This window comes from Pseudomonas sp. ADAK2 TE3594 (assembly GCF_053628675.1).
Window position 1 is genome coordinate 3524547 of the sequence record NZ_JBRJGV010000001.1, and the last position, 57671, is coordinate 3582217.

The following is a 57671-nucleotide window of genomic DNA, read 5'->3' on the forward strand; positions in this document are numbered from 1 at the left end:
CGCACCACCGGTGGACTGCGCCGCGTTGTAGGGCGCTTTGTCATACACCGGGTTTTCATCGATGACCTTGCGCACATTGGCTCGGCTGGGCAGCGACCCACCGCCGCCCAAATAACGCACCAGGGGGCGGTTTACCCCGTCCAGATCCATGGTGCGGCCATTACCCGTCAATCGCACCCGCCACTTCCCATTCACGAACTGCCCAAGGTACTCATCGGACCAGATGAGTGAAGTCCTCGGGTCCTGAAGTTCCGCGTCAGTGTTCCAATCCCAGTACGGGACTCGAAAGTGCGGGTCGTTTATCGCCTTGCGAAGCAAGGTTTCCAGGCGCACGAGGAAGTAGCGATGCCACGGCAAGAAGGATGGCCCGCCATGCGCGGCATTCCTGGCCATCTGCCCGGCAGGTGTTGAAATCATCATGGCCCGGTGGTGCCAGGCCACGAAGGAGTCATAAATCGAGAGGTTGGCCTGCCCGGGCCAGGGATTCTGCGCGGGGTCCTTGAGTCGCTTTACCCCTTCGACGTATTTCTTAAGCGCCGGGAGATCTTTGACCGCATTAGACCTGATCATGATGTGCTCCGTGCTCCGTGCTCATGGTGGACGGGGTGGTCTGGGTGCTCTCCCCCGTCGCCATTGTCCTTGGCGAAGGATTCCGGATAGGCATCGATCACCGCCGTCATCAAGTCGAGCGCCGATCCGTAAGTGACGAATGGGGTGGCGTGCGTATGGACCTGGCCCGCATCGTCCACAAACAGATGCGCCTGGACCGGAGCCCCATCAACCTCCACCTGGTAGGTGGTCACGATCCGGACAAGATGCCCTTTGTGGTTAATCTCGCGAACCGTCCTGGCTTCATGCCCTGCATGCGGGTCCACGTACTCAGGAAACTGCTCCTTGATCCACGCAGGGTGCGTTTTGTCGGGATCGGTGATGGATATCTCTGCGAGAGCACCTATGTCAGGCGGGCTCAATAGCACGTTGGTTTTTGTGCCCGCTGGTTCGGGGCTGGAGACATTTTTCCCTGTCATGATTCCTCCTGGAGTGTGCCCCCGGACGGTTGCCCAGACTGGCTGGAGAAAGTGTAGTTGGTCCTTGGCCGGTGGACTGCCTCACGCGACTGCTCGTGAAGCGCGCACTTTCTCGTATCGCGCGAATCCGATCTTGATGCCGACCAGAATGGGGGCAGCGATTACAAAAAGCAGGGCCACGGCGACGAACGCTGTGTCGAAGGCAATCACCGTGGACTGACTTGTCACCCACCGGCCCAGAAGGCTCGTCGCTGCCCGGCCAGCGGCCGCTGCATCCATTCCTTTCACGGCCAGCATGGCTGTCGTGTTCGTCATCCGCTCGATGAGCGCGGCCCCTCCCGGGGTGACGTTGGCGCCGAGGACCACGGCATTGGTGACGACGTTATGGTCGATCAGTGTCTGGAGCCCTGCGACCCCAATAAGGCCACCCAACTGGCGCCCCGTATTGAAAAGGCCTATTCCGCCAGCGAGGTTTCGGCTGTTGAGGTGGCTGAAAGCGATCAGCGTGATCGATAGAAACAGGAAGCCAAGCCCCAACCCGCGCAACAGGATAGCCGCCATCATGTCGTCCGCGCCGCTTTCGCTGGTCGAACCGGACAGCATCCACATCGCCACCATAATCATCAGGATTCCAAAGGGCACGGTGGCGAACGGCGCAACGCGGTGGGCCTGCATGAGATAAGCAGATATGAGAAGTGCGCCGACAAAAAACGCGCCACTGGGCAACAGCAGCTGACCGGCATCGGTAGGCGTGAACCCGAGGACCGACAGGGCGAACGCCGGAATCAGGAACGCGCTGCCGAACAAGGCGGCGCCGGCGACAAAACTGACGATAAAGGCGAAAGAAAAATCGCTCGTTTTGAACAGGGTGAAGTCGAACAGCCCCTGCCCTTTGGCCAACACTTGTTGACCGAGAAATGCCAGCAGAGCGGCTGCGCCGATCACCGTTAGCCAAAGGATGCGCGGCTCCTCGAACCAGTCCCATCGGCTGCCCTGGCTGAGGACGTAGGTGAAACACAACAGCGCGGTAGAGATCAGCGAGAAGCCGATCCAGTCAAACGGACGCTGCCGGGCCTTGGCGGGCATTGGGCCGCCTGCGATCAGCACAAGTCCGCTAGCCGCCAAGGCAATCGGGACAACACTGAAGAAGATCCATGTCCAGGATTGGCTATCGATCAACCACCCTTGAAGCGCCGGGGCAAGCGTCGCGGGCGCGACAACGGAGCCCATGGCAAACAGCGCCTGGAGGATGGGTTGATGGGGCCGCGGAAAAGCGCGAAATATGATCGCTTGGCCCCCGACCAGCAGGGTGCCACCGGCGAAGCCCTGAATCACCCGAAGTGCAACCAGCAGATCCAGCCGAGCGGTGATGGCGGCAATGCCACACGCCAGGCCCATGACCAGGGTTGAGCTGATGATCACATGACGCGCAGCGAAACGGTTCATCAGCCAGGGGGCAGTCATGAACCCGATCAGCTTGAGCGCGATGTAGCCGATATCCAACCAGGCAAATTCATCAGGCGTTGCATAGGTGTCGCCGATGATGTCGCTGCGCCCGAGCGACAAAACGGTGCTGGCGATCGCTTCCGTCAGCGTGGCCAGCACGATGCCCGCCATGAGCAGGACACCGGTCGTAGCGCTGGCGTTGCTCCGCGTGGCGCTGGCAACCGTGTTCATGAGTCGTCCCCTTGCGCAACCTCGACACGCGCGGACAGACCAGGGACGATGCGGCCCGGCAACGGGTTGTGGGCAAGCCGGATTTTTACCGGAACCCGCTGCACGACACGCACAAAGTTTCCTGTTGCGTTGTCTGTGGGCAGCAAGCTGAACGCCGACCCACTACCCGGCGCAAAGCTGTCGACCACGCCTTCAAGTGCTCCGTCGGGATAGCCGTCGACCGTGATGCGCACGCGCTGACCGGGGCGGATATGTTCGAGTTGGGTTTCCTTGAAGTTCGCCACGACCCACACATCATTGACCGGCACGATATCGAGCAAGGCCCCTCCCGGCGTAACGAACCGGCCGACGCGGACCTGACGATTACCGATAACGCCATCAACAGGCGCGTGTACCACGGTGCTGTCGAGATCGATCTGGGCCAGATCGCGCGCGGCCTGGGCCTGCGCCACAGCAGCAACGGCAGCTTCTCGCTGGGCCACGAGGACGGTGATGCGTTGCTGTTGAGCCTCGACCGTTGCCGACGCGGCCGATACCGTCGCCTCGGCTCTGGAGCGTGCCGTGCCGGTTTCATCGACCAGGGCCTGGCTGACCGCGTGGCTGACGATCAGTTTTTGGCTGCGATCATGGGTCTTGGTCGCCAGATTCATCTCGGCGGCGGCCGAGCGGCGCTGGGCTTCGGCCTGTCGAATCAGGGCACGCTGAAGCTGGGTTTCGGCATCGACATGGGTCAGGCGAGCCTCGGCAGCGCTGACATTGGCCACTGCCTGCGCGAGCCGTGCGCGATAGTCCCGATCATCAATCCGGAACAGGACGTCACCCGCCCGGACGGTCTGGTTGTCCTCGACCTCTACCGCCGTGACATAGCCAGCAACCTTGGCGGCGAGCGAGGTGAGGTCGCCGCGCACATAAGCGTTATCGGTGGAGGTCGAACCGCTCGAAAACGCCATGGCCCATCCGCCCGCGACCACCACCACGGCGCCGATGCACAGCAGGATGCCGATCATCTTTCTCTTGCTTTGCCGCGCCACCACGACAGGGATCTCGGCGCTTGCGCCGGTGGCAATGGCGGCCTTGTCCTGAAGCGAGTTCATGTTCTTGTTTCCTGTTCAATGCCAAGGATCCGCAGCAGCCACAGGACGGCAGTGACCTGCCGCCCGGCTGTCGAGCGTCGATGAGCGCGTTGATCGGCTCACTTTTTGATGGGCGTGACGAGCACCTTTTCGTTGCTGTCGAGGACGAACACGGCCAGCAGGCGTGCAGGTTTCGTGTCGCTGGCGTTGGCGCTGACTTCGTGCACGGAGCCCGGCTCCTCTACGAAGTTTTCGCCGACGTTGTAGATCTTTTCCGGCTCGCCTTTGACTTTGATGCGAAATGAGCCCTCCAGGACCGTTGCATAAATGAAGGCCGTTTTCGGATGGGTGTGGGACGGCGACGCGGCGCCCGGCCCATACTCGACCAGCACGCCCTTCATGCTCTTGCCAGGGATGTTGGGAATGGGCCGATCGAATACGACCGTCACCTTGCCTGCGGGCGGCTCGGCGGCCGACGCTGCGCTGATCGACAGCGCTGCGAAGGCAGCGGCCAAGAGATATCGGGTAAGCATGGCGATGCTCCTTGGTGCGTAGGTGGTGTGAGCGCGCGGTCCGTTACCGAGCCGTCGACTGAGCGAGCCAGTCCTCGAAGCGGATCGCGCCCAGGCGTGGGTTCTTGCCGGGGGTCAGCGATTGATCGTCGAGCACCGAACCGAAGTAGCGCGCGTGCACGTCCGGCACGACCTTGCGCGTGTCCTGAGTAGCCCGCAGGAAGCGCCTGACCAGTTCGTCGAGCGGCATGGCCTCGGGGCCGGCAACTTCGACCGTGCCATTGACCGGCGCTGCCAGCGTGACCTCGGTGAGCGTCGCCACCACGTCGTCGGACGCCATCGGCTGGATCAGTGCCGGCGACAGGCAAATTTCCTCGCCGACGGTGGCCGCCTGCGCAATGCCACCGACAAACTCGAAGAACTGCGTGGCGCGCAGGATGGTGTAAGGAATGCCGGACGCCTCGATCAGGTTTTCCTGCGCGACCTTGGCCCGGAAATAGCCATTCTCGGGAAGCCGTTCACTGCCGACGATCGACAGGGCCACGTGATGGCGAACCCCAGCGGCCGCCTCGGCAGCCAGCAGGTTACGGCTCGACGTTTCGAAGAAATCGAGAACGGCCTGGTCTTCCCACGAAGGCGCGTTCGCCACGTCGACGACAATATCGGCGCCATCCATCGCCTGGGCCAGGCCCTCGCGGGTAATGCTGTTCACGCCCGTGCTGGGGGCGGCTGCGAGCACGTCATGGCCGCGCTCGCGGAGGTTCTGCACAAGTTTCGATCCGATGAGGCCGGTGCCTCCAATGACGACGATCTTCATGGTTTCTCTCCGCTTCTCGACGGCAACCATTGCTGTCGATGTAGATCGAGAGTGCCATCGCGCGTCAGGGACGTCCTTGTACCCGCCTTGAGTTTGCCTTCAAGGAAGCTTGGTTTTTCGTCCAGAAAAACAATTATTCGACGGGTCTCCCTTGCCGCAAACGGTGCAGCGGGTCAGGCGCTGCCGTATTATCGATACCTCTTACCAACCGCCAGCTCAGACACGGAGTCGAGGGCGTTCGATCAGGGGATCCTCACCTTGCAATTCGTGTTTGAAGACTACGTGCTCGATCAGCAGCGCCGGGAACTGACCTTGCGCGGGCAAGTCGTGGCTGTCGGGCCGCAGGTCTTCGATCTATTGCTGCAACTCGTCAGCAACCGCGATCGCGTCATGAGCAAGGACGACCTGCTCAAGGCCGTGTGGAGCGGTCGGATCGTCTCTGAGTCGACCATCACCAGCCACATCAATGCGGTGCGCAAGGCCATCGGCGATACCGGCGAAGAGCAGCGCCTGGTGCGCACGGTCGCCCGCAAGGGATACCGCTTCGTCGGCGAGATCAAGGTGGATGAGGTCGGGGAAACGCGACAGCCTGACATCGAAGAACCCACGCCCGTGGACCTGAAGCAAACGCCTGCGCCCACGCTCGTCCTGCCGGACAAACCCTCCATTACTGTCCTGCCCTTCCACAACCTGAGCGGCGATCCGGAGCAGGAGTATTTCGCCGACGGCATGGTGGAGGACATCATCACCGCCCTGTCGCGTATCCGCTGGCTGTTCGTCATCGCACACACTTCAAGCCTCACCTACAAGGGTCGGGACGTGGACGTCCAGGGCGTCGGCCAGACGCTCGGCGTGCGCTACGTGCTGGAAGGTAGCGTGCGCAAGTCCGGGAACAAGGTACGCATCACCGGGCAGCTGATCGACGCAACGACCGGGACGCATATCTGGGCGGAGCGCTTCGAAGGCATGCTCCACGACATCTTCGAGCTGCAGGATCAAATCGCCGAAAGCGTCGTCGGTGCCATAGCGCCGCAGCTGGAACGGGCGGAAATCGAGCGCGCCAAGCGCAAACCGACGGAAAGCCTGGACGCCTACGACTATTACCTGCGTGGAATGCCGAAACTGCACAACGGCACCCGCGAAGCCATCGAGGAAGCGCTGCCGTTGTTCTACAAGGCCATCGAGCTCGATCCGGAGTTTGCCTCGGCCTATGGCATGGCAGCCTGGTGCCACTTCTGGCGCAAGTTGAATGGCTGGATGACCGATCGGCCTCAAGAGATCGCCGAGGGCGCACGACTTGCGCGTTTGGCGGTGGCGCTCGGCCGGGACGATGCGGTGGCGCTGACGCGAGGCGGACATGCACTCGGCCATCTCGCCGGCGATATTGATGGTGGCATTGCCCTGCTCGACAGGGCACGCCTGCTCAACCCCAACCTCGCCCCCGCCTGGTACCTGGGCGGAATCCTGCGTGCACTGCGCGGTGAAACCGACGCCGCCATTGCGGATTTAACCCATGCCGTTCGCTTGAGTCCGCTGGATCCGGAAATGTTCAGGATGCAGGTTGGAATGGCGCTCGCGCACTTCGTCGCCGGGCGCTTCGATGCCGCTTCCGCCTGGGCGGAAAAAGCGCTGGGTAACCTGCCCTGCCTCCTGGCATCGGTTGCCCTGATGGCGGCCAGTCATGCACTCAGCGGACGCATGGACAAAGCGAAGCAAGCGATGCAACGTTTGCACGAGCTGGATCCGTCCTTGCGCGTCTCCAACCTGAAAGACTGGTTGCCAATCCAACGTCCTGAGGATCTTGCGCGGTTTGCCGATGGGTTGCGGCTGGCTGGGTTGCCTGAGTGATTGTGGTTCGGTGAGCTGCGAATTGATTGCTAACACCAACACGGGAATTCCCTACCGCAGGAGCTGCCGAAGGCTGCGATCTTTTGATCTGAAAACAGAAAAGCCCGGTCGCTGGGCCATCAGCAATCGGTCGTCCGTCACTTAGCCTGATTCGATGGATAAAGACCGGCAAAACGAGCGATCACAACACCAACGTAAAAGACGCCTGAAAACTCTTCGACCATTACCAGTGAGCGGGCGTGATTGGTCAACGGGATAACATCTCCGTAACCGGTGGTTGTGAGCGTCGTGAGGCTGAAATAGATTAATTTGAAAAACGTGCCAGGCTGTGCGAAGTCGAGGGGGACAGGACCGAATGAGCCAGCGCTGTATATCTCCACCAGGGCATAAACGAAGGACCAAACGAAAGCCAGCATGATGTAACCCGCCAGCGCGCCATGTAGCTTGCCCGCTGTAATTGGCCCCCGCTTGAGAATGTAGAGAAGCACTCCGCTAAACGAAACGGCAAGAGACGCCGTATACGCTATCCCGGCAAGGCTAAGAATCGCGATACTCCCTGCCCATAACGCCGTCCATTGAAGGCCAACCCCAAGCAACGCCAGGCCCAGTTTGAGAATGAACCCCCGCCGAGTCTGCCTGGCGGCGAAAGCCCCCACGAGTAGCACGATCGAAAAAAGAATGCCGAGCAAGGTACGAGCAAATATACCTTCCTCAAGAAAGGGAAACAGAAGGATCAACCCTAGCAAGAGCAGCAATAGATAGGTGTAGGGACCTTTCCCCATAATCACCTGAGCTAAATCCTCGTCGGGTTCGGCTTTATTTTGAGGATTTGTCATATCGGTTTCCCAGAGGCTGACGTAACGCTCGATATCTGACCGTGCACAGTTGAAATCTGACTTGGCTTTAGAGTAGTCGGCGGTGAAATCCTTGAGTGGCGGCTATGGGTTGAATTCTGCCTGTAAGGAAGGGCAGCTCTCGGCCAAAACCTGCCATGGAGCGCCAACGAAAGCTCAGATCGCTATCCGTTGTATAGGCACTTTCCTGAAGAATAGGAAAGCGGGCCTCCTGCAAATTCGCAAAGGAGACCCAGCTCCACGGTCGCACCAGGCTAAGTCCCGCCATACGAGACACTGGACTGATATTTATGACTCATCTGACTAAAATGGCCTTCACCTCCAGCAGATGTTTGCGTAACCGGTCTGCATAATCCTCGGCGACAGCAGCCTGAACGCTAGCGCGATTGGCCAGTGCATGACGCCACTCGGCAATGCGACCAAGTCCATCAAACAATGAATGACTTGGTTCGAATCCCAGTATGTCGAAGTAGCGAAAAACTGGGGCTACAGCAATATCCACCATACTGAACGTCTCGCCAGCGAAGTACGGCCCCTCCATCTTTTCACCGCCAAGTCTCTCCAGCTTTCCCCTCAGCGCTGAAGACTTACCAAGCGCTGTCTGCTGATCCGTTGCGTTCAAATATCCCCATGCATCAGCAAGCATACCAGTGGCGAATTCGATCCAAGCACGGTGTTGAGCACGGGAAATTGCATCTTTCGGGTGCAAAGCGGGCTCCGGATACACCTGTTCGATGTATTCACAGATAGCCACGCTCTCGAAAAGTACGGTCGCTTCCTCATCGCCTTTTTGCACCATTAGAAGCGGGACTTTGCCCGTTGGCGACATGACCCGAAACCAGTTGGGCCGGTCCTTCAAATCCACATCAACCCGTTGAAATGGAGCCTCTTTTTCGAGGAGTAAAATTGCTACTCGCTGAACAAACGGACAAAGCCCGTGGCTAACAAGCGTGAGCCGTGATTGCGACATTTGAATACCCACTGTTATTTCGACAACACCCGCTTTCGAGCGGGAAGCGGGCTGTATAGAAGTGAAGTTGTGACTAGCCCATTAAAGCGAGCGCCCACCATCAACAATAATTTCCGTTCCGACCGTCCAACGAGACTCGTCCGACGCGAGGTACAGCACCGCCTTAGCTACTTCTTCAGGCGTGCCAAAACGGCCAAAGGGTATAGTCGCAGCAATATCTTTGTTGACCTGCTCGCGGTAGGCATCGGGGATACCCGCCTTGTCGTACAGCGGTGTGTCGATCGGACCAGGGCTGACCGCATTTACTCGAACACCACGCGGGAGAAGCTCGCTAGAGAGCGTTTTCGACATGTTCAGAAACGCCGCCTTTGTTGCGGCGTAAATGGATGAACGCGCGGCGCCCAGGTGCGCACTGACCGAGGTGTTAAGAACCACCGATGCAGGGTTGGAGAAGACCGGCAGCAGTGCTTGCAGGAGGAAGTAAGGGCCTTTGACATTGATGTCAAAGGAGCGGTCAAACATCTCCTCGTTCCAGTCTTCGATTGGCACCCAGACGGATACGCCAGCATTGAGGAAGGCAACGTCGAGCTGCCCGTAATGAGACTGAACAGCCTGCGCCAGCTCCTTCTGGGCTGTGACACTGGCGGAGTCGGCTCGCAGCACCAGGACTTCGCTACCTAAAATAGCTTGAGCATTTGCCATGGACTCAGGATTAACACCTGTGACGATCACGCGTGCGCCTTCGGCGAGAAATTGCTTGGCGGTCTCCAGACCGATGCCGCTTGTACCGCCAGTGATGAGGGTACGCTTGCCTTGTAAACGGGACATGTAAATTTCCTCTCTTTTGGGGCGGCCAGCCGGACGACTGACCTTCTGAGAGCAACTATGTATTCATGCCAGCGCGCTGATAAGATGGGCAAATAGAATAGATCTCATGCAAAATCTGCATGAAAAGGGGCGTGATGGACCGGTTGTTACTGATGAGCTGTTTTGTACGCGCTGTCGAGACAGGTAGTTTTTCTGCTGCGGGACGTGATCTAGGACTAGGGCAACCGAACGTCAGTCGTTACGTCGCTGCTCTTGAAGACCATTTGCAAACCAGGCTGCTTCACCGATCCACACGAAAGCTGATGCTCACGCCCGAGGGTGAACGGTACTACGCAGATGCGCGGCGTATTCTGGACTCAGTGGAACAGTCAGAGTCCTCACTGAGAGGGAACGTAACGCCGTCTGGGTTACTGCGCGTCGCTTGCCCGACCGCATTGGCTCACACCTTCATCGTACCGCACGTCGCGAGCTTTCTAGGGCGCTATCCCGAACTGTCGCTCGATCTTCAAATCAATGATCGCTACGTCAATTTAGTCGACGAGGGGGCAGAACTCGCGATTCGTATTGGGCACCTGGAGGACAGTGCAATGCGAGCCCGGCCACTAGCGTGGTTCGAGCGTGTGTGCGTTGCCAGCCGTGCGTACCTGGAGAAACGTGGCTCTCCCTCTTCGCCTGATGACCTGAAGGAACACGACTGCCTCATTTATACCCTCCTATCCACTGGAACCAACTGGCGGTTTAAGGATACTGATGTCCCGATCTCCGGACGACTGCGTGTCAACTCGCCTGAGGCGATACGTGAGTACGTCAATGCAGGATTGGGAATCGCGCAGGGGCCTCAATGGCTTTATGAGGAAGGGCTGAGAAGTGGCAATCTTCAATTGCTGCTTAACGAATACGTGGCGCCACCCGTCCCGATCCAAATCGTATACTTAGCGAATCGGCTGCTGCCCCAGCGAGCCATCGTTTTCATGGATTTTATGGCGGATGTTTTTGCTGCATTCCATGAGCGCCCTAAATAGCCTCCTAGCCCACGCCCAAGGTGCGAACGGAGAACCATCAGCATGACGGCCCCTTGGGCGAAAATCGCTGCACACTCACCATTCTTGCTCGTCAACGGGGCTTTAAGTAGTCACACCGGACTGCGGGGCTTGCCTCTCAAAAGTGTCCTGATTTATTGCCAACGCCGATTTGATACATCTCTAAATCAAAGGTGCAACGCTCATCGCATGCGGTTAAGAAAACGGGGGCAGATTTATTTATTTGGATCACCGACCGCTTCTGGCCGGAAGTGGCCCTCCGCGAGATGCACTATCGGCCAGAATCGGACGCTCGGCCCCAAAGGAATACGATGAAGAGAAAAACAAGAAAGGCTGCACTTTTGGCTAGCAAAACCGGGTCCCAGTCTGAGCCTGACTGGACGTTCGACCCTGATCGCATGACCCGAATACCCGATTGCCATTCGATCATCGAAGTACTTCGACGCATCAAACACGGTGAACCTGAATGGGCGCACCGAAACGTCACCCTGTGGTTTCCCGGTCCATCGAATGCCTGGGTTCTGGTGTATTCGCTTCGGGATGCCAGGGCTTCGTGCTTTGACTTCATGTACACCCACAAAGAGCCACCTCAGAAAGCGTTGTCTGAACTGCTAGGGAAGTATCCAGAATGCACGGTTATCGATTGGTCGGCGGGACGCTTGGCCTGCATCGAGGCCGAGGGTGTGGATGTTGAGACGCTAGCGGAAATTATCCAGGATGTTGCTGAGGCTGTTTGGGATGAGCACAGCTCGGTCGTCGATGCTTCGTATGAGGAAATGAGCAGAGCGTGATCCGAAGCGCTTATGCATGGACCCGGTCTTGAGCAGCAATCGGCCAAGAGCGCGTGGTCCGCAGGCCACCGTAATCGAAGGATTGTTTGTAATGAACCACCATAACAACGACTTGAGGGCCGATTTCATAGAGGCGCTCGAGGAAATCACCGAGCTGATGTCCATTGCATACGAACAAACCGGCCCAGTACCGGATGACCATGCGTTAGCTCAGGCAGGTTTAGAGAATGGTGGTGAAATCGTTCTGGATTATGTCGATCACAACGAGGCTGGAATAGCGTTCGAACACCTGCTTTACATGATTCATGAGCCACCACTCATTGTTTCTGAAAAATGCACAAAGGTATTGGCCCGAATCGCAAAGACTCTGAAGATGCCGTTTACAGGGGACGAACGCAGCCGCCTACGAAGGGCAGCTTTTGGCCGATAGTTGCATCTCGCGGAGGGCCACTTCCGGCCTAAAGCGGGCGATCACGACCGGCAGCTATGGGTCCAGAGTGTGTAAAAACGCTTCGCTGGAATCTGGCTCTCCCCTGACGAAGACGGCGAACTGCTCCCCTGCTGCATCTCCCTCGGCCCCACCGCAGATGCCGCCCGAAACCTGAACGAGCCTGGTAGTGAATGTGTATGGATTTTCTGGGCTATGTCCCACATTGAAGCAATGCAGGTTTACTACGACTTTCTGGATTTCGGAACATATCGAACCGAGTTTCCAGAGGACTCGATTTCTTGAACATCTTCCAGGTGGAGAAACGGCTGTTCCGCCTCCCTGGATAGCGTTTGAGGGGTACAACCCTTCGTGGTGGCGAGGAAATATGCAAGGCGCCAAGGGTTACTACAACGACAACTACTTCGCTTGGCCAGGCTTGCCAGAACAGCCTTTCGATGGAAGGGTTAGACCTCAGGGGCAGGTAGCCAGAGGCCAACCGACGCGCGCTGCACGGAGGAGACTGGCCTTAACAACCAAGCGGTGAAATGGGGCAATAACGAAGATGTAGGCCCGGCCTAGACGGTTGTGGCACTGGACCACGGTTGAAAAAACCAGTTGGCGACTGCCTTCTGGCTCTGCCTCTCCAGAACATAGGATCGATATCCGGAAGTCGAGGTGCTTGTCGTCCTCTCCCAACACGATTTCAGTCTGGTTCGTGCTGTAGACCTTGAAGATTCCAATCCGATTAGCAAGTGTTGCCAAATGTTTGGCTGTCTTGAGACCAAAACAGGCAACGATAGTGTCTCGGACTTTCATGAGCCATCCGATCCAGGATGGCTGGTGGGAAAGGATGAATCGAGCTAGCAAATCTGGATTGCCAGATGTGCCCGCAGGGAGCCGAATCGCAAAAGCGTCCGCCAGGTTCATCGACTTGTAAAGGTGGGTGATGCCGGACCTCGAGGGGACTGGCACGGACATAATGAGCTCAAATTCTCGGGGCATCGGGGATCTCTTCTGAGTTCTAATTACTAATTAGACGACATGCCATGTCGCGTTTCTTGTTGCGATGGTTTGTCGGCGGTTTTTTTTCCATAGTCCAGAGCCTCGCTGAGCGAGCATGGATTAACTGGATGTTGTTGAGGCGCCAAATTCTCCTTGTCGGATACTGAGCCCGATCAAGGCATCATAGAGCTCTTGCTGCCCAGCTGGCAGAACAGGGAGCAACGTCGCACGGCGCTTGTCGACATCGAACCAGGATTCAACCAACCATCCCACCAGATAGAGCGCCGAAAGGCATCCGCCAGCGGTTGCAACGTTCCCCTGGCACACAAGAGGCTGGTCCAAGGTCTCAAGTCCCAGAGCTTGCAAGCTCGATCGTGCCTCCGGGTGTGTAGTTGCCTGGCCGCTGAGCAGCCCAAGCCGTTCGAGAATGAAAGCTCCGGCGCATATGGAGCCGATTCGCTGGCGTCTGGTGTCAAGTTCAAACGACGGCAGGAAATCTGGGGCGGCAAGTGCAGCGGGTATCCCTTCCTTGCCGCTGACGAACAATACCGCGTCGGCACTATTGGCCTCGGAAAGCGGACCGTGCACCGAAACAGGCAGGCCGTGCGCCGATCGCACGATAGAGCTGGAGCCCAATATTCGGACGTGCCAGTCCTCAGTGTTGCGGCCTAAAATGTCCCACATCAGGAACAGGTCGATATCAGTGAATTGGTCGAAAGCAACCAGAACGATTTTCTTCAAGGCGAGCTCCATGAAAAGTGCTGGCGTGCAAAACGCAACGGCCATCTTTGCTGGTGTTCGCAGCGTATCAATCGGTTGTGCACCATACACAGTCTGTATGGCGCTAAATATGGAGCGAAATAACGGGTGAGAAAACTAACTCGTAACCATTGGATCGCGGCTGGTTTTGAGGCCCTCGACCAAATTGGGCATATTGGCGTTTCGGCCGAGAGTCTATCGCGCCGATTGAATGTGACCCGCGGATCGTTCTATCACCATTTCCGCAATCGCGAAGACTTTGTCCGTACCTTGCTGGCCGCTTGGGAAGAAGACTACACGGAGCGCATGCTCGCTTATGCGGCGCAAGGTCGCAGCGCGGGCGAAACCTTGAAACGCTACTTGTGTATTGCCGCTGAGAAACAACCTGGGCGGGAAGTTTCCATCCGAGCCTGGTCGCTGCACGATCCGTTGGTAGGCGAGTTTCAGCAGCGTGTTGACACAAGACGACTGGACTTCGCGATACGGACGTGCCGCCGCTTGGTCCATATGCCAGGCGAAGCAGAAGTGATTGGTCAGGTGGCCCATCTGTGCCTGATTGGTGGTCAACAGGCAGGGCTGCGGCGTGATGCCGCTCGCTTCAACAGTTTCCTGCATCGAGCCTTTTCACTTTTCGAAGGGGCTCTTCCACCGTGGCGGGCCTAAGTCATGAGCTAAATTGGGTAACTGAATAAATAGAGGTCGCGTGCCATCCGTACGCTTCCGTCAGCCTTGGCCACCTAAACGGGACGAGGCTTCTTATTGCGCATCACAATGAAACAACGCCCTCACCTACTCCTGCGGATCGACCTGATCCAACACCCGATTCACCGACAACGGCCCTACGCCTTCGCTACGATCTCGTCCCACGCGGTAGGGCTGGGAAATAGCTCGGTCAGGAAACCCACAAACGCCTTCACATTCGGGCTGCCTCGGCGGCTCTCTGGCCACAAGGCCGTGATGGAGGAACGGTCGACTGCGAACTGTGGAAATAGCGGCTTCAGTTCTCCCCGTGCCACATAGGGCGCGGCGACATAGGTGGGTGAAATGCCAATGCCACCGCCAGCTGCAAGCACTGCGGCAACCGCATCGCTGGCGTCGATGACGATGGATGCGTCGGGCGCTATCTCCACCATTCGGTCCCCCACGCTGAATGGCCAGCGCAGCGCTTGGCCCGAACTCTGGTAGCGAAAATTCACGCAGTCATGGTCGGCCAGATCGCTGAGTTCCAGCGGCGTGCCGCGTTTGGCCAAATAGGCTGGCGAGGCAAAAGCGCAAATTCGATGCGGTCCCAGCGTACGAGAGATAAGTCGCGAGTCAGCCAGGTTGCCCACGCGCACGGCCACATCGATGCCTTGCTCAACGATGTCCGCAAACTGATCGCCCAGGCGCAGGTCGATGGCGAGCTTGGGGTAGCGCTCGCGAAACCTGGGAATCGCTGGCGCCAATATGTTCAGCCCGATAGGCGGTGGCGCTGTCACTTTCAAGGAGCCGGAAGGCTCGGCGCGCGAGGCTACTGCGGCCTGCTCGATGTCCTCTACCTCGCGCAGAATTCGTAGCGCCCGTTCGTAAATATCCCGGCCTTCAGGTGTCAGGGTCAACGAACGGGTGGTGCGGCTGAATAAACGCAGCTCGAAATGTTGCTCCAGGCGTTGCACGCTTTTGCTGATAGCGGACGGCGACACAGATAAATCGCGGGCTGCAGCGGTGTAGCTGCCTAAAGAGGCAGCGCGGGCAAAGGCAATAAGACCGGTAAGGCGGTCTAACCCTATTTGTTCCTTCATGGCACTAGTAAAGCGACTTATGCCCTGATTATCAATGTTGACTCGAGTCTTTAGTCTTTGCCCAACGACGCCATTCAGGAGTCAAGGAGATCGACCATGAGCCATTCCACCACCCTCCAAACCGCATTTACCCAACAGCTACCCGCTCATCTGGAAGGCCGCACGGTGGTGATTTTCGGCGGTACATCCGGCATCGGTTTAGCCGCCGCTATTCAAGCCAAAGCCACCGGGGCATCGGTGACCGTGATCGGTTCCAATGCCGAGCGCGCCGAGCAAGCGGCGACAGAACACGGGCTCGCCGGCTGGCGCGCAGCGGATGTCACCAACGGCGATGCCGTCTACGCCGCCTTGGCGGACATCCCTCACGTGGATCATCTGGTTCTACTCGCCGGCACATTTGTGGCGGGCAAAGTACTGGACGCTGAAATCGACTACCTGCGTCGGGCGTTCGAAGAGCGTATATGGGCTTCGTTGCACGCCATCCGCGCATTGGGAAATCGGTTGTCCAAGGACGGCTCCATCGTCTTTATCTCTGGCTGTTTGGCCGACCGGCCCAACGCCCATGGCACCGCCGTGATCGCGGCTGCATCGGCGGCAATGGAAGCACTGGCACGTGGCCTGGCCCTGGAACTGGCGCCCATCCGTGTGAACACTCTGTCCCCAGGCCCGATCAACACCCCCATTTTTAGCAAAGCCCTGGGCGAGGGGCGCGATGCGTACGTGAGCACATGGGAGCAAGTACTGCCGTTGCATCGCATCGGTACCGCCGCTGAAGCAGGCGCTGCTACCGTTTTCCTGATGACCAACACCTTTATGAACGGCGCCACGCTAAACATCGACGGTGGCGCTCGGCTGGTCTGAGTGACCTGCCTCGCACTGAGTCCATTTCAGGAACAACGCCATGACTTCGTTGGATACGTTACGGTTCAGGATTGCTTGCGCCCGGAAGCGGCCTGTTTTCTCCATTGCGTAAGATCAAAAGCTCGCGGCTAAAGCCCTCCTATAGGTGGAGGCTTTAGCCGCGATATTTTTTGAGGGCAGCAGGAGGTCCGCTTATGGCTGCGACGGGCAGTAATTTGGCCAGAAACGGACACTCGAACATTTGCGAGCAGGCATGGGATGCTGCCGTCGATGCGGATGCTGATTGATTTTATGGTGGAGCAATTCAAATTGCTGGATGACCCGGCGCGGGGCATGCGGGTGAGTCCGCAGGTTTGATAGGAGCCACCGGCGAAATCTGCGACACGCGAACACCACGAACACCACGAACACGTAGGAGCTGCCGAAGGCTGCGATCTTTTGATCTTTTGATCTTAAAAACACAAAAGCCCCGTCCCACCTAAATGGGACGGGGCTTCTTATTGCGCATCACAATGAAACAACGCCCTCACCTACTCCTGCGGATCAACCTGATCCAACACCCGATTCACCGACAACTCTGCCAGGGAAATCATCTGCTGGATGGCTAACGCCATGTTGCATTGCGGGCCGGTGAGGCTGAAGGCCAACTCGCTGGCTATTACGTTGGGCGGAAGCGAGGGTTTCGCAGCAGTGGGCCAGGAGGGTTTCTTTGTCGACGTTGGGGGCGATGATGAAGATTGAGCTGGGACGGCGGTCGGCCAGTTTTGGTTTTGAGGGGGGTGGCGACAGGTAAAAATCGAGCGCGCGGATCGCGGCGTCGTGGAGTTTTTTTGAGTCGAGGCAGGAGTATGGGGAAACCGGATCGGTTTCTGCCGGTTCTGGGATTTCTGGGGTTTCAGATGGGTTTGCGTCGTCGTCGAGCATTTGGAACTCCAATGGATTGGGCTCCTATGAAAATCGGGCTACCACACCCGGTCGCTGAATTGGCAGCGACGGAGGGAGGTTAGCGAGTGGGCTTCCGAAGGGCAAGGCCGGCGATGTGTGGGAAAGTTCTGAGGACGTGGTTTTCCGATTGATACTACGTGGTTGCTTTTAACCAAGACCTGCCAGTCGCGAAGGGCTGCTTCTGGTCGATTGTTACCGGTATCCAACACAGGTATTGCAAATTTAGATATGAATAATTTGCTCGGGGTTCTCTAGGACCGCTAGGAAGTCGTGTTCGCCCTCAGCTCCCCACCATGGGATAGATACAACGCCGCCGAGGTCTCTCAGCTGCCGCAGCAGCTTCAACAATGAATAGATCTGATCTTGTCCCCATTGAGCCCCCATCCGATAGTCCAATGTGAGGCTATCAGTGAAAACGTAAACACCAAGGTCAGGTATCTGCCCCCGGATTCCACCGAGAACGACGTGGAATGCCTCCGCTGCTCCTGAACTTACAAGCAAAGCATCCTGAGGGCCGGAAAATGGCTTTCCACTTTGGGATGCTTTGATCCAAAGATAGCCGCCGTCAACAGTGCGATTTTTTGCGCCAAGATCGAACAGATATTGAAATGCCTGCGGCACAAGCGACGAATCTGAATACGTCACTACAACTTCAGGGAGCGATCCATCGTTAGTTGCAAAGTATTTAGAAATATTCACGTGTCGTGCCTCTCGTTTGCAAGAGTCGGGGGCATTTCCGATAGACCGGAGCCCCCTAGATGATTGGGCAGCGCTGGCCAAAATTCAGCCAGCCTGTGATTAATGATCCAACTGAAACTGACTGCGAGCGGATGGTCAATGCTTTAGGCGCAAAGGGATGGCTTTAAAGAGGCCGCTTCTGCCCCAGGCTGTGTGAAAACGCATGCACCGTTTTGAAGTCTGCGTTGCTACGTAAAATCTGCCAGTGTTTGATTAATCAGCAGACGCAAAAATTTACATAGGAGCACGATTTTCGGTCCACCTCTAACCGTAAACTCCGCTCTAAAACGTTTTTACACAGCCTCGGTCGATTTCGGTCAGTCGTAACAGGCAGAAATCGACCAGAAGCGGTCGTATCCCAGCGTCATGAATAAGGTAGCCACGTGATCGTTTGGTTTATACGGGCAGCTTCTCTACTGTATCGGCCGGCGGTTTCTTATTGCAGGGGTATACCGTCAAATGAAGCAGACCTTTCTTACACGATACCAGGAGCGAAGGAATACATGACGAAGGGAAAAGCAGTTCAGTTGGTGCTGAATGAGGAGGAACGGGGTCACGGAACGATCATAGAGGAGCTGATAGTCGAGGCAGAGCACATGATTTGCATGGTCGCCTTTGCGAAAAAATCGGCCTACACCCTAATCAAGGACGTTCTGAATAGAGCATTGAAGAAAGGACTCAACGCTAAAATGGCGATAGGCCTAGATTTTCATATCACGGAGCCTGCTGTGCTGACCCAACTTCTGGCACTGACAAAAAAGCACGCGTTCAAACTTTACGTTAGCAATTCAAGTAGTGCCTTCCACCCGAAGATCTATGCATTCCAACGTGGGGAAAAATACTCGGTTGTGGTGGGCTCAGCGAACCTGACGCGTGGTGGCTTCTACGGAAACTATGAGGCATCAACCCTGATTGATGACTTGGGAGGCGAGATGACGAAATCGATTGCCAAGCATTTTGATTTGCTAGTTAAAACAGAGGAGTTGATCCCCGCCACCAAGCGCCTCATCGATGTCTATGCAGCTGAGTTCGTGATTCATGAGGGATATCGGAGGGTGGCGCAAAAGCGGGCGAAAAATGCTATTCGCACAGAAGCCGAGGACCTCGCACTTCTACGCAATATCCTGGAACTCATGCGTAGTGATCATACTGAATGGGGCTTTGAAGCACAGAAGGTGGAACGTGAACAAAACAGGAAGGATGCGCGACGAATGCTTAAGGACCCGTCTCAGTTTCGAGGGTTGCGTAGTGAGGCTTTCCTAGCACGATACGAGGCGCTGATTGGCCTGTTCCACTCTGGAGGTCTTCACCGGCACAAAACACGACTGACGAGTTCCGCAGAATTCTTCGCGGCCGCAATCGATGACATTACATCCCAACCTGATCTGTCTCCAGAGGAGGCATTTGAAGTGCTACATCGGCATTTCAGCTCGATCACTGGAGCGGGCATAAACCTGATTACCGAAATACTGCATGCTCTTGAACACAAGCGCTTTCCAGTAATGAATCAGAATGCTGTTTACGGGCTTGCAATGGCAGGGATACGAGAATATCCGCCCCAGCCATTCAAGACAAATGTGGACGGACCAACCTACACCCGGTATTGCGAGCATGCCGATCAGGTAAGAAAAGCCTTGGGGCTCTCGGACTTCACGGAGCTAGATGCTTTATTCAATTACGTTTACTGGAGCGACCTGCCGGGAACGGAGCCGAATAGACCATTTTGAATATCCACCTTCGGCCGCTCTTCGCCTGATGCCGCGGGCAGCTTCACGCCCTGATTAAGTCAGTCATGACAGACAGGAATCGGCCGAGGCTGTGTAAAAACGTTTTTGAGCGCGACAGGTACTCAAAACCGGACTGAAAATCGGGCTTCTACGCGAAATCCACATCTGCTGACGTGCCGATAAATTTCAGATTTAACGTAGACGCGCACACTTCAATTCTGGCGAAGCGTTTTTACACACTCTGGGCCAGATGGTGTCGTCCACCTGACATGGCTCGCACCGCCTCCACCCGGTAGCATGTTGCAGGGACTTTAAATCGACAGTCTATAATGAACAGCCGCGATGGGACTGTATCGACCTTCTCGGCTATTCAGTGCGTCGATGCAGCAAAGTTATTCACTTTGTAACTACTCTTTAGCTATATAGTTTTCGCTCAATCCAAGATCTCAAATCGTCACCATCTACTTTACCCAAAATAAATTTATCTCGTTCAATTCGTTGCATGGCACCCGACGTAAGGAAGCTTGAGGTCACAATTACGCCCTTGCTTGCTTTATGTTCATTTCGGACATCTGCAAGTTCTCTGATTGTGGAGATACCAATTTTCCTAGACGAACTGTATTTTTTTGCTTGCCAAAGAGCTTTGAACATTCCACTTTCGCCAAGATCTTTAACGGCGACAATGTCTACCCCACCATCCTTCGTGCCGGACATCAGTTCTATCTCATAACCATCAGACTCGAGAAGCTCTGAAATGAGCATCTCAAATTGCCGCCAACTTAAGTCATCAATGGTGTGTGTTTGGTTTTGTAGTTTTGATAGGACGCCGAGACTAGGAGAATATTCTATTAGTAGTACTTTGTTGCTTGGAAGCAACAATGTTTTAGGTTCAAATATAAACTCCTTCCCGAATTCGTACTGCCAATCCTCGGGCTGACTAATTAACGGCGATCTAGATATAAATAAAACCTGATTGCTTGTGCTCGCTTCCAAAATTCTATTAGATAGATCAATTGCCGATTTTTTATAACGATCTACTTCATCAGCTATTATCAATAGACCGCCCCTAGATGCTTGCGTCATCAGCGGGTCGAAATTTTCGGCATTACTTAGGGATTGATAGGTTATAGAGGTTCCATTATCCGAACCGTTGGTAAAGGATAGTACATTGTGCGCAATATTTATTGCGCCTGCCTTTGCCATATAGGCCCACTGGTCTCTAAGAACCTGCCTATCTGAAAGAAAAGCCACTTTCTTAGCTTGCCCCGTCTTGAGTTTTTCGGATGCCGCGCGGATGGAAGTCACCGTCTTTCCAAGTCCAACGCCTGCAATCAGAATGTTTCTAGGACTGGTGGAAGCAACAAATTTGGTTACGAAATCTTGTTGCCAATTGGACAACTGGAGGTTGTGAGTTTCCAAAAGCGACTTCCTGTATGGTTGACTTGCCATTACTGATTTTGATGGAGCTACAAAATTTGCCTTGTCAATTTATTGCTTTCTACGATTGGATCATGCTTCTGACAGTTCAGACTGCCAGGTCCCGAGTAGCACGCCCCAATAGGCCATCGCCCCCGTGCGACAACCGGCCGAGGCCGTATAAAAACGTTTTGGAGCTGGTTTGACGATCAGAAGCAGAGCAAAAATCCCGTTCCTACGCAAATTTCAGCTCCACTACTTCACCAAGCATGGGCAGATTTTACGTAGCAACTCGGGCTTAAAATCAGTGCCTGCGTTTTTTACACAGCCTGGGCCAGAAGCAGTCATTCGAAGTGTCTGAAAAAGCAAATTCGAGTCGTGCCGATGCCCCTTCGATGCCAATAAACTAGCTAATTATTCGTGCGGCAGGTATGAATATCTCGGTGAATCGCGAAGCGATCATGACAGTGAGCAAAGGTTGTATGAGCACTAAGTAAACTGCCTTACCTAAGCGGTCATCTGGTTGGGCTGCCAATTCACTTTTGAAGGATCATCGCTGATGCCGGCGTTACACCTGTTCATCGACACTAACATTTTTCTCAATTTTTACTCTTTTTCAGACGACAAACTCGAAATTCTAGATGAACTCATCGAACTCGCAGCACCCGGCCAGATGACTATTCATCTGCCCAAGCAGGTCGAGAATGAGCTCAAGCGCAACCGGGAGTCGAAGCTGCAGGTTGCGATGTCTGACTTCAAGAAGGCCCAGCTTCCTACCGCCGTACCACACCATATGCGCGGAACGGAAGCTGCCAGACAATACGACGAAGCGGTAAAGAGTGCAGAGCAGGCTAAGAAGCTCCTAATCGCGAATGCGATATCTCTCGCGCTACGTAATGAGCTGGAGGTCGACCAGAAGCTCTCACGACTATTTGAAAAAGCTTCCCGCCACCCTGAAGACGATGAGTTGTACCAGAAGGCGATGGTGCGAATGAATAAAGGAAATCCTCCTGGAAAAGCGCAGAGCATTGGAGACCGCTACATCTGGGAGACGTTGCTAACGCACGTTCCGGACGGAGACCTATTCATCATCTCGAAAGATGGCGACTACGCATCCCCACTGACAATGGACAAAACCAGCCGTCCCCTCGCGTACCTTGCTGACGAATGGACTGAGTCAAAGGACGGCGGCAGCTTGACTATTTTTAGAACAATCAACGAGGTCGTGGGTTACTACAAAAACCTTCAGAATCAACCCGATGTTGAAGATCCCGGACTTGCCCAAGCCCAAGAGGCTCCAGAATCTCCGGAAGTGGTACACGACGACCAAAGGCCTATCCCCGAAGTACCTGCGCCTGAGATCGGAGATAACGTACCGCAAAGGAAGGCTATCCCTGCTGTACCACGTGACGAGGTCGAGGCTGCAATCCTGAATTTGGTGGACAGTGGAAGCTTCACCACTACCCACTCAGCGGTTGCGAACCTGAATAGATATCTCCAACAGTTGACTAAACAGGATGCAGAACAGCTATTTCAAGCTGCAACCGACAACAGTCAGATTCGGTGGATCATCTCCGACGAGGACGTCAATGACCTCTACCTCTCATTGGTCACTCAATGGGTCGCCGAGGTGGATCCGGAGTTTGCGGATAGCATCATTGAGTTACTGGGATTGTCTCCCGAGACGCCGGAGGAGGAGTCGATCTAGCGTAACAGCCGAGTTCAGTTCAGTGCGCTTTGACTTGCCTTGAAAAAGGGGGCGGATCTATTTTCCAGAAGGGGACAGAAGAATAAGTTCGTCCCCCTTTTTTTCGTGGCGGCATGAGCGCCATTGACCTTTCAACGAATTCTCTTCCAAGGCAGTCCATCATGTATTGAATCCCGACATCAGAGGCTATCCCAAGCCTTCAGGACTTCTCGCCGCCGTTCAAGCTCTCTCGATAGCGATAGGTCTCAGACACGAAATCGATGAAAGCTACTGCAGAAGCTACCGCCAGCCGGGCGTGCCTAGGTTGTAGACCTCGATGCTGGCCGTCTCTTCCATGCCCTGTGCCATACAGCCCGCGCAGTTGCGCCAGATTGTTGGTGAGTTGCGTCAGGTTACGGAGAATCATTTTGATATTATCGGCACCCTTGGCTGCCTCGCTGATGCCCTCAGGGACAAGCTGTAGCGCTTTCGTTACCTTTTTGGTTAGATCGCCGAGGTCATCGGACTTTGCGAACGGGATTTCACGCTTGGTCAGTATTGACTTACAGCAGGTCTCCACCAGTTCCTTGGCTGTGCCAATAGCCAGAGCGGGGTCACGATCTACAGCGTTCTCCAGTCTCTCAATCTCCTTCGCCATCCAACCGGCGTTAAGAGCCTCCGCGACCGACTTGGCTCGAAGAACAGTACGGGCTGAGTTGTTCTGAATGAGGCGAAAAGCAAAGCGAGGTCGGCCGGCAATGTGCTCCTCCTCGAATAACTCCCAACCGGCCGCACGAAGCTGTTCATTGAAGTGGAGCACCAGCTTGAGCGCTTCGTCCCGCACAGGTCTGACTACCGGGTGTACGATCTCGCAGAGAAAGCGTAGGAACTGCTCAGCGCTGCCATCAACGAGCTGAAAGCGACTGTCGTTGTAAACCCAATCGTTCTCCCAGTCATTGTTGTTATAGCGGTGCTGGTAGATGTCACCTGCCGCATCTTTGTACCGACTGTCCGTCGACGGAATTTTCTGAAGATCGTATAAACGACCTAGAAACTCAATGTCATCCAGCTGACCATACCAATTAACATTTTCGAGGCGGATACCATCGAGGATATTCTGACGGACATTTTTAGGGAGCTCTGATTTGTCAGATCGCCAGTCCGCACGAAACTCCTTTGCCGGCAGCAGTGTCGCCGAGTACCAATCTTGGGTCTCGTGCTCAAGAATCGTTCGAAGCCTAGCAGTTATCTGCTCTTCCAGTTGACTACGCCTAGCACCAAGTCTGGCGTATTCCGGCGCTGGAATTCTGAACTGTATTTCCCAGATATCTGTGCCGCCGTTCCAATTGTCATGACCGGTCAGTTCGGCGTGGGCCGGGTAGTCCCGCACGATGGCTGCTGCATCGTCAGCCCCTTCGGCACGCAGTAGCGCATGTACTGTCGCGAGGATCGGCTCAAGGTGATCTTGGTTATCCATAGCTCCCCACCTCCCTATTGTGATGTAGAGACTATCTCAGCCTACGTCCGCCGTCTGCACAGCAAGAATGCGAACTATGAAATGACAGTAAATATAAGGCGCTTTGAAACGGTTACTGCCTAGCAAGTTGACCATCAACTTTGTAGCCAAAAGCGATTCTTGTTCGAACGTCTGCTATTGGCCCAGGCTGTGTAAAAACGCAGGCACTGATTTTAAGCCCGCGTTGCTACGTAAAATCTCCCCATACTTGGTGAAGTAGCTGGAGCTGAAATTTGCGTAGGAACAGGATTTTCGCTCTGTTTCTGACCGTCAAACCAGCTCCAAAACGTTTTCACACAGCCTGGGCCGAAAGCTGACACGTCGGCCGAAATGAATCTGCCCCTTGAAAACCAACCCCCACAAAAAAGCCCACTGACCGTCACCGATCCAGTGGGCTTTCCGATTACGCTTCTACTTACAAAGCCATATCCGTTGCAGCATTAGCCTTCGGCGCCTTGGCCGGAGCGGCCGGAGCAGCAGCCGGAGCCGCCGCCTGACCAATCACCGGCGGCGGAGTCAGCTCCAGCACCTTGGAGGTGTAAGCCCACTCTTCAGCCACTTTCGCAGGGTTGCTGTTCAACTGAGTGCCATAGCTAGGCACGATCTGGTGCAGCTTTTCCTGCCAGGCAGGGGTTGCAACCTTGTCCTTGAACACTTTCTGCAGCACGGTCAGCATGATCGGTGCAGCAGTCGAAGCACCTGGCGATGCGCCCAGCAGGCCGGCGATGGTGCCGTCTGCGGAAGCAACGATTTCGGTGCCCAACTTCAGCACGCCACCAGCGGCTTCATCACGCTTGATGATTTGCACGCGTTGGCCGGCTTGCCACAGGCGCCAGTCTTCAGCTTTGGCGTTCGGGAAGTATTCTTTCAGGGCGTTGAGGCGGTCTTCGTCAGACAGCATCAGTTGGCCTGCAAGGTACTCGACCAGCGGGTATTCCTTGATGCCGACCTTGGTCATTGGCCACACGTTGTGCGTGGTCGTGGTGGTCAGCAGGTCCAGGTACGAGCCTTCTTTGAGGAACTTGGTGCTGAAGGTCGCGAATGGGCCAAACAGGATGACGCGCTTGCCGTCCAGGACACGGGTGTCCAGGTGCGGAACCGACATTGGCGGTGCGCCAACAGAGGCTTTGCCGTAGGCCTTGGCCAGGTGTTGCTCGGCAATGGTCGGGTTTTCGGTCACGAGGAACGAGCCGCCAACCGGGAAGCCTGCGTATTCCTGGGCTTCAGGAATGCCGGACTTCTGCAGCAGGTGCAGTGCACCGCCGCCCGCGCCGATGAAGACGAACTTGGCGTCGGTTTCGGTTTTGGTGCCGTCTTTCAGGTTTTTGTAGCTGACGCGCCAGCTGCCGTCTGCGTTCTTGGTGATGTCTTGCACTTCGCTAGACAACTTTAAGTCGAACTTTGGCGTGGTTTGCAGGTGCGCGACGAACTGGCGGGTGATCTCGCCAAAGTTCATGTCGGTACCGATCGGGCTCCAGGTGGCCGCGACTTTCTGGTTCGGGTCACGCCCTTCCATCATCAGCGGAACCCACTTCTTGATGACAGCCGGGTCTTCGGAGTACTGCATGCCGGCGAACAGCGGGCTCGCTTGCAGGGCTTCGTAGCGTTTCTTCAGGAACTTGATGTTGTCATCGCCCCACACAAAGCTCATGTGTGGAGTGGAGTTGATGAACGAACGCGGGTTCTTCAGCACGCCTTGCTGAACTTGCCAGGCCCAGAACTGACGGGAGATCTGGAAGGCTTCGTTGATTTCAACGGCTTTCGCGATCTGAACGTTGCCCTTGTCATCTTCCGGGGTGTAGTTCAACTCGGCCAGGGCGGAGTGACCGGTACCGGCGTTGTTCCAGCCGTTGGAGCTTTCCTGGGCGACGCCGTCGAGGCGCTCGACCATTTCCATCGACAGACCAGGCTCCAGCTCATTAAGCCAGACACCCAGCGTTGCACTCATGATGCCGCCGCCAATGAGCAGCACATCGACTTTCTTTGCCTCTTCCGCGTAGGCGGACGTGATCCCCATCGACAAAGCCAGCCCCAGCAGGGCCGTGTTCAGTTTCTTAAACATCTGTAGCACCTATGATAAACGCCATCCGCCCTCAATCCTCAACATGAGCAACCCAAGAGTACGGGTACGCAGGCAGCGTGCCGTGGGTTCCTACACTTACAAGGATTTGAAGGTGGGCACACAAGGCCGACGTGTCTCCATCGACCTCAGTTATATGTCCCTCGTGCACTGATTTTTATCTTTATTGGGCTCAGCTACTGGAGCGACATTGATTCCGTCGGACGTCTGTGGACGTACGAACCGAATAGGTCAAACCAAGTTAGTGCGACAGAATATCACGCCTCGGCCAGCCTGCGCGCCCGAAAGGACTCAACAGTCTAGACGCGACGAGGGTCGCCACTTAAACGATCCAGCACAAACGCCTTGGCGTTGCGCGTCATTTGGTCCAGATGCCGGTCGCGTTGCTTTTCTGCATCGATCATCGCCCGCTTGCCGTGTTTCTGCAGCAGATATGTATGTATCTGCCGCACCTCCAAAGAACTGTAGATCGAAGTGACATCCAATAGGCCCATCAAGCCTTCGGTGCCGTGATCACGGGTGTTCATCAGCACCTGAGTGCCGCGCACGCCCAGCACCTGGAAGCCCATCGACTCGAACCAGGGCACCTTGGCGACCGTGCAGGTCAGTTCGGCATGCGGGTAGCGGCCGAGCATGTCTTGCAGCATCGCCCGCGCGACGCCCCGCCGCCGATGGCTGGCCTGCACCGCCATATACGCCACGCCGCACGCCTGGGGGTCGTCCTTGACCGGCAGGTACAGCAGAAAGCCGATGACCTGCTCAGGGTCTTCATCGTCCGTGGCGACGATCAGTTCGACCGCAATGCCTTTGGCGCCGCCGAGCGCTTCGAGGTAGAGATGAACCTCATAGCCCACCGTGTATTGATAGACGTTGTACAACGGGTTGCTCGGCGCGATGCCCACCATGCTGATGTCGGTCAGGTTGTCGACGACCATCTGCAGAATCTGGCTGTTGATGGGCTCTGGGCATGGGGTGGCAAAGTGGGTGAGCTGGGGCATTGCGTTTTAGACTCCGGGTTAAGCCCGCTATTGTCACAGATCGAGCCCGCGCAGGAAAATCAACGCTCGGGCGCGACGATGCGGAAGCGGATGTTGATGTCGTTGGAGACAACCGTGTCGCCCCACTCTCCTTCGCCGATCTTGAAGTCCCTGCGTTTAAGAATGATGTCGCCATCGAAGATGCCGATGGCCTTCTCCGGCTTCAGCAATACCTTGACCTGCAACTCGCGCGTCATGCCCCTGAGCGTGAGGTTACCGGTGATCATGTAACGGTGATTGCCCAGCGCTTTCACCCCGGTCGATTCAAAGGTCGCCACCGGATAGTCCGCCGTGTTGAACCAGGCAGGCTTTTGCAGCTCGCTGTTGGCGTCGCTGCCCCCGGCGTCGATGCTGGCAAGGTCGATGGTCAGCTTGGCGTGGGCCGCGGTGGGGTTCGCCGTGTCGAAATCGAGCGTGGCGTCGAACTTGCCGAAGGTGCCGTACGCCCTGGAACCAAACTGGTTATAGGTGAACGAGATCTTGCTGGCGGTGGTGTTCACCTGGGTGTATTCGACGGCGTGGGCGCAAGGCAAGGCGCCGACCAGGAGGATGGCGAGCAATGCGGCGAAACGCGGGAATCGAGGGGTCATGGGATTCTCCGGTTGAAGCGCCTTGGGATTCAATCACCGCACAGGTGTGTCAGTGGACTTAAGCAAATATTCGATGTTTATTCCAGTGCAGCCGTACCGCGCGCCTTTACCCACAGCGCCATTACTGGATAATGGCATCCCGCCACAATCAGGCCCCTGACCTTGATATTTCAAGGTTTTCTATATCTACAGCCTGACAGTCGCCTTCAAGGATGGACGATCGGCTACGGAACAAGGAGTCAACACAGTGATATCCCCGCAAGATTCAGCAATACCGCTTACCCGCAGTGTGACGAGTCCGGCGGTCCGCTTGAGTTCGAGTCGATCCGGGTGGGCCAGGTCGAGGACAGCGCCCGGCTACGCTTTCAGCTGATTCGCAACGTACCTACGCGAGTGACGCTGATCTTCCAGCAGAGCAACAGCAAGCTCAGCAAAACACCAGCGATCAAACTGGCGTTTCGGGATGGGAATGATGAGACGCTTACCGTCAAATTCAGTGAGATTGTAATGCGCTAGGTGCAGGAATAAAGGCTCTTCACTGTCTGGTTCAGCTCAGCGCTGCCCCAGAAATGTCTGGAGGCTGTGATGCCCCTCGACGATCAACTCCCGAATAACTTCCTGGTACTGTTCTGCCCTACTCGGTTCGCGCAGCTCAAAGCTGGCGGACCAACTGATAAACGCCTTGGACTGGCCTGTCAGGGGCGCCAGTTTCACGGTGGCCACGTAATTATCCAAGGGTAATGGCGCCTCTTCGAAGCGGTATGAGAATGTCAGATTGCGGTCATCGACTGACAACAAACGCTCCCTGACGACCGCGCCATCGGCCAATACGAGTTTGCGAATGCAACCCACCATGCCATCAGGCTGGTTGTCCTCAATGCCGCTTTCGACAATCGCCGGATGCCACCTTTGAATCTCGCCAAACTTCTTCAACACGCTCCACGCGTGTGCTGCGTCACTGTCCAGAACAGCGGAAAATTCAACCATCGGCATTTGTGTTCCTCCTAGAAAAAACCTGCTTGAAAACCCCCACCGAACCTGTACTCAAATGCAGCGTTCGGAGGAGATGACATGAATGCCCGGCGCGCGCTCAAGGGCGGACTCAAGTAACGCTCGGGCGATCCGCGACGCGGGGTTAAGTCGCCAGCGAGCGGGCAACAGCCGTCCGGCCAGGCCAAGTGCGCAAACCAGTGCACACTCACCCAATCGCAACTCGTCCCGCTGCCCACTGATGACGCCGGGCCTTACATAGGTGAGTGAGTGAAAGCCAAGCCCGGCCAGATGCATCTCCAGTTCGCCCTTCACTCGGTTGTAGAAGAAACGCGAAGTCGGATTCGCCCCGATGGCCGAATTGAGTACATATGCTGAGGTGCCATGCCGCTTGGCCAAGCGCGCCACATGCATCGGGTACTCGAGATCGACGCGTCGAAAGGCTTCTCTCGAACCGGCACTGCGCATCGTTGTGCCCGAGGTGCAGATCACAGCATCGGCCTGCCACCAGTCAACCGTTTCGGGCAAAATGTCGAAATCGACCAGAGGCGCCTGCAGCTTGGGATGAGCGACAAGTGCCCGGCGAACCGGAGCTACCACATGACTGATACGTGGATCGGCGAGCGCCAGTTTCAGCACCTCTCGCCCTACAAGCCCCGTGGAGCCAACCAAAACCAACTTCATTGCAAATACCGCTGGTCGAATCCGCCCGCGCCGATGATAAAAACGTCACTCACGGTCGCTTCTCCCCTTGGTGATGGACGAACTCCGGTCCCGGCACTGCCTCAACCGGGACCGGTGGACGCTTAACCTTCGAACTGGTGATAGACCTTGGCGATGACCTTCCAGGCACCATCGATTTTGATCAGGGTCAGGTAATCGTTGTAGTCGGCACCGATCGCATCCTTCTCCATATCAACACGTACAACAGCGGTCGTCGGCGTGATCGCCAGTACGTCGAGACGGGTCGTGATGTCGGGGGCACTGCCGTTTTTCTGAACGAAATCAAACAGGTTTTTGATCGGGCCGCCGAGCAGTTGGCCATTAGTGAAGCCATACATCACCGCGTCTTGGTGGAATGCCTTCGCGACACCTTCCGTGCTGCCCGCCCGCAGTCCTTCAACGTACTGATTGGCGACGGCAATGACGGCGTTGTACTCGGCGGTCGGTACTGCCTTGATGTTCTTTGACATGGTGCTCTCCTTTCAGTGAAGACGAGGGATCAGGCGTTCGGATGGGTGTGGTAGATCTTGCTGACGATGGTCCACTTGCCCTCTACCTTCAGCAGGTTGAAGAAGTCGGTGAAGCGGAATCCGGAAACGTTGTCGGTATCGACCCGCGCACTGGCAGCCGTGCCGACGATGTCGATGCGCACGATGGCGGCTTTGGCTTCCGGGGACGGACGGAACGCGGTGTCGATGACGTCATAGAGATTCTGGATCGCGCCGCCGACGAGCTTGTCGCCATCGACACCAAACATGGTGGCCTGCTCGTTGAAGGCGGGCTTCATCAGTGCGCTATCGGCCTTCGCGCCACCTTCGTTGTACTGGTTAAGCACCTCGACAATCGCGTTGTATTCCTGAACGTAAGTAAGACTGCTCATTTGCATGACTCCTGATAAGTAACTGACACGGGATTGATTTTTTCGCACTCATGCGCGGTTGCAAGGCGCCGGCCTGCAATCATTCAACCGGCGCTTTTTCGGGGATCAAGCCGCGCACTTTCAACATTTCCCAGAAGGCCTTGGGGGCTGATCTGGACGCCGCTTGAAGATTCGTGCTGACGGCCTCTGCGTTCTGCGCACCGAGCAACACCGTGCTGACGGCGGGGTGCAATTTGACGAACTCGATCGCGGCGGACACCAGTTCGACATTGAACGCATCGCACACTTTTTCGATGCTCCTGACGCGCGTCAGGATGTCTTCGGGGACGGTGTTGTAGTCATACGTCAAGTTGCCGGCTTTGGTTCCTGTCGCCAGAATTCCCGAGTTGAAAACACCTGCCGCGATGACCGAGACATTGCGCTTTTGGAGTTCGTCAAAGGCACCGTCCAACGGCGCGTGATTGAGCAATGAGTAGCGCCCGGCAATCAGTGCACAATCGATGTCGAACTCGGACGAGGCGCGAAGTACCGAATCGGTGTCGTTTACGCCGAGGCCAACGGCCGATATATAGCCGCCTCCGCGCAACTCATCGAGCGCCCGGTAGCCACCGTTTTTATTGAGCTGATCCCAATAGATGGCGGCCTGATCGCCGTGCCAGGCTTCGCCCACATCATGCAAAAGCAGAACGTCGATGAAGTCTTGCCCCAGGCGAAACTGGCTGTCTTCGAACGAACGCATGATGCCGTCGTAGGAGTAGTCGTACTCCGCCACAAAGGGCAGCGGCTCGACCCAATCAATTGCATATCGCCCTTTCACTTCCCTGAAGCGATTGGCGGGCTTCAGAATCCGGCCAGCCTTGGTGCTGAGCGTTACGTGTTGGCGAATTCCCAGCTCTCGGATCGCATGCCCCAAGTAATACTCGGCCTTGCCATGCCCATAGAACGGCGCTGCGTCGAAGTGTTGGATGCCTCCTTCGAAAGCTACACCGATGGCTTCTTCGAACTGGCGATAGTTGACGTGGTTGTTGAAGCCCGCCATGCCGACGGTGCCCAGCCCGATGGGGCTGACCAGCGCCCGGGATTTGCCGAGTGGAGTTTTCCGTTGATCAGACATTCACTTCACCTCCAGCGTCGGTGGTGGGCCAGTCGGTGTAACCCTCTGCCCCACCGCCGTAGTAAGCCTCACGGGGTGCAACGACCAACTCGAAGCCAAAGCGCAGACGCTCGACCAGATCCGGGTTGGCGATAAAAGGTCGGCCGAATGCGACGGCATCGACCTTGCCTTGCGCGCGCCGCGAAACGGCCAGATCAAGGTCATAACCGTTGTTGCCAATGTACGGGCCGTCGAACAACGCCCGTAGCGCGTCCAGGTCAATGCCTTCCGGTACATCGCGAGATGTGGCGGTGGCCCCTTCGACGATATGCAGATAAGCCAGTTGGAACGCGTTCAGTCGCTTGATCAGATAGCCGTAGGTGACCATGACGTTGCTGTCGGGCGGTGTATTGCCCGCGTCCGGTGTCACCGGCGAGAGGCGGATGCCAACCCGGTCGCTGCCCCAGATCGCGACCACGGCTTCGGTGACTTCGAGGGTCAACCGAGTCCGGTTCTCGATGGAACCGCCGTATTGGTCGGTGCGCTGATTGGTGGAATCGCGCAAGAACTGGTCTAGCAGATAGCTGTTGGCAGAGTGAACTTCAACACCGTCGAAGCCTGCGCGTTTTGCACATTCGGCTGCGTGCTTGTACTGCTCGATGATGCCCGGGATCTCCGATGTCTCCAGAGCGCGGGGCATGGACACTTCAACCACGCCGTTGGCGGTGTAGGTGGTGCCTTGGGCTTTGATCGCCGATGGCGCCACCGGAAGTGCGCCATCCGGTTGCAGGTCTACGTGGGAGAAGCGTCCCACGTGCCACAGCTGGCAAACGATTCGCCCCCCCGCGGCATGGACGGCATCGGTCACCTTCTTCCAGCCAGCCACCTGCTCTGGCGTCCAGATACCAGGGGTCATGGCATAGCCGCGCCCCTGGGCGGAAATATTGGTGGCCTCGCTGATAAGCAGTCCGGCGCTGGCCCGCTGGGCGTAGTAAGTGGCATGCAATTCGTCAGGCACACCGTCTTCACCCATGCGGCTACGGGTGACTGGCGCCATGACAATACGGTTGGGGAGATCGAATGCGCCCATTCGGTACGCAGAAAAAAGATCGGTTCTCAGACTGTTATCGGTCATGTTTTACCTCGAATAAAAGACCAGAGCCATCGCCCAGGGCTGGCCGACGGCTCTTCATGGCTAGGTTTTCTGCACCACCCGGGCAACCCCCGAAGGCTCAATGCTGACCTTTTCCCATTTGGCGATGACCAAGGGTGCAATCGCATTGCCCAGCACGTTCAGGGTGGTGGTACCGCTGTCGATAATCCGGAAGATGCCGGCAATCAGTGCGACCCCTTCCAATGGAAGACCGGCCGATGCCAAGGTGGCGGACAGGATGATGATGGCGAAGCCGGGAACGCCGGCGGCCCCTTTGGAGGTCAGCACCATCGTCACCACCAGCAGTATTTGCTGGGACAGCGACAGGTCGATCCCATAGAGTTGCGCGACAAAAATCGTCGCCACGCCGAGGAAGATCGACGCGCCATCCAGGTTGAATGCGTAACCCACCGGCACCACGAAACTGACGATACGGCGCGGCACGCCATAGTGTTCCAGCTTGCTCATCAGCTGCGGCATGACCGACGCCGAGGCGGCGCTGGAGAACGCCAGAATCAGCTCATTACGGAAGTACTTGATCAGTTTGAAAATATTCTCGCCAATCAGGTAGCAAATGCCGCCAAGCACCACCAGCGCAAAGACAATCAGTGCCAGGTAAACCACGCCGATCAACTTGAGCAAAGGCAAGAGTGAGGCAAAACCGAAGGTCGCCACGGTAGCGCCGATCATGCCGAATACCCCGATAGGTGCATAAGCCATGACAATACTGACGACCTTGAACATGGCATCAGAGATGCCTTGAACCACCGCCACTACCGGTGCGCTTTTTTCTCTGGGGAGCGAGTTCAATGCCAGGCCAAACAACACGGCGAAGAACAGTACCGAGAGCAACTTCGCTTCCGACATCGCGACAAAAACGTTATCGGGAACGATGTTCTGCAGGATGACGAGAGCGCCCTTCGAAGGCTCCATATTGACCGAAGCGGTGCTGTGGGAAATGCCCGAAATATCAGTGCCCGTACCGGGCTCGAAGATATTGGCGAAACACAACCCCATCACAATGGCCAGGCCGGTAATCGCGAAGAAATACCCCAGCGACTTGACGCCCATGCGCCCAAAAGACTTGTTATCACCACCGCCGGCAATCCCCAGGATCATGCAACAGAAGACAATGGGAACCACGACCATCTTCATCATCTTGATGAAGATATCGCCAAGGGGTTTGAGGATTTCAGAACTGATCCACCCTTGATACTGCGGGTGTGTATTGAAGTACCAACCGACGAGCACGCCAAGCAACAGCCCGGCAACTATTTGCCAAACCAAAGGGATACGTTTCATGTCTAGCCTTCTTGTTGGAATGAAAGGACTGCGTTACGTAGCAGTTGCTAGAGTCATGAGCTTCCAGCTCACTTGAAATCGAATGGCACAACAAGGTTGTGCCATTACTTCTATTACTTGGCGAAGAGTTGGCTCATATCCTTGAACGCCTTGAACTCAAGTGCGTTGCCACACGGATCGAACAGGAACATGGTGGCTTGTTCGCCGACCTGCCCCTTGAATCGAATGTAGGGTTCAATCACAAACTCGGTACCAAAGGACTTCAGGCGCTCGGCCAGGGCTTCCCACTGCTGCCACTCCAGGATGATGCCGAAGTGCGGAACGGGGACGTCGTGCCCGTCTACCGGATTGCTGTGGACGCTCTCTTGGGAAGCAGTCTTTGGGTGCTCATGAATAACCAGTTGGTGACCGTAGAAATCAAAGTCGACCCACTGTGTGCTGGAGCGACCCTCTTGCAGCCCGAACACTTCACCGTAAAAGGTGCGTGTCGCCGCGAGGTCATAAACAGGGATCGCCAGGTGAAAAGGAGAAAGGCTCATCGGAACTCCAATCAAGGTGTTTTTATCGGTTTTGTTTTTGAGAACGGAGCCAATCGTAGAGCTGCAGACCAAACAAAAAAATCAATATATATTTCTTAGAAACACAATTAATATTTGTGAATGATCAAAGAACTGAAAACACTTATCGCCGTCGCGCGCGAAGGCACCTTTGCCGCTGCCGGCAACAGGATCGGGCTGACGCAGGCCGCCGTGAGCGCCCAGATGCAACGTCTGGAGGCCGAACTGGGTTTCCAGATTTTCGACCGCAAGGGCCGCTCGGCTCACCTGAACAGAATGGGGCATCAGATACTTCTGCAGGCGCAGGAGCTGCTTCGCCTTTATGACAATCTGGGTTCCACCACGGTTGGGCTGCCAGCCAGCGTGCTGGTGAACATCGGCGCCATCGCTTCCGTGCAGCGCTCGTACTTGCCGGATGCGCTCGCCAGATTTCACCAACAATGTCCGCAATGCCGAACCCGTGTGATCCCGGGGCTGTCGATGGAGTTGGTCAACCTGGTGGATGCCGGCGAGATCGACATGGCGGTGATCATTCGCCCGCCCTTCTCGCTGCAAAGCGATCTGCGCTGGACGACCCTGGCACTTGAGCCCTACCGGCTGATCGTTCCACGCGATGTGCCCGGAGACGACTGGTCGGCACTGCTTTCCAGCCAACCCTTCATTCGCTATGACCGGTCATCGTTTGGCGGCAGGCAGGTCGATCGTTTCTTGCGGCAGATGCATTTCACCTTGCGTGAAGTGTGCGAGCTGGATGAACTGGAGGCGATTATCAAGCTGGTCGAAAATGGCGTCGGTGTAGCGCTGGTGCCGCAGACGGCGACCCATCAGGATTGGCCCGCCGGGGTGCGTGCGCTGGACTTGGGGCAACACACCTTCCATCGTGATATCGGCCTCGTCCATCGGGCTCGGCAAAGTTTTACCGAGCCGGTACGGGTATTGGCCCAACTGATCGTTGAGCAGGTTCAGAGCGGCGCTTGAATCAACTCTGCACAGCCCTCTTCCGACTACGAATATGCCCCGATCATCCACTTCACTTTTTCCAGCGCCTCGCGCAATGCGCCCATCTCCACAGAGCCCAGCGCCAGACGAAACGCATGGGGGACGTTGACCGAGGTGGCAAACGGTTCGGCGGTGGAAACCGAGACGTTTTCGCGCATCAACGCCATGGCGATCTGGTCGGCCCTTGCGTCTTCCGACAATGGCAGCCAAAGAAAATACGACGAGGGATGGCGAATGCAGCGCAGCCCCGCTAGTACCTCAGCGGCCACGGCTTGCCTGGCCTGCGCGTCCTGGCGCTTTTCCGCTTCCAGTTGCATGACGGTGCCGTCGTCGAGCCATGTCGTGGCGATTGCCGTCATCACGCCCGGGGTATTCCAGGTGGTCGCTTTGATCGTGCGCTCCAGTGCGGGCACGTGTTGAAGGGGGGCGACGACGAAGCCCACGCGCAGTCCGGTGGCCACGCTCTTGGAGAGGCCTGACACGTAGACCGTCCTCTCGGGGGCGAGGTCCGCCAACGGTGCGGGAGGATTTTCCGCGAGGAAGGCGTAAGCGGCGTCCTCAATGATCAGCAGCCCATGCCGGCGCGCAATCGTCACCAGACAGTCGCGTTGATCGGCACTCATCACCCATCCCAGCGGATTGTGCAGGGTCGGCATCGTGTACACGGCCCGCACGCGCCTTTGCCGGCACAGGCTTTCCAGCGCCTCCAGATCAGGGCCGTGATCGAGCACCGGTATGGGCACGATTTCAAGGTGCAGTGAGTCGGCCAGGGCCTTGAATCCTGAATAGGTCAAGGCATCCGCCGCAATCACGTCACCGGGTTGCAACAGCGCCATCATCGTCACGGCCAGCCCCTGCTGGGCACCGGTGACGATCAGCACCTGCTCCGCCTCAACCGCCAGACCTCGGACGCGCAGATGTCGCGCCACAGAGGCACGTTCATGCGGGCGCCCCGCGTGTGGCTGGTAGCGCAGCAGCGATTCCAGATCGCCGGCCGATGCGAGTTGGCGCAGGGCATTTCGCAGCAGTTCTGCCTGCCCGGGAAGCGCCGGATAGTTGAAGTTCAGGTCCGTCATGCCGGCGGCAACGCTATGCTGGTCAATACTCTGGCCCGGCGACCACGAGGTTTCCCTGACGAAAGTCCCCCGCCCCATCTCCCCGCTGACCAGGCCCATGGCTTCCAGCTCCGCGTAAACCCGGCTAGCCGTCACCAGGGCCAGGCCTTCCGTTGCCGCCAGCTGGCGGTGGGTCGGCAGGCGCGTGCCCGGCAACAGTCGTCCTGAGCGGATATCCGCGGCAAATTCATCCACCAGTGATTTGTAGCGTGAACGAGGCATGCGCAAGTGTATCCATGACAATATTTTGATTGTATTGAGTTTCGTCCATACGATGCCTCCCATGCAACCTGCATGAAGGGGAACCTCAATGGAACGCACATCGCACCTGCAACACCACACCACGGAAAAGAACGCGAGCGGATGGCTCAACGGGTTCATTGGCGTGCTCATCTTCAGCGGCTCGCTGCCCGCGACACGGGTGGCCGTTCTGGAATTTGATCCGGTTTTCTTGACGGTTGCCCGGGCCAGCATCGCTGCCATTTTGGCGCTGTGCATGTTGCTGCTTTTCAACGAAAAGCGACCGGCCAAGAGTCAGCTTCTCTCCCTGGCAATCGTGGCCTTGGGCGTTGTATTCGGGTTTCCGCTGCTGACGGCGCTGGCGCTGCAATATGTGACGTCTGCGCACTCCATCGTCTTCGTAGGCCTGTTGCCACTGGCCACGGCAGCCTTCGGGGTCTGGCGCGGTGGCGAGCGTCCCCGGCCGGTGTTCTGGTTTTTCTCGGTGTTGGGCAGCCTGTTGGTGGTGGGGTTTGCCATCTCCCAAGGCCTGACCGCTTCTCCTGCGGGGGACATTCTGATGTTGCTGGCCATCCTCGCCTGCGGACTGGGCTATGCAGAAGGCGCGAAGCTTTCAAGAACACTGGGCGGCTGGCAGGTGATTTCCTGGGCCCTGGTGCTGTCGCTGCCGATCATGATCCCGCTGACCTGGTTCCTGGCCCCGCCTTCGCTCTCGGGAATCACCCCGACCGCCTGGTTCAGCCTGGCTTACGTCTCGCTGTTCAGCATGTTTATCGGCTTCGTGTTCTGGTATCGAGGGCTGGCCCAGGGCGGGATTGCCGCCGTCGGTCAGCTTCAGCTGCTACAGCCGTTTTTTGGCCTGGCGCTGGCGGCCACGCTGCTGCATGAGCAAGTCAGCCTTGGCATGTTGGGTGTGACTGTTGCGGTGATTCTTTGCGTGGTCGGTGCGCGCAAGTTCTCGAGATAGACGGCTCGCCGCCAGAAACCGACTGTTGGTTGGCCTGGCAGCCGCAGGAATACTAACCTTTTAAGGTAAGGCCTGAATCTGTGGTGGTGGACCGGCCTCCGAGACGTTCCCGGCCCACCGCAGTGCTCGATAGGAGGAACGAAAAATGGCCAATTTCGAGAAGAAAATGCCGGTGCACACCGACGACGAAAAAACCCAGCAACCGATGGCTGCAGACCCTTGGCGGCCCCTGGATAAACTGCGCCAGCAGGTCGATCACCTGTTCGAAGACTTCAATCGTGGTTCGGGGCTGACGCCTTTTCGGCGCGGGCTGTTTGATGTCGAACCGTTCTGGAGTCGGGAATTTATCGGCCGCAGCCTGCCTGCGGTGGACATTACCGAGAAGGATGAAAGCTTCGAAATCACCGCCGAACTGCCGGGCATGGATCAGGAAAATATCGACATCAGATTGTCCAACGGCAATCTGATCATCAAGGGTGAAAAGAAAGAGGACAAGGAAGAAAAAAGAAAGGGTTATCACCTGTCAGAGCGTCACTATGGCTCCTTCCAGCGGGCATTCAGCCTGCCTAAAGGCGTCGATGCCGACAAGATCGAAGCGAACTTCAGTAAAGGTGTGCTGAGCATTTCGCTGCCGAAAAAGCCCGAAGCCATGAACGCGGACAAAAAGGTGCAGATCAAATCCAGATGAATCGCCGATACAGACACTTCGCGCAAAAAAGCCCCTTGTCGGGAAGCCGGCACGGGGCTTTTTTGACGTGGTCTAACAAAAAAACCGGGCGGGCGCAGTTAATGCCTGTCAGTCGAGGTCCGCAAACCTATGGGAGCAAGCCTGCTCGCGATGACGGCGGTACATGTAGCATCAATGTTGACTGACCCGCTGCTATCGCGAGCAGGCTCGCTCCCACAGGGGTTACGGTGTTCAAGTGCCCAACTGACCGGCAATCAAGCGGGCGCGGCTCGTTATGAGCGACCCTGCGTTCTCACGCTGAGCCAAGGCCATGAAAAAGAACGACCAGTGGAACCTGTCCTACTTCGCGATCGCTTTTATCGTGCTGAGCCTCATGCAGATGTTCTTTGGCGAGCGCCAGGCCGTGCAGCCCCTGCCCTACAGCCAATTCCTGCAGCTGTTGAACGAGCAAAAAGTCAGTGATTTGCGGGTCGATAAGGACCAGATCAGCGGCAAGTTGCAAGAGCCCATCGATGGACACGACCGGTTCTCCACCGTGCGGGTCGATCCGGCGCTGGCGACTGAACTCTCTCAATCGGGCGTCGGTTTTACCGGAACCACCGAAAACACCTTTATGAACAGCCTGCTGGGCTGGTTGTTGCCGTTTGTCCTGATCATGGTGTTCTGGAATTTCCTGTTTCGCGGGATGGCGGACAAACAAGGTCTTGGCGGGCTGATGAATGTCGGCAAGTCCCGGGCCAGGGTGTTTGTCGAACGCGACACCGGGGTGACCTTCGCCGATGTCGCGGGCATCGATGAAGCCAAGGCCGAGCTGGTGGAAATCGTCTCGTTCCTCAAGGACAAGGCCCGATACGCACGCCTGGGCGCGCACATTCCCAAGGGCACCTTGCTGGTCGGCCCGCCAGGCACCGGCAAGACGCTGGTGGCCAAAGCCATCGCCGGTGAAGCCGGTGTGCCGTTTTTCTCGATCTCAGGGTCCGAGTTCGTCGAGATGTTCGTCGGGGTCGGTGCGGCCCGGGTACGCGACTTGTTCGAACAGGCGCGGCAGGCGGCGCCCTGCATCATCTTCATCGATGAACTCGACGCGCTGGGCAAGATGCGCGGCGTCGGTACGTTGGGCGGTAATGACGAAAAAGAACAGACCCTTAACCAATTACTGGCCGAGCTGGACGGCTTCGATCCCCGTGAGGGCGTCGTGTTGCTGGCCGCGACCAACCGGCCAGAGGTGCTCGATCCGGCGTTGTTGCGGGCCGGCCGCTTCGACCGACAGATTCTGATCGACCGCCCCGATCGCAAAGGGCGGGAGGCGATCCTCAGGGTTCATCTGCAGAAAGTCACCGTAGAGCCAGGGCTCGATGGCGCGCGTATCGCCGAGATCACCACCGGTTTCACCGGCGCCGACCTGGCCAACCTGGTTAACGAAGCGGCCATTGTCGCCACCCGGCGCGGTGCCGAAGCGATCAACTTGAACGATTTCACCGCGGCGGTAGAACGCCTCATCGCGGGGCTCGAACGCAAGAGCAGCCTGCTCGATCCCGAGGAGCGCCGGGTGGTGGCCTACCACGAAATGGGGCATGCCCTGGCCGCCAGCACGCTGCCAGCGATGGACCCGGTGCATAAAGTGTCGATCGTGCCCCGCGCCATCGGCTCGCTGGGCTATACCCTGCAGCGACCGACCGAGGATCATTTCGTGATCAGTTGCCAGACGCTCAAGGACCGGATTGTCGTGCTGATGGCCGGGCGCGCCGCCGAGTACCTTGCCTATGGCCAGATCTCCACCGGCGCCGCCGATGATCTGGGCCGCGCGACCGATATCGCCCGGCAACTGATCACCCGGTTCGGCATGAGCGCCGAACTCGGACAGTCGGTGCTGGAGCGGCAAAACGCAACGTACCTGGGGGATCGCATGGCCACGTTGGGCGAGAAGGATTATTCGGAACAGACCGCCCGGGAAATCGACCTGGGTATTCGCGCCCTGCTCGATGAAGCCTACCAACGGGCCAAGGCACTGCTGGAGAGTCGCCGGGCCGACCTGGATGAGGGCGCCCGTCTGTTGCTGGAAAAAGAAACCCTCACGCCCGAGGAATTCCCGCCGCTACTGCCGTTGAAGCCACTCCCGGCATTACCGCGACCGTGACACCACTGATCCCCATTCGGTGTTTTTTCCGGCACTGTTCGCCAACAACGCTAGGCTTACAAACAATGTGGTGATTATCGCCATTTTGCAGGGAGCGCAAAAATGGAAATCATTAACCGTTGGCAGTCTCTCCCCCTCAGGATGGCCCGGGGAGGAATGCCGCAATGAAGCTCTCCAATCATTACAAATGGACTGCCTTGGGCGCCATTGCGCTGACCCTTTTCAGCGTATTGATATTTTTGCTGATCAAATCATATTCCTACGACACATCGACGTACTTCGAGTCGCGCGACTTCGTTCGCCAACTCAAGCAGTTCGATGCCAACTGGAACGTGAAGATTCTGAGAGCCAAAATCGGCCTGAACGACAATTTGTTTCTGGGGGCGCCCGCTGAAGCAGAACAGCGATGGGTGCAGCTCGACAACCTCAATGCGACCGGTCCCCTCTCGACCCTTTGGCAAACCCGACGCGAGGGTTATCTGGATGCGGTAGAAAACAAAACCCGACTGGTTGAGCAATTCAAACAGCACAACACGGCCTTGCGAATATCATTCGAGGCCCTGCCTGAGCTGGAAGATAACATTCGGGTGTTGCTGGAAGACTTCAACGACAAACGCCCGAAAGTGGATGCTGTGGCGGCCTCAGTGGTGTTCGATGTTACGTTGGACACCCTTGAATATGCCCTCTATGTCACCAGCGAAAGGGCTGATGAAATCTCCGGGCATATGAAGTATCTGAATGACTACATCAATCAACTGCCGCCCGAACAGCGCCCGCCTTTCACTGCCTTTGTAGACGCGGTGAATGCTATTGTTCGAGAACAGCCCATCGTCAATGATCTGCTTGATCGCATCAGTGTGATTCCGGTCGGACGGCAGTTGGATAGCATCAACGAATTATTGAACGAAAAACAACGGCGCACAGGCGCGACAGACCGCCAATATCACCTTTACCTGGGCATATGCGCCGGCATCATGGCGCTGCTGTTGTTGTATCTGGCCGGCCGCCTGATTCGCAGTTATGCCCTGATCAACAAGATGAACAATGAGTTGCAAACGGCAAACGAGCGACTGGAACAACGCGTCGAGGAACGCACCCGTGAACTGCTGGAAGCCGAGCGCGAACTGGTCGATGCCGCGCGGATGGCCGGCATGGCGGAGATCGCGACCAATGTGCTGCACAACGTCGGCAATGTGCTGAACAGCGTTAACGTCTCGGCAGATGTGATCACCCGCAAATTGGCGGCCAGCAAAACCCTCGGCCTGGGTAAAGCGGTGAAAATGATGAACGAACATGCCGAAGACCTGGGGCAGTTCATCACGTGCGATGAAAAAGGCAAATTGCTTCCCCTTTACCTCAATCAACTGGTCGACTCCATTGCGCTCGAGCAATCGAGCATCGTTGACGAACTGTCGCAACTGACCAAAAGCATCGATCACATCAAGGACATCGTTTCCACTCAGCAGGCCTATGCCGGTGCCGCCAGGCTGGTCGAGCCGTTGAACGTCGTCGATCTGTTCGAGGATGCGTTACGCATGAATTCCGGCGCCTTGAGCCGGCACCATGTCGTCGTCACCAAGGACTACCAGGACGCGCCGACGATCATCGGCGACAAACACCGGCTGCTGTTGATCCTGATCAACCTGATCAGCAATGCCAAATATGCAATGTCCAAGGTCAGCGACCATCAGCGCCATATGACGCTGGGCGTCAAGATTATCGATAACGCAACACTGCGCCTCAGCGTAGAGGATCAGGGCGAAGGAATCGCAGCCGAGAACTTGACCCGAATCTTCAATCACGGCTTCACCACCCGCAAGGAAGGTCATGGTTTTGGCCTGCACAGTTGTGCGCTCGCGGCGGTAGAGATGAACGGGCACCTTCGCGTTCATAGCAATGGACCGGGCCAGGGAGCGCTTTTCACCCTGGAGATTCCGCTGGAGACTGCCGACGCATTGCCGACCGCTGGAATGTCAGTCAGTTAAGTCGCAAAACCTGTGGGAGCGGGCTTGCCCGCGAAGACGGCGGCACAGTCAACATTGATGTCGTCTGACACACCGCTTTCGCGGGCAAGCCCGCTCCCACAGGTTCTGCGCTTTACTTACTGGTATTAATCATCCCGCCAACGGGCCTACCCCACCAAGGCCATCAACTGTTGGCGTTGCGCATCCGTCAGCATCGGGCCTGCACCTGCACCGGCGTTTTCCGCCATGTAGCGCGGGTTGCTGGTGCCGGGGATGACACACGTCACCGCCGGATGAGCCAACAGGAACTTGAGCGCCAGTTGCGCCCAGCTGTTGACCCCCACTTGCGCAGCCCATCCCGGCAGCGGTTTGCCTTTCAATCGCGCGAGCAGGTCACCGCCGCCGAAAGGCCGATTGCAGATCACCGCCACACCGCGCTCGCGACACAGCGGCAGGATTCGTTTCTCGACGCCGCGGTCGTCCAGGGCGTAGTTGATCTGCAAAAAGTCCATCGGCTCGGCTTTCAACAGCGCTTCCACCTCGTCATACGCCGACGCCGTGTAATGGGTGATGCCGATGTAGCGGATGCGTCCTTCTGCCTTCCATTGGCGCAGGGTCGGCAGATGGGTTTTCCAGTCCAGCAGGTTGTGAATCTGCATCAGATCGATACGGTCGGTCTGCAACCGCTTGAACGACTGCTCCATCTGCGCGATGCCTTCTTCGCGACCACGGGTCCAGACCTTGGTGGCCAGAAATGCAGGCGAACGAGGCCGATGGATCGACAGTAACTCACCGGTCGTCTGCTCGGCGCGACCGTACATGGGCGAGCTGTCGATCACCGTGCCGCCCTTCTCGAACAACGCTCTGAGCACAGCGGGCAACTGCTTGTAGGCGGCGTCGGAAGGCGCGACATCAAAGCCGCGATACGTGCCCAACCCGACCATGGGTAACGGCTCGTTGCTGGAAGGAATGGCTCGGGTCAGCATGTTCTTGCCTCCTGTTTCCGTCGACGGCGCCGATGCGGCAAAGGCCGGATCGAAGGTGAAGACCGCCGAAACACCGGCAGCCAGCGTGAGTATTTTTCTACGGCTGAAAACAATCATAGGCAAAGACCCATGCCAGTCAGTTTAGGTGCGCAACCTGTGGGAGCGAGCCTGCTCGCGAAGAGGGAGTGTCAGTCGGCATTAGTGTTACCTGACACTCCGCATTCGCGAGCAGGCTCGCTCCCACAGGTTCTGTGCCTTGACTGACGGCATCGGGCACCTCTCCTGTACAGCTGAGTTTGCTGAACTACACTCTGTCGGCACTCAAGCAATAGCTGTCTCAAGGCCCAAAGCAGTCAATGTCGTCCACTAAACTTAGTCGAATGTCGCGCCCCCTGATGTCTCTCTTCGCTTTCATTGCAATTGCGTACCTGGTGCTCTGCGCTGCGCTGTTCGTGTTTCAACGCGCCCTCATCTACTACCCGCAACCACGCGCTATCGACGCGCCCGAAACACTGCTGACGCTGTCAGTCGCCGACGCGCAGGTGCTGGTGACCGTCAGGCCGCACGACGGCCCAAAGGCATTGATCTACTTCGGAGGCAATGCCGAGGACGTTTCCCGCAGCCTGCCTGGGTTCTCGCAGGCCTTTGCGGATCATGCGATCTACTTGCTGCATTACCGAGGCTATGGTGGCAGTTCCGGGTCGCCGTCCGAGGAGGCGATTCAGCAAGATGCCATGACCTTGTTCGACATGGTTTACAACACCCATACCAACATTGCGGTAGTCGGGCGCAGCCTCGGTTCCGGTGTCGCCGTGCGCCTCGCCAGCCAACGCCCGGCCTCACGCCTGATCCTGATCACGCCCTACAACAGCCTTGAAGACCTCGCCGCCCGCCAGTTCCGCTGGTTCCCGGTGAAGTGGCTGCTTCGTGACAAGTTCGAATCCTGGAAATACGCCGCTCACATCACCGTACCGACGCTGTTGATCGCGGCCGAACACGACGAAGTCATACCACGCTCAAGCACGGAAAAGCTCTACACGAATTTCGCCAAGGGTGTGGCTTCGCTGCAGGTGATACCGGGCACGGGCCACAACTCGATATCCGAAAGCCCGCAATACTTGAAACTGCTAGGCGCCGCGTTGTAAGGGCCCGCAGGACGACTGGCACATCAGGGGGCAGTCACAAAATCGACATCAACGCTTAACATTTTTTTTACATATAAGCAGGCACGGTATACGGCGGCGGGCACTGCGCTCATGAGCACCGCGCAAGCTTGTGATTAACAACGGAGCAAGGCATGGAGCCTACAGTGGTATCAACCAAAAAAAATAAGCTGATCAACACATACTCAGGGGTAATTGTCATGCAAAGGCCTCCTTTGCGCACGACGGGGATTGGTCGCGCACAGGCGCGGGCCTCATGACGGTTCTGGTCACGGGCGCCGCCGGTTTCATCGGGTATCACACCGTCAAGCGATTGTGTCGGGAAGGCCTTGAAGTGGTCGGTATCGACAATCTCAACGACTACTACAGCGTGGAACTCAAGCACGCACGGCTCAAGGAACTGGAGTCCTTGCCGGGCTTTCGTTTCCAGACCCTGGACATCGTCGACAAACCGGCCTTGATGGCATTGTTCGAAGACCATGCTTTCACCGAAGTTGTGCACTTGGCGGCACAGGCTGGCGTTCGCTATTCACTGGATAACCCGGACGTCTATGCGCAGTCCAATCTGGTGGGTTTTCTGAATGTGCTGGAAGCCTGCCGGCACCATCGCCCCGCGCATCTGATCTATGCCTCGAGCAGCTCGGTGTATGGCACCAACAGCAAAATGCCGTTCTGTGTCGATGACAGCGTCGACCATCCCATTTCGCTGTACGCCGCCACTAAACGAGCCAATGAACTGTTGGCGCACAGCTACTGCCACCTGTATGGCCTGAAGGCTAGCGGCTTGCGCTTTTTTACCGTTTACGGGCCTTGGGGGCGCCCCGACATGGCGCTGTTCAAGTTTACCGAGGCGATCATCAAAGGCTTGCCGATCGACATCTATAACCATGGCCAGATGTCGCGCGACTTCACTTACATCGACGACATCGTCGAAAGCATCGCGCGCCTGCGCTCAAAGCCACCGGTGCCGAACGGGCCCGGCGATGGCGTAAACCGAATTTTCAACATAGGCCGCGGCCAGCCGGTACCGCTGCTGGAGTTCGTCGATTGCCTGGAGTCGGCGCTGGGCATCAAGGCCCAACGCAACTTCATGCCGCTACAGGCAGGCGATGTGGTCAAGACCTGGGCCGATATTTCGGCACTGGCCGAATGGGTCGACTTCCGTCCTCAGGTGACGGTTGAAACAGGCGTGGCGGAATTTGTGAAGTGGTATCGCCACTTCTACCAGATATGAAACGTGAGCCCTTGATAATAAAAGACCAAGGCGCAAGGGGGACTCTATGAGCCAAGACATCTTTGTATCTGTATTGATTCCAGCAAAAAACGAAGCGAACAACCTCAAGCCTTTACTTGAGGAAATCCGCACCGCGTTGGCCGATGAGGCTTACGAAATCATTGTCGTGGACGACGGCAGTACCGATTCCACCTTGCATGAACTGCGACAGATGAAAAACAACGGTCTGAGCGCGTTGCGCATCCTGCGTCATGAGCGTTCGCTGGGGCAAAGCACCTCGCTCTACCATGCGGCGCTCAATGCTCGGGGCCAATGGCTGGCGACACTCGATGGCGACGGTCAAAACGACCCCGCGGACATCCCCGGGATGTTGGCGCTGGTGCGCGGTGAACAGGGTCTGGTAGACGTTCAGTTGGTAGCCGGGCATAGGGTCAACCGCCGCGATACCACCAGCAAGCGCTGGGCCTCGCGTTTCGCCAACGGCCTGCGCAGCCGCCTGCTCAAGGACTCCACGCCGGACACCGGCTGCGGGCTGAAACTGATCGAGCGCGCGGCGTTTCTGCGCTTGCCGTACTTCGACCATATGCATCGGTTCATTCCTGCGCTGATCCAGCGTCACAACGGCCGCATGATCGTCCATCCGGTTAACCACCGCCCCCGCACCGCAGGGGTGTCCAAATACGGCAACATCGACCGTGCCCTGGTGGGCATTCTCGACCTGTTCGGCGTTTGGTGGCTGATCAAGCGCACACGGTTGAACACCAACGCACAGGAGATCGAAGGATGAACTTCTCCCGCGAAACCCTATGGCTGGTGATCGGTTTCGGTGGCCAGATCGCCTTTACCGGTCGCTTCGTGTTGCAGTGGCTGTACAGCGAATACAAGAAACGCAGCGTGATCCCGGTGAGCTTCTGGTACCTGAGCATCGTCGGCAGCACCCTGCTGTTCGCGTACGCCATTTACCGACAAGACCCGGTCTTCATTGTCGGCCAGGCCTTTGGCTCCATCGTCTATTTGCGCAACTTGCAATTGATTGCCCGCAGCAGACATCTAAAGGACTGAACCATGCGCAAAACCCTGTCGCCCGGCATCGAATGCCTGGGCTTGGTGCTGCTCGCCTTGCTGTTGATCGGCGCCGGGCTGGGGCTACGTCAACCGCAGAATGTGGACGAGGAACGCTTCCTCGGCGTGGCCCTGGAAATGCTGCACAACGGCGCGTGGTTCATCCCCCACCGTGCTGCGGAGATATACGGCGATAAACCGCCGATCTTTATGTGGACGGTGGCCTTCTTCGCGTGGCTCACCGGCCTGCCTGCCCTCGCCCTCTATATTCCGGGGCTTTTGTCGGCCGCGTCGGTCACGGCCATGGTCTACGATCTGGGCCGCAGGCTATGGAATCAGCGCATCGGTCGGACGGCGGCGCTCTTGTACCTGGCCACCTATCAGACCTACAGCATCCTGCGAACCGGGCAGATCGACAGCCTGTTGATTCTGTTCACGTCGCTGGGCCTGTACGGGCTGGCGCGGCACCTGCTGCTCGGGCCGGCCTGGCGCTGGTTCTATGTGGGCTGTGCCGCCATGGGCATTGGCGTGATCACCAAAGGGGTCGGCTTCGTCCCGATCCTGATGCTGATTCCGTATGCCTATGCGGTGCGCAAAAACTGGTCCGGTGTAGTGGTCATGCCCGGAGAGAAGCGCAAGTGGTTCCTGGGCTTCCTGGTCGCCCTCGGCGCCATCGCGATCTGGCTGCTGCCCCTGGCGCTGTCCATTGTGCTCAATGGCACTGCGGATGAAATTGCCTATGCGCGAGAAATCCTGCTGCGCCAAACAGCGGCACGCTATGCCGCCGCGTGGGATCACCGCGAACCGTTCTGGTACTTCTTCGTCAACGTGATCCCGCAATATTGGCTGCCGCTAGTGCTCGCCCTGCCGTGGCTCGTGCCGGCCTGGCGCCGTCAACTGCGCAAACACGACGGTCGAGTGCTGGTGCTGCTCGGCTGGGTGGTGCTGGTGGTGTTGTTCTTCTGCCTGAGCAGCGGCAAGCGCAAGTTGTACATCTATCCGGCGCTGCCAGGGCTGGTGCTGGTGGCAGCGCCGCTGATTCCATGGCTGCTCAAGCGCTGGTTCGGCAAACGCCCGCGCGGTCGGCGAATATTCCAGGCGCTGGTGGTGACCTGGTTTGTTTTGTGGTTTGCCCGCGGTTTCATCGAGACGATCAAGGAAGGTCGCAACCCCCATGAAGCGCTCATGGCGCAGGCGGCGACGATGACCCACGGCGCCGATCTGGTGCTGGTCAACTGGCGCGAGGGGCACTGGTTATTCGCCCGGCAGCCGATCGTGCATTTCGGGATGAAAGACTCCTCGGTCGAACAAGCAGCGCAGTGGTTGCGCGACCACCGTGAGGCGTACGCCTTGGTGCCGGACGGAGTGTTGAGCCAGTGTTTCAAACCTGAAGCCGCCCATGAGCTGGGCGAAACGTCTCGTGCGCAATGGTCGATCGTCGGCGCCGATGCCGATAACGGCCAATGTCGGCCCGAACAACCCGCCAAGGTCTATCGCTTCAGCTGGAACAAGGACAAGTCATGAGCAAGAAATGGAAGCTCGGAATATTTTTCATTGTTGTACTGCTTGGCGCCTACGCGGTATCCGCACATTTCATGGTCCACCAGCAGCTGTATGCGCACTGGAAAAACCGCTGGCATGGCAATCAGGCGCCGGACAAAAACATCTGGCTGCCGGACTATAAAGCCGTGATCCAGGCCAAGCCTGTCGCGGACGTGACCAATTTGTCCGGTATCGCCTATGACCCGGACCACGATCGTCTGCTGGGCATCACCAATGGTACGCCTATGGAAATTGTGGCAATGAGCCGTAACGGAGACCTGCTCGAACGTTACCCGCTGATCGGGTTCCAGGACACCGAAGGCATTGCCTACATGGGCAAGGGTCGTGTGGTAATCGCCGATGAAGGCTTGCAGCGACTGTACGTCCTGACCTTGCCGGACAGCCCGGGCCCCATCTCTGTGGAAAACGCACAGTTTGTCGCGATCGAGATCAACCTGAGCGAACACAACAAGGGCTTTGAAGGCGTGACCTATGACGCGGCCAACGATCGTATCTTCGCGATCAAGGAGCGCGATCCGCGGCAGCTGTATTCGGTCACGGGCATGCTCGCCTCCATGGGTGGCCCGTTGCAGGTGCGCATCAAGGACTTGACGAACTGGATCGACCGCAGCGTCTTCGGCCTGGATCTTTCCGAGGGTTACTACGATCCGCGGACCGGTCACTTGCTGCTGCTGAGCGAGCAGTCTTCCAACCTGACCGAACTCGATCAGGACGGCAACTTCGTCAGCATCCGCTCCTTGCTCGGCCTGAACGACCTGAAAAAAACCATTCCGCAAGCCGAAGGCATGACCATGGACACCGCTGGCGAACTGTACATCGTGAGCGAACCCAATCTGTTCTACCGTTTCTCCAAATCGAAAGCTGCTGTGGCAGAGAATCAGCAGAAACAATAATGGGTTTCGTGCTGGACGGGCCGGCCTCATCGCGGGCAAGCCCGCTCCCACAGATATCTGCTTGACCAAAAGATTTGTGAACGACACCGCTCACTGTGGGAGCCGGGCTTGCCCGCGATGGCGACAGTACATCCAATATTGATGTGACTGAAAGATTGCTACCGCGAGCAGCCTGCTCGCGATGAGGCGCGCCAGAACACCCTCAAACCAGGCCTCGATCCTTTGCGCCCCCCTGCGCAAGCCCTCTCTCGATAAACAGCCCCCCTAACTGTCATGGTCGCGCAACCATACAGTTCGTTGCCCCCGCCCCATCGCCGTACCGGTACTTCCTTCGCCAAGCTCCATAACCTGCAGGTGCTCATCAGGCACCCACGCTTCAGCCCGCCAATGACTCATAAAAAATGCAATAAAAAGGAGCTTCAATTGAACACTGAGGAAACAGTGGTTGTCACCGGAGTGACATCAGGCATTGGCCTGGCTTGCGCCAGGAAGTTGATAGAACAGGGAAACAAGGTAGTTGGGATCGGGCGCAGAACCGAGCGCCTCAATGCACTGGCCGACGAACTGGGTGAACGTTTTTATCCCCTGGCCTGTGATGTGCGTGACATCGATTCACTCACCACACAGTTGAAAAAACTTCCCGATGCATTTGCCACGTTCAGCAAACTCATCAATAGCGCCGGCTTACTTCAGGGACAAGGGACGTTACTGGACGTCTCGGACGCTCAAATATCCACCATGCTGGAAACTAATGTTCATGGATTGATCAATGTCACTCGGGCGGTATTACCCAAGTTGATAGAGAGCGGTCGCGGGCACATTATCAACCTGACCTCGATTGGCGCTCACTATCACTATACCGGCGGCCATGTCTATGCGGCGTCCAAGGCTTTTGTCGACCATTTCGGACAATGCCTGCGCACCGAACTGGTGGGCGCCCGGGTCCGGCTGACCAATATCGCACCCGGTAAAACCCGCTCGGAATTTGCCTTGGTTCAATTTGCCGGCGATCAAGCCAGAGCCGACCGGGTGTACAGCACCCTGACGCCGCTTGAACCTTCGGATGTGGCCAACTCGATCCTCTGGGCTCTGCATCAGCCCACTCACGTCAATATTAATCTTATTGAACTAATGCCTGCTGATCAGGAACTTTCGTACCGGTGATCCCATGAGCCAATCCCTCGCCCACTACTATGTCAGAAACAAACTCACGCATAAGTTGATCAGCAAGCGCGTGCTGTCACCTATCTCACTGTCCCAGCAGCCACCGACTGACTTGGTACAGGCACTTTGCATTGAAAGTGAAGTGTCAAAACTGTCAGCTGTTTATGCCCAGTTCCAACACTCGGACGATGGCCAGACGGGTCTTCCCCGTTACATGCCGTTTTATCGTTTCATTCAGTCCAAATTCCCCGGTTTTCAATGGCAGGTTCGTTCCACTCAGGGCAAAAAAACCTTGATTCTGGACAAACCGTACATCAACCAGAGCCGGCCTTCGCTTTTGAATTTGCTGCTGTGCGCCATCAATGACAACACCGCCACGACCCCGGCCCTGAAAGTGCGATACCCCGCCATGCGAGAACTGCCGGACGAATTGGTGGTGGATCTCGAGCAGGCCTTTGAGCGCTTGTCATTTGCGCAGTCGGCGCCCCACTTCGTAGCGCGTTTTGCCCAGGCCCTCGCCAAGGGACTGGCCGGTGAAACCATTACCCTGGTCTCGCCGGTATGCCCTGATTACGGCTACGAAAACAAGAATGGCCGCCTGCGTTATACCTTCGAGCATCTGGGTGAAGGCATCGGGCTGGTGGCCGGACGTGTGGTCAAGACCCTGCCTGACCTGCAAGCGGTGCTGAAGAAGCACGGCATCGATGCACGGATCGCCGTGGCCGCCGGGGATTTCGAAGGGTTTGACGCCAGTACCCTGAACCGTCTCAATGAAACGCGCGAAGGCTTCGCCCACAAACTGCGAATCAGCCAGCAGAAGATCCTCGATGTTCTCGGCCCAGACGCCGAGTCGATCATGATCGCCGAAGCAGCCGGTGGCGAAGACTGCTGGCATGCACTGACGGCTGAGGCCCAGCAACGCCTGGCAAACCAGGACAACGGCTGCATCGTCGAGGACGATCTCGACTATGCCTCCATCTTCAGTGCACGGCTGCCGCTCTATCAAGCCTGGCACCAGCAGCGCAGCAATGAAGAGTTGATGCAGATCCTGTATGCCCAGGGTGCGGAATATGCGGCCATCGGCAAGGTGTTCGCCCAGCAGTGGAGCAACCCCATTGTTATCGGCGCGGATCACAATCGCATGCAGCCCTTCTATTGGCTGTACAGCACCATTCCTGTCCTTTATCTGACCAGGGTTTACTGATGAGCCCGCGTGAAAGTGCAAATCAATGCACTCACTACTGTCAGTACGGGCCACAGGGCGATGTCCGTGCCAGCTATGCCCATCTGCCCTTCCAGGGTTTCTGGACCTGGCTGACCGGCAAGGGACAGGCGCTCACACCCGAGGCGTTGAAGAGCGCAATGAATGAGAGCGGTGAAGGCTTCCTGGTGGCTCATTTGCTGTTCACCTGGTCGATGATGATCGCCTTGGTGCTGCTCGGCCAGGCCGTGCTGCAGGGTGTCTTCTCCATGAGTACGGCGGTGTTGCTGGTGCTGGCGGGCTGGGTCCTGATGGTTAACCGGTTGCGCAGCATGCAGGCCACTTTCCATTACCTGACCCACGGCGCGGTACTCAAGGACAAGGCTCGTGCACAGCGCTATGCCAGGCTGTTTCTGACCACGCCACTGCTGTATCAGGACTGGGACACCTATAACCAGAGCCATGTACGCGAACACCACAATATCCACGTGTTGTGCTCGGACACGGATCCCGACCAGCGCTTCATCCGCGAGCAAGGTTTCTACCCGGGGATGCCTGAATTGGTCTACTGGTGGCGACTCTGCTGCACGCCCTTTCGCCCGGTTTACCTGATGCGTCAATGGCGTGGGACGTTGCTCGACAGCTTTGTTCGTCTGGACCGTCGTGAAGCGTTGTTTCGCTGGGGCTTCTGGGGTGTATTGCTGACGCTGCTGTGGGCGGTGGGTGGGTTGCCAGCCTTTGGCTTGATGTACGTGATACCGCGCGCCGTGCTGTTCGAGCACTCCATGTGGCTGCAATTGTTTACCGAGCACCTGTGGTTCTACCAGCGGGACGCCCGCCGTACCGAGAAAAGCCATTATGGCCGGCTGACCTGGGGTCGTTTCCAGGGCCGCACGCCGCCAGAAAGCGGGGTCATCGCCCATGCCGCCTGGATGTTGAAGTGTGTGCTCTACGATCTGCCGGTGCGCTTGTATGTGTACCCTCAAGACCTGCCCAACCATGACGCGCACCACCGCCGCCCCAACGTCCATTACCGGCATATCGCCAATTATCGGGCCAGCGTCGAGCAACAGCCCTCCCCGTATGGCCCATTCCTCGAAGTCTGGGGGTTCATGGCGGGGCTGTATCTGATTCGCGACCATTTGTGCCGAGGGGTGGTCGAGCCTTTTACCCCTTGGGAAGCTGCTTCTCTCAACACCCAAAACAGCCTGTACCCAACGTCCACCGATCAAGGAGCCTGATCATGCAAGAGACGATTCAAGCCGCGAACCACGAACTGAACAGCAATGCCTACGCCTCCCTCAAAGCCTCACAGCTGTTTTCTCAAGAAGACCTGGACTACATGGAAGCGGCGTGCCAGGTCATTCCCAAAACCATCATCGAGATCGGTGATGTAGGTGAAGAAAACTTTCTCGCGGTGGGACGCTTCATGGAGGATCAAAAAGGTCAGTTGCCCGTGTATCGCAACGATCCTTACGGCAAACGTGTGGTGGAGATCCTCTCTTCGGGAAAAAGCCGTGAATTCTTCAACGGCATCATGGAAGGCGAGTGTTTTATCCGCCGCTGCCAGTCCAATCTGCTGGAAGCTGGCAACTTCATCGGCAAGCACATCGACACCTACAGCAACCTGGAATATCGCTATTCCGTGGTGATCCAGTTCGGCAAACAGTACGAAGGCGGCGAGTTTTTTATCGAGCATGAAGGCCGCGAATCGCAATTTAAAACCGGCTATGCCGACGTGCTGATCAATCGCTGCGAGATCCCCCACGGCGTACGCAAGGTAGAGAGCGGCACACGCTCCTCCCTGGTGTTTTTCCTGAGCACCAGCCCGTTGGACAAACCCAACCTCAACAATAAACAGATCTGATCGGAGTGCGCGTCCGCCCCCCAAGGCGGACGTTCAACCGGCGAAACCAGAAGGAAACGTCTCATGACGCAAACAAACGTAGCCAGCTTTCAAGAAACAAAGAATCAAGACCTGCAAGCCTATTTCCTGGGACTCATTTCGGTCGCGGCGTTTGCCATGACTTTGCCGGCGGCAAAAATGCTCGCAGGCGATCTGAGTGCCCTGCAAGTCGGGTTCTTCCGGTCGGTATTGGCTGCGTTTGCGGCAATTCCCTTTTTACTTATCGGTCGAGCAAAGCTACCCAATCGCTCGCAAATCAAGCGGATGTTGCTGACGTCCACCGGCATCGTCTACGGCTTTCCGATCCTCACCGCGCTCGGCATGCAATACGTTCCGGTCAGCCACGGCGGCGTCGTACTCGCTGCACTGCCGCTGTCCACAGCGATCTTCGGTACCCTCATTACAGGCACTCGCCCCTCCAAAATGTTCTGGGCGGTCTCAAGCCTGGGCTTCCTGGTGGTGATGGCCTACACCGTCATCAAGTCGGACGTCTCGGACATCTACATCGGCGATCTGGCGCTGCTGGGCGCCGTGCTGCTGGCCGGTTTTGGCTACGCCCAGGGCGGTGCACTGTCCAAGGAACTGCCAGGTTGGCAGGTCATGTGCTGGACCCTGGTCATCAGCCTGCCTGTGCTGCTCCCGGTGAGCCTCTGGCTCTATGACGGACAGACCATCGCCAACTTGCCTGGACAAGGGGTCGCTGCCCTGCTGTTTCTGGCCCTGATCAATTCGCTGCTGGGTTTCTTCTCGTGGAACCGCGCCCTGGCCCTGGGTGGCATCCAGCGCATCAGCCAGCTGCAATTACTGCAACCGTTCTTCACGTTTGCCTTTTCGATCTTCCTGATGGGCGAGTTGTGGAACTGGCTTACCCCGGCCGTCTGCGCCATCGTCATCGTGCTGGTCTGGCTGTCCAAGCGCATCTGAAACAAGACCGCGCGCTGGCCAACCAGCGCGCTTCTTGAGGAGCTTTCGGGCCGCCGTTACATCCTCTCCATACCCAGACGGAAATCCGCCCATGACGTCTTCGAGCTTTTTTCGCCCCGCCTCGGAACTGGCACAGTGGGACGCCTCGCAGTATGAAAACAACGCCCGTTTCGCTCAACCCGCCAACGGCGCGGTCGAACTGTTGGCCTTCAAGGCAGGCGACCGGGTGCTGGACATCGGTTGTGGCGACGGCTATCTGAGTGAGCAATTGGCTCGGCAATGCGCTGAAGTGGTGGGTGTCGACTACAGCCCGCAAAAGGTGGAAGCCGCACGTTTGCGTGGTCTGGATGTGAGGCTGGGGAATGCCGAGGAGCTGTTCTTTCACCAAGAGTTCGACGCAGTGTTCAGCAGCGGCGCCATGCACTGGATGCGACGTGCCGATCAAGTCGCCCATGGGGCCTTCATGGCACTCAAACCCGGTGGACGTTTCGTCGGTGAATTTGCCGGTGCCGAGAATGCCCTGCTGATCCGGCGGGCGATCCACGGCGCCCTGGAGCGCAGATCCGTCGATGCGCAGGGCATTGACCCCTGGTTCCTGCCCACAGCCGGTGAATACCAACAGGTGCTGGAGAATGCGGGGTTTCACATCAGCTACATCAGTTGGTTCGAACGACCTGAAGTACTGGATTACCCCATTGCCCAATGGATACAAACCTTTGGTAGCCCTTACCTGACAGCGCTGCCGGTTGAAGCCCGCGCTGGCTTCCTGGAAGAAGTGACGGAGGAGCTGGCCAATGATCTGTTGAACTCCGACGGCCAATGGACGGTGGACTACACATGCCTGCGTTTCAAAGCTGAAAAAAAGGCATAACCCACAGCACTTGCCTGAAACAAGGAGCGATACATTGGATCAATCAGCAGACGGCGGGCGCGGTGCCTGGCTCTCAAACTGGAATTAACGATATGTCTATAAAAACCAATGGATTAGCGTTGAAATCTTTTTACGCCGACACCCAAGTGTGGTCGAACCAGGACGGCAAACCGCTGTACTGGATCGACGACATCAGCCTGGCCGTCAATGGCTCGGAAATCGTTGAAGATTCGTTCATTCAAACACTGCACGACAATGATGAAGTCCAGATCCTCAACGGCGTCATCTACTCCTATGAAGATCTGGGAGAAGTGGCCACCCTGGTGGAATACTTCAAAAGCTGGCAGCAAAACCTGTAGTCAATGCATCGCGCGCTTCAGCTAACCGGGCGCCTGATCCAGAACACTGTGGTCGGTGACTCGCTGGGCAGTTTCGCTGCCAGTCTGAGCGTCGATGAAACGCTTGAACTGGATGTCATTGCAGTGGCTGACGTTCAGGCGGATGTACTGATCATAATCGCGGGTGTTGCTGAACAACGACCCTGGAGCCAAAAAGATCCGGGCGTCATGGGCCTGTTCGATCAGACGGCGAATGTTCACGTGCGCGGGGAAACGCGCCCACAGAAACAAACCATCCACGCCGGGTTCGTCAAACACCACACCCACCTTACCCAGCCACTCCCGCGCCCTGACACGCTCCTGCATCACCCGCTGACGCAGAACATCCAAATGGTGCTGATAGCGCCCGGACTCCAGAGTGTAGGTCACGATGGTTTCGTCCATGGATGAGCCGCACAACAAGTTGTACATCTTCTGCTCCACCAGACGTTCGACAAACGCTGGTGGTGCCGCCACATACCCGAGGCGCAGGGCAGGACTGAGCACTTTGCTGAAGCCGCTGATGTAAAAGGTGCGATTCAAACCATCCAGGCTGGCCAGTCGAAGGGTTTGCTTGGCAGATAACGAGCCAAAAATATCGTCTTCGACAATATGAAAATCATACTTCTCGGCCAGCGAAAGAATCTTGAACCCCTTGGCCGGGGAGGTATTGCCGCCAGTAGGATTGTGGATCAGGGTTTGGGTCAGAAACAGTTTTGGCCGGTATTTGATCAGCATGGCCTCCATGGCCTCCAAGTCCGGACCATCAGCCAATCGTGGCACCGTGATGATGTTGAAATCGCGCCCCTTGATCAGCTTCAACTGCAGCAACAGATAGCTCGGGTCCTCGACCAGCAAGTAATCACAGGGCTTGAGCATGACACTTCGAATCAGCGAGAACGCATGGGTCGCCCCCACCGTCACCACAATCTGGTTGCTGGAGGCATTGATGTGAACCTCGCGCAACTTGCGAGCAATCACCGAGCGCAACTGCTGACTCCCCGCGGCAGGCGCCGGGACGCTGCAAGACAGCGTGTTACGAATCAACCGTCCGGTAACAGAAACAGGCACAGCGTCAGCCAGCCAGGACGGAGGAAAGTAGCCTGAACTGACGGGGATATCGTATTGGGAAGGGTCCAGCGCGCGATACAGAAATCCCGCATGCAGGCTGGACGGCGGGATCAACTCGTCCAGGTCCTTGAGGGTTCCCGCTGGACTGGTCGCGAGAATAAAGTAACCGGCCCCGGGTCGAGACTCGATAATGTGCTGCGCCACGAGGTCCTCGTAGGCGCTGCTCACCGTAAAGTTACTGACGCCCAGTTGTTTGGAGAGAGCCCTGACCGAAGGCAACCGACTGCCTTGAACCCATTGGAAAGTTTCAATGCGCGCAATAATTGCATTTCGGATCTGGTCCACCAACAGCGTCTTGCTGCTGCGATCTATCTCGAACATCTCATTCCCTTAATGAAACCACCGCCATCTCTGAAAACATGGCATTCCTGGTGCCTGGCA

Annotated in this window: 55 protein-coding genes and 1 pseudogene (1 of these 56 only partly in view); 26 read left to right on the forward strand and 30 right to left on the reverse strand. The window is 57.0% G+C overall.

Annotation, left to right across the window (positions count from 1 at the left end):
• The 6 genes from AB7M22_RS15535 to AB7M22_RS15560 all read right to left on the reverse strand — a co-directional run.
• On the reverse strand, positions 1-570 hold the 5' portion of the coding sequence (locus tag AB7M22_RS15535; protein WP_454186969.1) for a tyrosinase family protein. Its footprint begins 324 nt before the window's first position; the window shows 570 of its 894 coding nt (coding positions 1-570); it begins with the start codon at positions 568-570; its stop codon lies off the left edge, out of view.
• Entirely contained in the window at positions 567-1028 is a 462-nt protein-coding gene (locus AB7M22_RS15540) for a hypothetical protein (RefSeq protein ID WP_454186970.1), read from the reverse strand. The genes AB7M22_RS15535 and AB7M22_RS15540 overlap by 4 nt, the downstream gene beginning before the upstream one ends.
• 81 nt (positions 1029-1109) lie before the next feature.
• Positions 1110-2705: a DHA2 family efflux MFS transporter permease subunit gene (locus AB7M22_RS15545; RefSeq protein WP_454186971.1), complete on the reverse strand. Its 1596-nt coding sequence runs from the start codon at positions 2703-2705 to the stop codon at positions 1110-1112.
• Entirely contained in the window at positions 2702-3799 is a 1098-nt protein-coding gene (locus AB7M22_RS15550) for an HlyD family secretion protein (RefSeq protein ID WP_454186972.1), read from the reverse strand. The genes AB7M22_RS15545 and AB7M22_RS15550 overlap by 4 nt, the downstream gene beginning before the upstream one ends.
• A gap of 98 nt (positions 3800-3897) precedes the next feature.
• Positions 3898-4311, reverse strand: a complete 414-nt coding sequence (locus tag AB7M22_RS15555) for a cupin domain-containing protein (RefSeq protein ID WP_454186973.1) — start codon at positions 4309-4311, stop codon at positions 3898-3900.
• 43 nt (positions 4312-4354) lie between these two features.
• Positions 4355-5107, reverse strand: a complete 753-nt coding sequence (locus AB7M22_RS15560) for an SDR family oxidoreductase (protein ID WP_454186974.1) — start codon at positions 5105-5107, stop codon at positions 4355-4357.
• 258 nt (positions 5108-5365) lie between these two features.
• On the opposite strand from AB7M22_RS15560, the gene AB7M22_RS15565 reads away from it, so the two are divergent.
• Positions 5366-6955, forward strand: coding sequence for a winged helix-turn-helix domain-containing tetratricopeptide repeat protein (locus AB7M22_RS15565; RefSeq protein WP_454186975.1), 1590 nt, complete (start codon positions 5366-5368; stop codon positions 6953-6955).
• Positions 6956-7092: 137 nt separating this feature from the next.
• Here AB7M22_RS15565 and AB7M22_RS15570 read toward each other — a convergent pair whose 3' ends face one another.
• From AB7M22_RS15570 to AB7M22_RS15580, 3 genes are all read right to left on the reverse strand, one after another.
• Entirely contained in the window at positions 7093-7791 is a 699-nt protein-coding gene (locus tag AB7M22_RS15570) for an ion channel (protein ID WP_454186976.1), read from the reverse strand.
• Positions 7792-8104: 313 nt separating this feature from the next.
• The gene (locus AB7M22_RS15575; RefSeq protein WP_454186977.1) at positions 8105-8791 is read right to left on the reverse strand and encodes a glutathione S-transferase family protein; all 687 of its coding nucleotides are present in this window, start codon (positions 8789-8791) and stop codon (positions 8105-8107) included.
• 69 nt (positions 8792-8860) lie between these two features.
• Positions 8861-9607 (reverse strand): SDR family oxidoreductase, encoded by a 747-nt coding sequence (locus AB7M22_RS15580; RefSeq protein ID WP_454186978.1) that lies wholly within the window; start codon positions 9605-9607, stop codon positions 8861-8863.
• A 134-nt stretch (positions 9608-9741) separates the two neighbouring features.
• Between AB7M22_RS15580 and AB7M22_RS15585 the strand changes: the two genes are divergently transcribed.
• The 3 genes from AB7M22_RS15585 (at position 9742) to AB7M22_RS15595 (ending at position 11868) form a co-directional block, all read left to right on the forward strand.
• On the forward strand, positions 9742-10629 hold the full coding sequence (locus AB7M22_RS15585) for a LysR family transcriptional regulator (protein ID WP_454186979.1): 888 nt from the start codon (positions 9742-9744) through the stop codon (positions 10627-10629).
• Positions 10630-10958: 329 nt separating this feature from the next.
• The gene (locus tag AB7M22_RS15590; RefSeq protein WP_454186980.1) at positions 10959-11438 is read left to right on the forward strand and encodes a hypothetical protein; all 480 of its coding nucleotides are present in this window, start codon (positions 10959-10961) and stop codon (positions 11436-11438) included.
• 91 nt (positions 11439-11529) lie between these two features.
• A complete protein-coding gene (locus tag AB7M22_RS15595; RefSeq protein WP_454186981.1) occupies positions 11530-11868 on the forward strand; it encodes a hypothetical protein in 339 nt (112 codons plus the stop codon).
• A 471-nt stretch (positions 11869-12339) separates the two neighbouring features.
• On the opposite strand, the gene AB7M22_RS15600 is transcribed toward AB7M22_RS15595, so the two are convergent.
• Together AB7M22_RS15600 and AB7M22_RS15605 are read right to left on the reverse strand one after the other, a co-directional pair.
• Positions 12340-12870 (reverse strand): DUF2867 domain-containing protein, encoded by a 531-nt coding sequence (locus tag AB7M22_RS15600; RefSeq protein WP_008013664.1) that lies wholly within the window; start codon positions 12868-12870, stop codon positions 12340-12342.
• A 120-nt stretch (positions 12871-12990) separates the two neighbouring features.
• Entirely contained in the window at positions 12991-13611 is a 621-nt protein-coding gene (locus AB7M22_RS15605; RefSeq protein ID WP_454186982.1) for a DJ-1/PfpI family protein, read from the reverse strand.
• 126 nt (positions 13612-13737) lie between these two features.
• On the opposite strand from AB7M22_RS15605, the gene AB7M22_RS15610 reads away from it, so the two are divergent.
• Complete coding sequence (locus AB7M22_RS15610) at positions 13738-14292, forward strand: TetR/AcrR family transcriptional regulator (protein ID WP_454186983.1); 555 nt, start codon at positions 13738-13740, stop codon at positions 14290-14292.
• A 176-nt stretch (positions 14293-14468) separates the two neighbouring features.
• Here AB7M22_RS15610 and AB7M22_RS15615 read toward each other — a convergent pair whose 3' ends face one another.
• Positions 14469-15410 (reverse strand): LysR family transcriptional regulator, encoded by a 942-nt coding sequence (locus tag AB7M22_RS15615; RefSeq protein ID WP_454186984.1) that lies wholly within the window; start codon positions 15408-15410, stop codon positions 14469-14471.
• Between the two features lie 96 nt (positions 15411-15506).
• Here AB7M22_RS15615 and AB7M22_RS15620 point away from each other — a divergent pair, with 96 nt between their 5' ends.
• Complete coding sequence (locus AB7M22_RS15620) at positions 15507-16271, forward strand: SDR family oxidoreductase (RefSeq protein WP_454186985.1); 765 nt, start codon at positions 15507-15509, stop codon at positions 16269-16271.
• 530 nt (positions 16272-16801) lie between these two features.
• On the opposite strand, the pseudogene AB7M22_RS15625 reads toward AB7M22_RS15620, so the two are convergent.
• Both AB7M22_RS15625 and AB7M22_RS15630 read right to left on the reverse strand, forming a co-directional pair.
• Positions 16802-17195, reverse strand: a pseudogene (locus AB7M22_RS15625) (DUF6124 family protein).
• Positions 17196-17438: 243 nt separating this feature from the next.
• On the reverse strand, positions 17439-17915 hold the full coding sequence (locus AB7M22_RS15630) for a hypothetical protein (protein ID WP_454186986.1): 477 nt from the start codon (positions 17913-17915) through the stop codon (positions 17439-17441).
• Between the two features lie 542 nt (positions 17916-18457).
• Between AB7M22_RS15630 and AB7M22_RS15635 the strand changes: the two genes are divergently transcribed.
• Positions 18458-19681, forward strand: coding sequence for a phospholipase D-like domain-containing protein (locus AB7M22_RS15635; protein WP_454186987.1), 1224 nt, complete (start codon positions 18458-18460; stop codon positions 19679-19681).
• Between the two features lie 414 nt (positions 19682-20095).
• Here AB7M22_RS15635 and AB7M22_RS15640 read toward each other — a convergent pair whose 3' ends face one another.
• Positions 20096-21100 (reverse strand): restriction endonuclease, encoded by a 1005-nt coding sequence (locus AB7M22_RS15640; protein ID WP_454186988.1) that lies wholly within the window; start codon positions 21098-21100, stop codon positions 20096-20098.
• 556 nt (positions 21101-21656) lie between these two features.
• Here AB7M22_RS15640 and AB7M22_RS15645 point away from each other — a divergent pair.
• A complete protein-coding gene (locus AB7M22_RS15645; protein ID WP_454186989.1) occupies positions 21657-22805 on the forward strand; it encodes a PIN domain-containing protein in 1149 nt (382 codons plus the stop codon).
• A gap of 199 nt (positions 22806-23004) precedes the next feature.
• On the opposite strand, the gene AB7M22_RS15650 is transcribed toward AB7M22_RS15645, so the two are convergent.
• From AB7M22_RS15650 to AB7M22_RS15705, 12 genes are all read right to left on the reverse strand, one after another.
• Positions 23005-24261, reverse strand: coding sequence for an abortive infection family protein (locus tag AB7M22_RS15650; RefSeq protein ID WP_454186990.1), 1257 nt, complete (start codon positions 24259-24261; stop codon positions 23005-23007).
• Positions 24262-24715: 454 nt separating this feature from the next.
• A complete protein-coding gene (gene mqo, locus AB7M22_RS15655; protein ID WP_454186991.1) occupies positions 24716-26362 on the reverse strand; it encodes a malate dehydrogenase (quinone) in 1647 nt (548 codons plus the stop codon).
• Between the two features lie 317 nt (positions 26363-26679).
• A complete protein-coding gene (locus AB7M22_RS15660; RefSeq protein ID WP_454186992.1) occupies positions 26680-27378 on the reverse strand; it encodes a GNAT family N-acetyltransferase in 699 nt (232 codons plus the stop codon).
• A 59-nt stretch (positions 27379-27437) separates the two neighbouring features.
• The gene (locus AB7M22_RS15665) at positions 27438-28007 is read right to left on the reverse strand and encodes a YceI family protein (RefSeq protein WP_454186993.1); all 570 of its coding nucleotides are present in this window, start codon (positions 28005-28007) and stop codon (positions 27438-27440) included.
• 552 nt (positions 28008-28559) lie between these two features.
• Complete coding sequence (locus AB7M22_RS15670) at positions 28560-29000, reverse strand: SRPBCC family protein (RefSeq protein ID WP_008013643.1); 441 nt, start codon at positions 28998-29000, stop codon at positions 28560-28562.
• 51 nt (positions 29001-29051) lie between these two features.
• Complete coding sequence (locus tag AB7M22_RS15675; protein ID WP_454186994.1) at positions 29052-29681, reverse strand: NAD-dependent dehydratase; 630 nt, start codon at positions 29679-29681, stop codon at positions 29052-29054.
• Between the two features lie 122 nt (positions 29682-29803).
• The gene (locus tag AB7M22_RS15680; RefSeq protein WP_454186995.1) at positions 29804-30190 is read right to left on the reverse strand and encodes a nuclear transport factor 2 family protein; all 387 of its coding nucleotides are present in this window, start codon (positions 30188-30190) and stop codon (positions 29804-29806) included.
• A 29-nt stretch (positions 30191-30219) separates the two neighbouring features.
• Entirely contained in the window at positions 30220-30600 is a 381-nt protein-coding gene (locus AB7M22_RS15685) for a nuclear transport factor 2 family protein (protein WP_429547236.1), read from the reverse strand.
• Positions 30601-30679: 79 nt separating this feature from the next.
• Positions 30680-31714 carry an aldo/keto reductase gene (locus tag AB7M22_RS15690; RefSeq protein ID WP_454186996.1) on the reverse strand — a complete coding sequence of 345 codons (1035 nt, stop codon included), beginning with the start codon at positions 31712-31714 and terminating at the stop codon, positions 30680-30682.
• Positions 31707-32828: an alkene reductase gene (locus AB7M22_RS15695; RefSeq protein WP_454186997.1), complete on the reverse strand. Its 1122-nt coding sequence runs from the start codon at positions 32826-32828 to the stop codon at positions 31707-31709. Before AB7M22_RS15695 ends, AB7M22_RS15690 begins: the two co-directional genes overlap by 8 nt.
• 60 nt (positions 32829-32888) lie before the next feature.
• A complete protein-coding gene (locus AB7M22_RS15700; protein WP_008013631.1) occupies positions 32889-34148 on the reverse strand; it encodes a cation:dicarboxylate symporter family transporter in 1260 nt (419 codons plus the stop codon).
• A 113-nt stretch (positions 34149-34261) separates the two neighbouring features.
• Positions 34262-34687 carry a VOC family protein gene (locus AB7M22_RS15705; RefSeq protein ID WP_305502400.1) on the reverse strand — a complete coding sequence of 142 codons (426 nt, stop codon included), beginning with the start codon at positions 34685-34687 and terminating at the stop codon, positions 34262-34264.
• A 120-nt stretch (positions 34688-34807) separates the two neighbouring features.
• Here AB7M22_RS15705 and AB7M22_RS15710 point away from each other — a divergent pair, with 120 nt between their 5' ends.
• A complete protein-coding gene (locus tag AB7M22_RS15710; RefSeq protein ID WP_454186998.1) occupies positions 34808-35683 on the forward strand; it encodes a LysR substrate-binding domain-containing protein in 876 nt (291 codons plus the stop codon).
• A 26-nt stretch (positions 35684-35709) separates the two neighbouring features.
• Here AB7M22_RS15710 and AB7M22_RS15715 read toward each other — a convergent pair whose 3' ends face one another.
• Complete coding sequence (locus AB7M22_RS15715; RefSeq protein WP_454186999.1) at positions 35710-37041, reverse strand: aminotransferase-like domain-containing protein; 1332 nt, start codon at positions 37039-37041, stop codon at positions 35710-35712.
• An 88-nt stretch (positions 37042-37129) separates the two neighbouring features.
• Between AB7M22_RS15715 and AB7M22_RS15720 the strand changes: the two genes are divergently transcribed.
• The 4 genes from AB7M22_RS15720 to AB7M22_RS15735 all read left to right on the forward strand — a co-directional run bounded on the left by AB7M22_RS15720 (position 37130) and on the right by AB7M22_RS15735 (position 42836).
• Positions 37130-38026 carry a DMT family transporter gene (locus AB7M22_RS15720; RefSeq protein ID WP_454187000.1) on the forward strand — a complete coding sequence of 299 codons (897 nt, stop codon included), beginning with the start codon at positions 37130-37132 and terminating at the stop codon, positions 38024-38026.
• A gap of 145 nt (positions 38027-38171) precedes the next feature.
• A complete protein-coding gene (locus AB7M22_RS15725; RefSeq protein WP_454187001.1) occupies positions 38172-38714 on the forward strand; it encodes an Hsp20/alpha crystallin family protein in 543 nt (180 codons plus the stop codon).
• Positions 38715-39024: 310 nt separating this feature from the next.
• Complete coding sequence (gene ftsH / locus AB7M22_RS15730; protein WP_454187002.1) at positions 39025-40851, forward strand: ATP-dependent zinc metalloprotease FtsH; 1827 nt, start codon at positions 39025-39027, stop codon at positions 40849-40851.
• 164 nt (positions 40852-41015) lie between these two features.
• Entirely contained in the window at positions 41016-42836 is a 1821-nt protein-coding gene (locus AB7M22_RS15735; protein WP_454187003.1) for a DAHL domain-containing protein, read from the forward strand.
• Between the two features lie 146 nt (positions 42837-42982).
• Here AB7M22_RS15735 and AB7M22_RS15740 read toward each other — a convergent pair whose 3' ends face one another.
• Positions 42983-43801: an aldo/keto reductase gene (locus tag AB7M22_RS15740; protein ID WP_454188822.1), complete on the reverse strand. Its 819-nt coding sequence runs from the start codon at positions 43799-43801 to the stop codon at positions 42983-42985.
• A 356-nt stretch (positions 43802-44157) separates the two neighbouring features.
• On the opposite strand from AB7M22_RS15740, the gene AB7M22_RS15745 reads away from it, so the two are divergent.
• The 13 genes from AB7M22_RS15745 (at position 44158) to AB7M22_RS15805 (ending at position 56141) form a co-directional block, all read left to right on the forward strand.
• Positions 44158-44946, forward strand: coding sequence for an alpha/beta hydrolase (locus AB7M22_RS15745; RefSeq protein WP_454187004.1), 789 nt, complete (start codon positions 44158-44160; stop codon positions 44944-44946).
• A 274-nt stretch (positions 44947-45220) separates the two neighbouring features.
• A complete protein-coding gene (locus AB7M22_RS15750) occupies positions 45221-46198 on the forward strand; it encodes an NAD-dependent epimerase (protein ID WP_454187005.1) in 978 nt (325 codons plus the stop codon).
• 46 nt (positions 46199-46244) lie between these two features.
• Positions 46245-46985: a glycosyltransferase family 2 protein gene (locus tag AB7M22_RS15755; protein WP_454187006.1), complete on the forward strand. Its 741-nt coding sequence runs from the start codon at positions 46245-46247 to the stop codon at positions 46983-46985.
• Complete coding sequence (locus tag AB7M22_RS15760; RefSeq protein ID WP_454187007.1) at positions 46982-47260, forward strand: lipid-A-disaccharide synthase N-terminal domain-containing protein; 279 nt, start codon at positions 46982-46984, stop codon at positions 47258-47260. Before AB7M22_RS15755 ends, AB7M22_RS15760 begins: the two co-directional genes overlap by 4 nt.
• 3 nt (positions 47261-47263) lie before the next feature.
• Positions 47264-48784 carry an ArnT family glycosyltransferase gene (locus AB7M22_RS15765; protein WP_454187008.1) on the forward strand — a complete coding sequence of 507 codons (1521 nt, stop codon included), beginning with the start codon at positions 47264-47266 and terminating at the stop codon, positions 48782-48784.
• The gene (locus AB7M22_RS15770; RefSeq protein WP_454187009.1) at positions 48781-49716 is read left to right on the forward strand and encodes an SdiA-regulated domain-containing protein; all 936 of its coding nucleotides are present in this window, start codon (positions 48781-48783) and stop codon (positions 49714-49716) included. Before AB7M22_RS15765 ends, AB7M22_RS15770 begins: the two co-directional genes overlap by 4 nt.
• 423 nt (positions 49717-50139) lie before the next feature.
• Positions 50140-50880, forward strand: coding sequence for an SDR family NAD(P)-dependent oxidoreductase (locus AB7M22_RS15775; RefSeq protein ID WP_454187010.1), 741 nt, complete (start codon positions 50140-50142; stop codon positions 50878-50880).
• A 214-nt stretch (positions 50881-51094) separates the two neighbouring features.
• Complete coding sequence (locus AB7M22_RS15780; RefSeq protein ID WP_454187011.1) at positions 51095-52084, forward strand: hypothetical protein; 990 nt, start codon at positions 51095-51097, stop codon at positions 52082-52084.
• Positions 52084-53322 carry a hypothetical protein gene (locus tag AB7M22_RS15785; RefSeq protein WP_454187012.1) on the forward strand — a complete coding sequence of 413 codons (1239 nt, stop codon included), beginning with the start codon at positions 52084-52086 and terminating at the stop codon, positions 53320-53322. Before AB7M22_RS15780 ends, AB7M22_RS15785 begins: the two co-directional genes overlap by 1 nt.
• A 2-nt stretch (positions 53323-53324) precedes the next feature.
• Entirely contained in the window at positions 53325-53948 is a 624-nt protein-coding gene (locus AB7M22_RS15790) for a 2OG-Fe(II) oxygenase (protein ID WP_454187013.1), read from the forward strand.
• 63 nt (positions 53949-54011) lie between these two features.
• On the forward strand, positions 54012-54911 hold the full coding sequence (locus tag AB7M22_RS15795) for a DMT family transporter (protein ID WP_454187014.1): 900 nt from the start codon (positions 54012-54014) through the stop codon (positions 54909-54911).
• Positions 54912-55002: 91 nt separating this feature from the next.
• Positions 55003-55782, forward strand: a complete 780-nt coding sequence (locus tag AB7M22_RS15800) for a class I SAM-dependent methyltransferase (RefSeq protein ID WP_454187015.1) — start codon at positions 55003-55005, stop codon at positions 55780-55782.
• 92 nt (positions 55783-55874) lie between these two features.
• Positions 55875-56141 (forward strand): hypothetical protein, encoded by a 267-nt coding sequence (locus AB7M22_RS15805; protein ID WP_454187016.1) that lies wholly within the window; start codon positions 55875-55877, stop codon positions 56139-56141.
• Between the two features lie 21 nt (positions 56142-56162).
• Here AB7M22_RS15805 and AB7M22_RS15810 read toward each other — a convergent pair whose 3' ends face one another.
• A complete protein-coding gene (locus AB7M22_RS15810; protein ID WP_454187017.1) occupies positions 56163-57611 on the reverse strand; it encodes an aminotransferase-like domain-containing protein in 1449 nt (482 codons plus the stop codon).
• Positions 57612-57671 lie beyond the last annotated feature (60 nt).

Bases quoted from the DNA above. Each gene is read 5' to 3' on its own strand.
- AB7M22_RS15540 (WP_454186970.1), bottom strand. From the start codon at position 1,028: ATGACAGGGAAAAATGTCTCCAGCCCCGAACCAGCGGGCACAAAAACC.
- AB7M22_RS15790 (WP_454187013.1), top strand. From the start codon at position 53,325: ATGCAAGAGACGATTCAAGCCGCGAACCACGAACTGAACAGCAATGCC.
- AB7M22_RS15600 (WP_008013664.1), bottom strand. From the start codon at position 12,870: ATGCCCCGAGAATTTGAGCTCATTATGTCCGTGCCAGTCCCCTCGAGG.
- AB7M22_RS15705 (WP_305502400.1), bottom strand. From the start codon at position 34,687: ATGAGCCTTTCTCCTTTTCACCTGGCGATCCCTGTTTATGACCTCGCG.
- AB7M22_RS15720 (WP_454187000.1), top strand. From the start codon at position 37,130: ATGGAACGCACATCGCACCTGCAACACCACACCACGGAAAAGAACGCG.
- AB7M22_RS15690 (WP_454186996.1), bottom strand. From the start codon at position 31,714: ATGTCTGATCAACGGAAAACTCCACTCGGCAAATCCCGGGCGCTGGTC.
- AB7M22_RS15555 (WP_454186973.1), bottom strand. From the start codon at position 4,311: ATGCTTACCCGATATCTCTTGGCCGCTGCCTTCGCAGCGCTGTCGATC.
- AB7M22_RS15615 (WP_454186984.1), bottom strand. From the start codon at position 15,410: ATGAAGGAACAAATAGGGTTAGACCGCCTTACCGGTCTTATTGCCTTT.
- AB7M22_RS15765 (WP_454187008.1), top strand. From the start codon at position 47,264: ATGCGCAAAACCCTGTCGCCCGGCATCGAATGCCTGGGCTTGGTGCTG.
- AB7M22_RS15545 (WP_454186971.1), bottom strand. From the start codon at position 2,705: ATGAACACGGTTGCCAGCGCCACGCGGAGCAACGCCAGCGCTACGACC.
- AB7M22_RS15645 (WP_454186989.1), top strand. From the start codon at position 21,657: ATGCCGGCGTTACACCTGTTCATCGACACTAACATTTTTCTCAATTTT.
- AB7M22_RS15750 (WP_454187005.1), top strand. From the start codon at position 45,221: ATGACGGTTCTGGTCACGGGCGCCGCCGGTTTCATCGGGTATCACACC.
- AB7M22_RS15725 (WP_454187001.1), top strand. From the start codon at position 38,172: ATGGCCAATTTCGAGAAGAAAATGCCGGTGCACACCGACGACGAAAAA.
- AB7M22_RS15665 (WP_454186993.1), bottom strand. From the start codon at position 28,007: ATGACCCCTCGATTCCCGCGTTTCGCCGCATTGCTCGCCATCCTCCTG.
- AB7M22_RS15785 (WP_454187012.1), top strand. From the start codon at position 52,084: ATGAGCCCGCGTGAAAGTGCAAATCAATGCACTCACTACTGTCAGTAC.
- AB7M22_RS15585 (WP_454186979.1), top strand. From the start codon at position 9,742: ATGGACCGGTTGTTACTGATGAGCTGTTTTGTACGCGCTGTCGAGACA.
- AB7M22_RS15675 (WP_454186994.1), bottom strand. From the start codon at position 29,681: ATGAAGTTGGTTTTGGTTGGCTCCACGGGGCTTGTAGGGCGAGAGGTG.
- AB7M22_RS15745 (WP_454187004.1), top strand. From the start codon at position 44,158: ATGTCGTCCACTAAACTTAGTCGAATGTCGCGCCCCCTGATGTCTCTC.
- AB7M22_RS15800 (WP_454187015.1), top strand. From the start codon at position 55,003: ATGACGTCTTCGAGCTTTTTTCGCCCCGCCTCGGAACTGGCACAGTGG.
- AB7M22_RS15550 (WP_454186972.1), bottom strand. From the start codon at position 3,799: ATGAACTCGCTTCAGGACAAGGCCGCCATTGCCACCGGCGCAAGCGCC.
- AB7M22_RS15760 (WP_454187007.1), top strand. From the start codon at position 46,982: ATGAACTTCTCCCGCGAAACCCTATGGCTGGTGATCGGTTTCGGTGGC.
- AB7M22_RS15780 (WP_454187011.1), top strand. From the start codon at position 51,095: ATGCCGTTTTATCGTTTCATTCAGTCCAAATTCCCCGGTTTTCAATGG.
- AB7M22_RS15795 (WP_454187014.1), top strand. From the start codon at position 54,012: ATGACGCAAACAAACGTAGCCAGCTTTCAAGAAACAAAGAATCAAGAC.
- AB7M22_RS15710 (WP_454186998.1), top strand. From the start codon at position 34,808: ATGATCAAAGAACTGAAAACACTTATCGCCGTCGCGCGCGAAGGCACC.
- AB7M22_RS15570 (WP_454186976.1), bottom strand. From the start codon at position 7,791: ATGACAAATCCTCAAAATAAAGCCGAACCCGACGAGGATTTAGCTCAG.
- AB7M22_RS15740 (WP_454188822.1), bottom strand. From the start codon at position 43,801: ATGCTGACCCGAGCCATTCCTTCCAGCAACGAGCCGTTACCCATGGTC.
- AB7M22_RS15805 (WP_454187016.1), top strand. From the start codon at position 55,875: ATGTCTATAAAAACCAATGGATTAGCGTTGAAATCTTTTTACGCCGAC.
- AB7M22_RS15560 (WP_454186974.1), bottom strand. From the start codon at position 5,107: ATGAAGATCGTCGTCATTGGAGGCACCGGCCTCATCGGATCGAAACTT.
- AB7M22_RS15770 (WP_454187009.1), top strand. From the start codon at position 48,781: ATGAGCAAGAAATGGAAGCTCGGAATATTTTTCATTGTTGTACTGCTT.
- AB7M22_RS15680 (WP_454186995.1), bottom strand. From the start codon at position 30,190: ATGTCAAAGAACATCAAGGCAGTACCGACCGCCGAGTACAACGCCGTC.
- AB7M22_RS15695 (WP_454186997.1), bottom strand. From the start codon at position 32,828: ATGACCGATAACAGTCTGAGAACCGATCTTTTTTCTGCGTACCGAATG.
- AB7M22_RS15660 (WP_454186992.1), bottom strand. From the start codon at position 27,378: ATGCCCCAGCTCACCCACTTTGCCACCCCATGCCCAGAGCCCATCAAC.
- AB7M22_RS15700 (WP_008013631.1), bottom strand. From the start codon at position 34,148: ATGAAACGTATCCCTTTGGTTTGGCAAATAGTTGCCGGGCTGTTGCTT.
- AB7M22_RS15595 (WP_454186981.1), top strand. From the start codon at position 11,530: ATGAACCACCATAACAACGACTTGAGGGCCGATTTCATAGAGGCGCTC.
- AB7M22_RS15755 (WP_454187006.1), top strand. From the start codon at position 46,245: ATGAGCCAAGACATCTTTGTATCTGTATTGATTCCAGCAAAAAACGAA.
- AB7M22_RS15715 (WP_454186999.1), bottom strand. From the start codon at position 37,041: ATGCCTCGTTCACGCTACAAATCACTGGTGGATGAATTTGCCGCGGAT.
- AB7M22_RS15650 (WP_454186990.1), bottom strand. From the start codon at position 24,261: ATGGATAACCAAGATCACCTTGAGCCGATCCTCGCGACAGTACATGCG.
- AB7M22_RS15590 (WP_454186980.1), top strand. From the start codon at position 10,959: ATGAAGAGAAAAACAAGAAAGGCTGCACTTTTGGCTAGCAAAACCGGG.
- AB7M22_RS15670 (WP_008013643.1), bottom strand. From the start codon at position 29,000: ATGCCGATGGTTGAATTTTCCGCTGTTCTGGACAGTGACGCAGCACAC.
- AB7M22_RS15620 (WP_454186985.1), top strand. From the start codon at position 15,507: ATGAGCCATTCCACCACCCTCCAAACCGCATTTACCCAACAGCTACCC.
- AB7M22_RS15685 (WP_429547236.1), bottom strand. From the start codon at position 30,600: ATGAGCAGTCTTACTTACGTTCAGGAATACAACGCGATTGTCGAGGTG.
- AB7M22_RS15635 (WP_454186987.1), top strand. From the start codon at position 18,458: ATGACGAAGGGAAAAGCAGTTCAGTTGGTGCTGAATGAGGAGGAACGG.
- AB7M22_RS15580 (WP_454186978.1), bottom strand. From the start codon at position 9,607: ATGTCCCGTTTACAAGGCAAGCGTACCCTCATCACTGGCGGTACAAGC.
- mqo (WP_454186991.1), bottom strand. From the start codon at position 26,362: ATGTTTAAGAAACTGAACACGGCCCTGCTGGGGCTGGCTTTGTCGATG.
- ftsH (WP_454187002.1), top strand. From the start codon at position 39,025: ATGAAAAAGAACGACCAGTGGAACCTGTCCTACTTCGCGATCGCTTTT.
- AB7M22_RS15810 (WP_454187017.1), bottom strand. From the start codon at position 57,611: ATGTTCGAGATAGATCGCAGCAGCAAGACGCTGTTGGTGGACCAGATC.
- AB7M22_RS15735 (WP_454187003.1), top strand. From the start codon at position 41,016: ATGAAGCTCTCCAATCATTACAAATGGACTGCCTTGGGCGCCATTGCG.